This window comes from Bailinhaonella thermotolerans (genome assembly GCF_003594875.1).
Classification (GTDB): domain Bacteria; phylum Actinomycetota; class Actinomycetes; order Streptosporangiales; family Streptosporangiaceae; genus Bailinhaonella; species Bailinhaonella thermotolerans.
Genome location: NZ_QZEY01000006.1, coordinates 286,171 through 343,841, shown reverse-complemented (window position 1 = coordinate 343,841; position 57,671 = coordinate 286,171). Strand labels below are relative to the sequence as shown.

Annotated in this window: 35 protein-coding genes (2 of these 35 only partly in view); 13 read left to right on the top strand and 22 right to left on the bottom strand. The window is 76.3% G+C overall.

From position 1 onward, the window contains the following. Positions 1-108, bottom strand: partial view of a LysE family translocator gene (locus D5H75_RS19150; RefSeq protein WP_242454357.1) — the start only. Its footprint begins 504 nt before the window's first position; only the first 108 of its 612 coding nucleotides appear in the window; the start codon lies at positions 106-108; the stop codon falls past the left edge of the window. Positions 109-338: 230 nt separating this feature from the next. On the opposite strand from D5H75_RS19150, the gene D5H75_RS19145 reads away from it, so the two are divergent. Then, positions 339-1,691 carry an SWIM zinc finger family protein gene (locus D5H75_RS19145; protein WP_119927833.1) on the top strand — a complete coding sequence of 451 codons (1,353 nt, stop codon included), beginning with the start codon at positions 339-341 and terminating at the stop codon, positions 1,689-1,691. Positions 1,692-1,783: 92 nt separating this feature from the next. Here the strand turns inward: D5H75_RS19145 and D5H75_RS19140 are convergent, their stop codons facing one another. Continuing rightward, positions 1,784-2,542 (bottom strand): HAD family hydrolase, encoded by a 759-nt coding sequence (locus D5H75_RS19140; protein WP_119927832.1) that lies wholly within the window; start codon positions 2,540-2,542, stop codon positions 1,784-1,786. A gap of 199 nt (positions 2,543-2,741) precedes the next feature. Here D5H75_RS19140 and D5H75_RS19135 point away from each other — a divergent pair, with 199 nt between their 5' ends. Then, the gene (locus D5H75_RS19135; protein WP_119927831.1) at positions 2,742-3,170 is read left to right on the top strand and encodes a protein-tyrosine phosphatase family protein; all 429 of its coding nucleotides are present in this window, start codon (positions 2,742-2,744) and stop codon (positions 3,168-3,170) included. A gap of 94 nt (positions 3,171-3,264) precedes the next feature. Here the strand turns inward: D5H75_RS19135 and D5H75_RS19130 are convergent, their stop codons facing one another. Beyond that, the gene (locus D5H75_RS19130) at positions 3,265-3,852 is read right to left on the bottom strand and encodes a DUF421 domain-containing protein (protein ID WP_119927830.1); all 588 of its coding nucleotides are present in this window, start codon (positions 3,850-3,852) and stop codon (positions 3,265-3,267) included. 221 nt (positions 3,853-4,073) lie between these two features. On the opposite strand from D5H75_RS19130, the gene D5H75_RS19125 reads away from it, so the two are divergent. Then, positions 4,074-5,192, top strand: a complete 1,119-nt coding sequence (locus D5H75_RS19125) for a glycosyltransferase family 4 protein (protein ID WP_202638299.1) — start codon at positions 4,074-4,076, stop codon at positions 5,190-5,192. Between the two features lie 152 nt (positions 5,193-5,344). Here D5H75_RS19125 and D5H75_RS44175 read toward each other — a convergent pair whose 3' ends face one another. The 5 genes from D5H75_RS44175 to D5H75_RS19105 form a co-directional block, all read right to left on the bottom strand. Next, entirely contained in the window at positions 5,345-5,476 is a 132-nt protein-coding gene (locus D5H75_RS44175; RefSeq protein ID WP_277949955.1) for a hypothetical protein, read from the bottom strand. Between the two features lie 253 nt (positions 5,477-5,729). Next, complete coding sequence (locus tag D5H75_RS19120) at positions 5,730-5,921, bottom strand: DUF4236 domain-containing protein (RefSeq protein WP_119927828.1); 192 nt, start codon at positions 5,919-5,921, stop codon at positions 5,730-5,732. A 60-nt stretch (positions 5,922-5,981) separates the two neighbouring features. Next, positions 5,982-6,197, bottom strand: a complete 216-nt coding sequence (locus D5H75_RS19115; protein WP_119927827.1) for a DUF4236 domain-containing protein — start codon at positions 6,195-6,197, stop codon at positions 5,982-5,984. A gap of 197 nt (positions 6,198-6,394) precedes the next feature. After that, positions 6,395-7,333, bottom strand: a complete 939-nt coding sequence (locus D5H75_RS19110; protein ID WP_119927826.1) for a cytochrome c biogenesis CcdA family protein — start codon at positions 7,331-7,333, stop codon at positions 6,395-6,397. Beyond that, entirely contained in the window at positions 7,330-8,079 is a 750-nt protein-coding gene (locus D5H75_RS19105; protein ID WP_147425213.1) for a DsbA family protein, read from the bottom strand. The genes D5H75_RS19110 and D5H75_RS19105 overlap by 4 nt, the downstream gene beginning before the upstream one ends. 319 nt (positions 8,080-8,398) lie before the next feature. Here D5H75_RS19105 and D5H75_RS19100 point away from each other — a divergent pair, with 319 nt between their 5' ends. The 4 genes from D5H75_RS19100 to D5H75_RS19085 are packed head-to-tail and all read left to right on the top strand — an operon-like array spanning position 8,399 to position 15,105. Then, positions 8,399-8,737: an acyl carrier protein gene (locus D5H75_RS19100; protein ID WP_202638298.1), complete on the top strand. Its 339-nt coding sequence runs from the start codon at positions 8,399-8,401 to the stop codon at positions 8,735-8,737. Further along, positions 8,734-13,338 carry an AMP-binding protein gene (locus D5H75_RS19095; protein WP_119927823.1) on the top strand — a complete coding sequence of 1,535 codons (4,605 nt, stop codon included), beginning with the start codon at positions 8,734-8,736 and terminating at the stop codon, positions 13,336-13,338. The genes D5H75_RS19100 and D5H75_RS19095 overlap by 4 nt, the downstream gene beginning before the upstream one ends. Beyond that, a complete protein-coding gene (locus tag D5H75_RS19090) occupies positions 13,335-14,108 on the top strand; it encodes a thioesterase II family protein (protein WP_119927822.1) in 774 nt (257 codons plus the stop codon). The genes D5H75_RS19095 and D5H75_RS19090 overlap by 4 nt, the downstream gene beginning before the upstream one ends. A 4-nt stretch (positions 14,109-14,112) precedes the next feature. Beyond that, on the top strand, positions 14,113-15,105 hold the full coding sequence (locus D5H75_RS19085) for an LLM class flavin-dependent oxidoreductase (protein ID WP_242454356.1): 993 nt from the start codon (positions 14,113-14,115) through the stop codon (positions 15,103-15,105). A 5-nt stretch (positions 15,106-15,110) separates the two neighbouring features. On the opposite strand, the gene D5H75_RS19080 is transcribed toward D5H75_RS19085, so the two are convergent. From D5H75_RS19080 to D5H75_RS19035, 10 genes are all read right to left on the bottom strand, one after another. Continuing rightward, positions 15,111-16,238, bottom strand: a complete 1,128-nt coding sequence (locus D5H75_RS19080; RefSeq protein ID WP_119927820.1) for a serine hydrolase domain-containing protein — start codon at positions 16,236-16,238, stop codon at positions 15,111-15,113. Positions 16,239-16,384: 146 nt separating this feature from the next. Continuing rightward, positions 16,385-17,668, bottom strand: coding sequence for an MFS transporter (locus D5H75_RS19075; protein WP_119927819.1), 1,284 nt, complete (start codon positions 17,666-17,668; stop codon positions 16,385-16,387). After that, positions 17,658-21,629, bottom strand: a complete 3,972-nt coding sequence (locus D5H75_RS19070) for a non-ribosomal peptide synthetase (RefSeq protein WP_202638297.1) — start codon at positions 21,627-21,629, stop codon at positions 17,658-17,660. Before D5H75_RS19070 ends, D5H75_RS19075 begins: the two co-directional genes overlap by 11 nt. Positions 21,630-21,803: 174 nt before the next feature. Beyond that, entirely contained in the window at positions 21,804-28,349 is a 6,546-nt protein-coding gene (locus tag D5H75_RS44170) for a non-ribosomal peptide synthetase (protein WP_119927817.1), read from the bottom strand. After that, positions 28,342-31,533 carry a non-ribosomal peptide synthetase gene (locus D5H75_RS19060; RefSeq protein WP_119927816.1) on the bottom strand — a complete coding sequence of 1,064 codons (3,192 nt, stop codon included), beginning with the start codon at positions 31,531-31,533 and terminating at the stop codon, positions 28,342-28,344. Before D5H75_RS19060 ends, D5H75_RS44170 begins: the two co-directional genes overlap by 8 nt. Continuing rightward, a complete protein-coding gene (locus tag D5H75_RS19055; protein ID WP_242454363.1) occupies positions 31,530-31,709 on the bottom strand; it encodes an MbtH family protein in 180 nt (59 codons plus the stop codon). Before D5H75_RS19055 ends, D5H75_RS19060 begins: the two co-directional genes overlap by 4 nt. A gap of 82 nt (positions 31,710-31,791) precedes the next feature. After that, positions 31,792-37,323, bottom strand: coding sequence for a type I polyketide synthase (locus tag D5H75_RS43220; protein WP_242454355.1), 5,532 nt, complete (start codon positions 37,321-37,323; stop codon positions 31,792-31,794). Continuing rightward, complete coding sequence (locus tag D5H75_RS19045; protein ID WP_242454354.1) at positions 37,323-42,326, bottom strand: non-ribosomal peptide synthetase; 5,004 nt, start codon at positions 42,324-42,326, stop codon at positions 37,323-37,325. The genes D5H75_RS43220 and D5H75_RS19045 overlap by 1 nt, the downstream gene beginning before the upstream one ends. Next, a complete protein-coding gene (locus D5H75_RS19040) occupies positions 42,323-43,753 on the bottom strand; it encodes a thioesterase domain-containing protein (protein ID WP_202638296.1) in 1,431 nt (476 codons plus the stop codon). The genes D5H75_RS19045 and D5H75_RS19040 overlap by 4 nt, the downstream gene beginning before the upstream one ends. A gap of 381 nt (positions 43,754-44,134) precedes the next feature. Beyond that, positions 44,135-44,644 (bottom strand): hypothetical protein, encoded by a 510-nt coding sequence (locus tag D5H75_RS19035; RefSeq protein WP_119927813.1) that lies wholly within the window; start codon positions 44,642-44,644, stop codon positions 44,135-44,137. Between the two features lie 161 nt (positions 44,645-44,805). Between D5H75_RS19035 and D5H75_RS19030 the strand changes: the two genes are divergently transcribed. Both D5H75_RS19030 and D5H75_RS19025 read left to right on the top strand, forming a co-directional pair. Then, the gene (locus tag D5H75_RS19030; RefSeq protein ID WP_119927812.1) at positions 44,806-46,200 is read left to right on the top strand and encodes an FAD-binding oxidoreductase; all 1,395 of its coding nucleotides are present in this window, start codon (positions 44,806-44,808) and stop codon (positions 46,198-46,200) included. After that, a complete protein-coding gene (locus D5H75_RS19025; protein ID WP_119927811.1) occupies positions 46,200-47,663 on the top strand; it encodes a cytochrome P450 in 1,464 nt (487 codons plus the stop codon). The genes D5H75_RS19030 and D5H75_RS19025 overlap by 1 nt, the downstream gene beginning before the upstream one ends. Positions 47,664-47,755: 92 nt before the next feature. Here D5H75_RS19025 and D5H75_RS19020 read toward each other — a convergent pair whose 3' ends face one another. After that, complete coding sequence (locus tag D5H75_RS19020; protein WP_119927810.1) at positions 47,756-51,187, bottom strand: endo-alpha-N-acetylgalactosaminidase family protein; 3,432 nt, start codon at positions 51,185-51,187, stop codon at positions 47,756-47,758. Positions 51,188-51,338: 151 nt separating this feature from the next. Between D5H75_RS19020 and D5H75_RS19015 the strand changes: the two genes are divergently transcribed. Together D5H75_RS19015 and D5H75_RS19010 are read left to right on the top strand one after the other, a co-directional pair. After that, entirely contained in the window at positions 51,339-52,199 is an 861-nt protein-coding gene (locus D5H75_RS19015; RefSeq protein WP_202638295.1) for an AraC family transcriptional regulator, read from the top strand. Between the two features lie 333 nt (positions 52,200-52,532). Then, entirely contained in the window at positions 52,533-53,465 is a 933-nt protein-coding gene (locus D5H75_RS19010; RefSeq protein ID WP_119927808.1) for a transglutaminase-like domain-containing protein, read from the top strand. Positions 53,466-54,323: 858 nt separating this feature from the next. Here D5H75_RS19010 and D5H75_RS19005 read toward each other — a convergent pair. Further along, positions 54,324-54,977, bottom strand: a complete 654-nt coding sequence (locus D5H75_RS19005; RefSeq protein ID WP_119927807.1) for a hypothetical protein — start codon at positions 54,975-54,977, stop codon at positions 54,324-54,326. Further along, complete coding sequence (locus D5H75_RS19000; RefSeq protein ID WP_119927806.1) at positions 54,974-55,606, bottom strand: DedA family protein; 633 nt, start codon at positions 55,604-55,606, stop codon at positions 54,974-54,976. The genes D5H75_RS19005 and D5H75_RS19000 overlap by 4 nt, the downstream gene beginning before the upstream one ends. A 448-nt stretch (positions 55,607-56,054) precedes the next feature. On the opposite strand from D5H75_RS19000, the gene D5H75_RS18995 reads away from it, so the two are divergent. Further along, positions 56,055-56,306 (top strand): hypothetical protein, encoded by a 252-nt coding sequence (locus D5H75_RS18995; RefSeq protein WP_242454353.1) that lies wholly within the window; start codon positions 56,055-56,057, stop codon positions 56,304-56,306. 120 nt (positions 56,307-56,426) lie between these two features. Here D5H75_RS18995 and D5H75_RS18990 read toward each other — a convergent pair whose 3' ends face one another. Further along, positions 56,427-57,038 (bottom strand): GNAT family N-acetyltransferase, encoded by a 612-nt coding sequence (locus D5H75_RS18990; RefSeq protein ID WP_202638293.1) that lies wholly within the window; start codon positions 57,036-57,038, stop codon positions 56,427-56,429. 279 nt (positions 57,039-57,317) lie between these two features. On the opposite strand from D5H75_RS18990, the gene D5H75_RS18985 reads away from it, so the two are divergent. Beyond that, on the top strand, positions 57,318-57,671 hold the 5' portion of the coding sequence (locus D5H75_RS18985) for a GNAT family N-acetyltransferase (RefSeq protein ID WP_119927804.1). 198 nt of this gene lie beyond the right edge of the window; 354 of the gene's 552 nt are visible here — the first part of the coding sequence; it begins with the start codon at positions 57,318-57,320; its stop codon lies beyond the right edge, outside the window.

Sequence of the window (57,671 nt, the reverse complement as noted above, 5' to 3'; positions counted from 1 at the left end):
GCCCACGACGGACAGCAGGGCCACCCGCCTCCCATGGGCCAGGGCCCGTCCCACGACGAACAACACGCTGGGCCCGGGAATCAGGATGATCACGGTGGCCGCGGTCACGAATGCCAGAAAACGCTCCGGAGAAACCATGCGCGAACGCTAATGACGCCCCTCCGCGAGCCGCCACCGAATATCCGCCCGGCCCGCCGCGCCCAGGCGCGTCCGGCCGGGGTGCGACCCGTGGGCGGGCGCTCGGCGAACGCCCGCGGACACCACCGGGGCGGGGCCACGCGCCCCCGGTCCGGCGGGGGCGGCCGAATCTGTCGGTGGTCGTCTTTAACGTCCCCGGTGTGACGAGCGCGACGCAGGCGTACTCCTACGCCGGACCCTCCATGTTGTCCGAAGGCCACCTCGGCCTCTCCACCTCCGGTGGCACGACCACCAAGGGCTTCCTGGCCCACCCCCGCTTCTTCAGCGGGGTCGTGACCAGGCCCGCCGCCGCCGCGGCCGGTCTGCTGGCCGTGGCCGACGTGGCGCTGGCCCGCTACCACCAGCCCCGGGCGTCCGGCTGGTCGCGCGACCCGGTGGTCACGTGCGACGGGGACCGGCTGCGGTTCGAGTCGTTCTCGGCCTGCGGCGGGGTGTACTCCCGGCTCGACGTGCTCGGCGGGGCCCTCGACGGCGAGGTGTTCGAGCGCGGCACCACCAACGTGGACGTCAACAACCCGCTGCGCGAGGCGCTGGCGCGGGTGGGCGGCCGGGACTCGCTGCACCTCGGGGTCGGCCCCGACGAGCTGACCGTGACCACGACGGACGGCGCGGTCGTGGAGAAGAAGGTGCCGCTGCCCGAGCGCTGGCTGCGCGGCTTCGCCGAGGTTCAGGTGATCGCCGCGAGGTTCGACCTGCGCGCCGAGCTGGCCGCCCCGCAGGCCGTGCGGTTCCTGCGCTCCCTGCCCCGCCGGGGCACCCTGTGGGTCACCCCGGCCGGCCGCGACCTGCGCCTGACCTCGGGCCCGCCCGGCGTCTGCGTCGCGAACCCCGCCCGGCTGGCCACCATGCTCCCGCTGCTGCGCTTCGCCAAGGGGCTGAAGGTGTACGGCCCGGCGGACGGCTCCCAGTGCAGCGCGTGGGAGCTGGAGCTGCCCGGCATGCGCTACACCCTCGCGCTCTCCCCGGAGACCTGGCGCGGCTTCTCCGGCGAGGGCGCCGTGCTCGACGACCTGTCCACCGACGAGGCCGCCGACGACGCCGACCTGGTGGGCGCGCTCCTCAACTTCGAGCCGTCGGTGGAGCTCGGCCTCCTCGCCGACCGGTCGGGTCTCCCGCTGCCCCGCGTCCGCGCCGCCCTGACCCAGCTCGGCGTGGCCGGCCGGGTCGGATACGACCTGTCCGAGGCCGCCCACTTCCACCGCGAGCTGCCGTACTCCCGCGAGGGCGTCCGGTCCCTGAACCCCCGCCTCACCTCGGCCCGGGCCCTGGTGGAGTCCGGCGCGGTCACCCTCACCGGGGACGACACCGCCGACGTCCGCTCCGGCGGCGACCTCAAGCACGTCACGATCACCGCGGGCACGTGCACCTGCCCCTGGTGGTGGGACCACCGGGGCTCCAGGGGCCCGTGCAAGCACGTCCTCGCCGCGAGGATCGCGTCCCGCAGGGAGGTCCCGGACGCCGACCCGGCCACCCCGGCCGACGCCCCGGCGTGACGGGCGCCCCGCCTCACCGGCGCGTCACGGCCAGGTCGCGGCGGGCGGCGTCACCGCGCGGTCGCCGTACGGCCGGGCGCCGCGGGCGGGGGTCACGGGGCGTGGACGGGGGTGCGGCCGGTCACCGGGAGGTCGTCCAGGGTGGGCACCACGATGTGGGCGCCGCGGGCCCGGAGGGCCTCGGCGGTCTCCTCCGGGGCGATGCCGATGACCAGGGCGAATCCGCCCCGGCTGCCGGCCTCCACGCCGGGGGCGGCGTCCTCGACGATCGCGGCGTGGTCCGGGGGCACCGCCAGGCGGCGGGCCGCCTCCAGGAACAGGGCGGGGTCGGGCTTGCCGGGGAGGCGGAGGCGGGCGGCCTCCACGCCGTCCACGCGGGTGTCGAACAGGTGCGCCACCCCGGCGCAGGACAGGATCTCCGCGCAGTGGCGGCTGGCGGAGACCACGCCGGTCCGGGCGCCCCGGTGGCGGAGTTCGCAGACCAGGCGGATGGTCTGGGGGAACGCCGCCACGCCGTACCGGCGGACCTGCTGGAGGAAGTAGCCGTCCTTGGCGGCGCCGAGGCCGTGCACCGTGGGGCTGCCCGGCGGGTCGTCGGGGGAGCCCTCGGGCAGGTCGATGCCGCGCGAGCGGAGGAACTCCCGCACCCCGTCGTGGCGCTCGCGGCCGTCCACGTGGCGCAGGTAGTCCTCGCGGATGTCGAAGGGGACGAAGGGGCGGTCGAGCCCGCGCAGGAACTCGTCGAACACCCGCTTCCAGGCGGCGGCGTGCACCCGGGCCGAGTCCGTGACGACGCCGTCGGTGTCGAATATCACCGCGTGGATCCGGGTCAGGTCGATGTGCTCGCGCATGGCGCCTCCCTTGGCCGTGCGGGCCGCGTACCCGCCATCACACCGCGTCGGCCCGCCACTTTCCAGTGCCCCGCCGTACGGCGTTGCATCGCCGGTGACGCGTAACGGGGCATACCGCCGCGAAGTGGTGGGGGCGGGGCGGGGTTCGCCCCGCGCGAAGCGCCGCGCGGGCCGGGATCGGGCGGACTACGGTCGGAGCATGATCGACACGTGGGATCCGGAGTCCGCCGGGGTGCTGCGGCTGCCCTCGGGGCGGCTGGTCCGGGGGCGCGGGCTGCGGCGGCCGCGCCCCGCGGGGCCGGAGCCGGAGTTCGCGGCGTATCTGCTGGGGAAGCGGCCGGAGGCCGTCCCGTGGGAGGCGCGGTGGGTGCGGTGGCCGGACTTCTGGCTGCCCTCCGACCGCGACGAGTTCGCCGAGGTGATGCGGGAGGCGTGGCGGCGCTCCGCCGGCGAGCGGGTCGAGGTGGCGTGCGGCGGCGGGGTCGGCCGCACCGGCACCGCCCTGGCCTGCCTCGCCGTGCTCGACGGGGTGCCCCGCGAGCGGGCGGTCGCCTACGTCCGGGAGCACTACGCCCCCCGGGCCGTCGAGACCCCCTGGCAGCGCCGCCTCGTCCTCCGCTTCTCCTGACCCCGCGATCACGTACGGCCCGGGGCCCGCTCGTACGGCCGGCGGCCGGGCCCGCTGCTCGTACGGCCGGCGGCCGGGTCTGCTCGCCCACCGGTCAGCCGGGGAGGCGGGCGGCCAGGGTGTCGAGGCGGGACTGGATCTCCATGAGGCGCCGGCGGAGGTCGGCCACGTCGCCGCGGTTGGCGCTCTCCTCCTCGGGCTTGAGCCGGACGAGGATGGTGCCGCCGGGGGAGATGAGCATCTCGCGGACCTCGTTCACGCTGTCCGCGCCCTGGCGGTGGGCGGCGGCCACCACGTCCCCGTGGCGCAGGCCCAGCCGCAGCAGGGCCTTCCTGTCCACCCGCCCGTTCTTGATCAGCGCGGTCGAGGTGCCCTCGAGCCACCGGTTGAGACGGGGGTACCGCTGGGAGACGACGAGGCCGGCCCGCACGATCAGGCTGTTCGCCCCGATCAGCACCGCCGCGCCCAGCACCCCGCCGACGAGCGAGTCGTCGTCGCCGATGACCGCGTTCTGCACGACGTTGGACAGCAGCAGCATCACCACGAGGTCCAGGGTGTTGAGCTCGGCCAGGTCCCGCTTTCCCGCCACCCGCAGCAGGATGACGATCGCCCCGTAGACGAGCACCGTGCGCAGGACCTTCTCCAGCGTGGGGACGTCGAGGGCGAACATGTCGTGCCACATGCCCCCCGGTCTACCCCGCCGCGCGCCCCCGTCCCGCGCGCCGCGCCGGAGCGCCCGCCGCTTCGCCGTACGCCGGTCGCGCGCCGGAGCGTCCCCGCTTCGCCGTACCCGCCGTGACATCTCACCGCAGGTCTGTCTTGCCTCGTCAAAGCGGGTGGATCGGCGCGGCGGCGGTGTGAGCGGGCCGGGCGGGGGTAGCGGGTACATAGGGGGTGACGCGCGTGCGGCATGTCGCGTTCGTGATCGACAGTGACGCCTACGGCGGCGCGGCGGCCCACACCGGCCTGCTGGCCCGCCACCTGCCGGGGGACGCCCGCCGCACCATCGTCGCGAGCGAGCCGGTCGCCGCGCTCGTGCGCGACGCGGTGGGCCGCGCCGCGGAGGTGATCACCGTCCCCCTGACCCGGGGCCGCGAGACCGCCCCGGCACTGCTGCACACGCTCCGCGCGCTCGCGCCCGACGTCGTGCACGTCAACCTGATCGATCCCGGGTCCAACACCGCCGCGCTCGCGACCGCGACCCGGGTCGCGCCCACCGTGGCGACCCTCCACATGACGGGGGCGCTCCCGGTGACGCTGGCCGGGGCCTACCGCGACGTCGCGTTCGCGACCGCGCCGTCCGTCGAGGTCGCCGCCCAGCTCCGGCTGCTCCTGCCCGGCCAGCGCGTCGTGCGCGTCCGCAGCGGCGTGGACCTGCCGCCCTGCCCCGTGCCCACCCGCGACGAGCACCCCGTGGTGATCGGCGCGGTCGGGCGGCTCACCCCGCGCAAGGGCTTCGACGTGCTGCTGGAGGCCGTCGCCCGGATGATGGCCGGGTCCGGCCCGCCGTTCCGGGTCGCGATCGCCGGGGCGGGGCGCGAGGCGGAGAACCTCGCGCGCGAGGCCCGCTACCTGCCCGTCACGTTCTTCGGCCACATCCGCGACGTGCCCGCGCTGCTGCGCGGCGTGGACGTGTTCTGCCTGCCGTCGCGGCACGAGTCGCTCTCGCTGGCCCTGCTGGAGGCCATGGCCCACGGCCTGCCCTGCGTGACCACCCCCGTCGGCGACACCGTGTCCGAGGTACGGCGGGCGGCGCTGGTCGTGCCGCCGGACGACCCGCCCGCGCTCGCCGCCGCGCTGCACCGGCTCTGCTCCGACCCCGGCCTCCGGCTCGAACTGGGCCTGCGCGCCCGCGACCGCGCCGTGGAGGCGTTCGACGCCCGCCGGATGGCCGCGGAGACCGCCGCCCTGCTCCGCCACGCCGCCTCGTCCCGCCGCCCCTCCCCGGCGCGCCGGGCCCGCCGCGCCGCCAGACGCCCGGGCCAGCCCGACCGTCCCGACACCAGCACCGGCCGCGCCTGACCCCACCCGCCCCGCCGGGCCGTTCGCCCCCCCGGGTGGCCGGGAACGGCGGGGTCCCGGCTCGCGAGGCGGGCCGCCCAGCGGGGGAGTGCCTGGCGGTTCGCCTCGGCCGTCCGGCCCTTCCCGTGGCCGGACGGCTCAGGCTGGGGCGGTCACGCGTAGAGGGTGGCGCGGGCGGAGTCGGCCATGGCCCGGGCCACGCGGGCGGCGGGGGCGGTGAGTTCGGTCTCGATGGCGAGGATCTCCGCGCTGTCGGACCAGACGCGGGGCTCGCTGGGGGGCATCCGCGTGACCGCTGGATGCGCGCGTGGGTCGGGGGGCGGGTGTCGTCCACGCGGGTCCTCTCGCGGCGGGCGAGGCGGCGCAGGCGCTCGCGCCCGGACTCCGGGATCTCGGCCAGGGCGGCGGTTTTCCGTCTATGTCAGGAGGCGCGCGGCGGGGCGGGGGCGGCCCGGCCGGGACGCCGCGGGGGCCTTGGGCGGCCGGGACGGGCCCGGGCCGGAGGAGGCCCGGGCCCGCCCGCCGCGGATCGCGCGGTCAGCGGCGGCGGCCGCTGAGCGTCTTGCGCCAGTGGAAGCCGCCCGGCAGGTTGACGGACAGCGTGCGGCGGCCGTCGGCCGTGCGGGTGACGCGGAAGGCCCGGTTGCCCCAGCTATGGCCGACGCCTCGGCGGGACAGGTTCAGGCGGAACGGGCCGAATTTGATGGATTTGCGGTAACTCAAGCCCATCGGATTCCTCCTTGGGATATCACGACCGGGCTTTACCCTTTTTATGCGGGTTTATAGGGATCAGTAGTGTCGCCAGCGGTCATACGGGCGCCGGTGGCCGCCGAACGTCTTGCCGACGTGGAAGCCGCCCGGCAGCCGGACGGACACGTGGCGGCGGCCGTCGGGCGTGGTCGTGACCTGGAACCGCCGGTTGCCGAAACTGTGCCCGACCCCGTGCCGCGACAGGTTCACCCGGAACGGGCCCACCCGCAACGTCTTCCGGTAGTGCCAGCCCATGCCCCCTCCTTCGTCGTGGGCAGCTCTGCCTGGGAAAACGACTGGCCGCGCCGCCCGGTTCCCCACGCCGCCCGGCCCCCGCCCCCACAGGCCCGGCTCCGCCCGGATCCCGATCCCCGGCGGGGCCCGGCCACAGTTGCCCGGCGGCCACGCCGGCCACGCCGGCCACGGTGGCCCGCTCGCCCAGGCGGCGGCCGTCAGCCGCGCGCTCCGTCCTCCGCGGCTCCGTCTCCCACCGCCCTGGCCGAGGCCGGGCCGCGCTCCGCCGTACCGTCGGCGGCCGGGTCGCCGCTCACGCCGTCGGCGCGCCGGGCGGGACGTCCGGCCGGGCGGAGGCGCAGGAGCCGCCAGGCGGTGACCGCGGCCAGCGTCAGCGCGGCCAGGCCGAGCAGGAGCGGGTCGGGCAGGTGGCGCTGTACGGCTGTCGCGGCGTCCTGGAGGCCGTGCTCCCAGGACTCCGGGATCGCCGGGAGCAGGCCGCGCCCGCCGTCCGTCACCAGGAACGCCGCACCCAGCGCCGCGAACGTCAGCCCCGACAGCAGCGACGTCGAGTGCACCCGCAGCGGCCCCAGCCGCAGGCCCCGGCCGCGCAGCCAGGCGCGGCGGCCGAGGTCGAACCGCCGCCACAGCAGCGCCATGACCAGCAGCGGCGCGGCCATCCCCGCCGCGTACACCGCGAGCAGCGCGCCCCCGCGCAGCGCGTTCCCCGAGGCGGCGGCGATCGTGAGCACCGCCCCGAGCACCGGTCCCGCGCAGAACCCCGACAGCCCCGAGACCGCCCCGAGCAGCAGCACGGCTCCCGCGGAGTCGCCCCGGACCCGCGCGCGCAGCCGGTTCAGCGGCCCGGCGGCCCCGCCGTACCCGGCGACCTGGACGAGGCCGAGCGCGATCAGCGCCCCGCCGGCGACGGTGATCAGCAGGTCCTGGTGCCCGTAGAACAGCCGGGCGGCCAGCGCCGAGCCCAGCCCGAGCGGCACCACCACGGCGCACAGGCCCAGGTAGAACAGCAGGGTGCGGCCGAGCAGCGCGCCGCCGCCCGGGAAGGCGTACGCGAAGAACGCCGGGAGCAGCAGCGCCCCGCACGGGCTGAGCAGCGAGAACAGGCCGCCGAGGAACGCGGCCGCGTATCCGGTCACCGGCCCGCGCGCGCCTTCTCGATCGCCGCCGTGAACGTCTCCAGCGGCTGCGCCCCGAACAGCAGCTCCCCGTCGATGAGGAACGCGGGCGTGCCGGGCAGGCCGAGGCGGGTCGCGAACGTGAAGTCCTTCCCCACCGCCTCCTCGATCGCCGGGTCCTTCCGGTCCGCGGCGAACCTGGCCAGGTCGAGCCCAGCCCGGGTGGCGGCCTCGCGCAGCCGCTCCTCGGTGACCCGCCCGCGCGGCAGGCCGTACATCGCGTCGTGGAACTCCCAGAACCGGCCCTGCCGCGCCGCCGCCCGCCCCGCGATCGCCGCGCGCTCCGAGTCCCGGCCCAGCGCCGGATAGTCGCGCCAGTAGAACTGCGCGATCCCGGTGTCGACGTACCGCCGCCGCAGCTCCGGCTCGATCTCCCGCGCGAACCGCCGGCAGTTCGGGCACGTGAAGTCCCCGAACTCCACGATCATCACCGGCGCGTCGGCCCGCCCCCGGGCCAGCGCCGCCTCCCGCCCCGGAATGGCCGGCCCCGCCCAGGTGGGCACCGCCGAAGGCGAGGCGGAAGGCGACCCCTCGGGCGCCGCCGTACGGGAAGCGCCGGCCGATGTCCCGCCGGCCACTCGCCCGCCGCCGGACCCACCCCCCAGCGCCGCCACCGCGAGCACCGCCAGCACCGCCGCCACCCCCGCGGCGACCAGCAACACCCGCCCCCGCGACCCCGCGCCCACGACTCCCCCGATCCCTCGCACCCCTTCAGCATCCCCCACCCCAGCCCTCCCGCGAACCCCTCCCCACCCTCCTCCCGCACGGCGATGGCATCGGGATCGCGGTGCTCCGGCCGGGGGAGGGGGTTACGAGCCGGTGGGCAGGGCCCGTCGCCGGGGGAGATGCCGAAGGTCGAAGTGCCCTTTCCGTGGTGTTCGGTCCGGGGGCGCTGAGGGCGGCTGGGGTGGGGTGGAGGGTGGTTGCGGGGCGTGTCGTTAAATGTGGGATTCGGGGGCTTGCTCCGGGTGGGGGTGTGTCGGAATCATCATGGATGGCCCCGTCCACATCCCAAAAGGACGCCTAATGGCAACGGTGCGGTCAGCGCAGGTCGCGAAGCTGGTGGAGGCGTCTCTCGGGCGTCCCGTCGGCCCGGAGGAGAACTTCTTCGAGGCGGGGTTCGACTCGCTGGGGCTGGTCCGGCTCCATGAGGAGATCTGCGCCGAGCTCGGGGTCGAGCTGCCGGAGACGACGTTGTTCACGCACGCGAACCTGCGGGCGCTGACCGAATACCTGGAGAACCCGGACCAGCCGGCCGGCGCGGAGCGCGGGATGACGGGCGCGGCCGACCGGCGCACCCGCGTGACCCGCTCCCGCCGGGACGCCCGGGCCCGCGCCCGCCGCGACGGCGGGGCCGGCCGGTGAGCGACGCGGCCGAGCGCGTCGCGGTCGTCGGGGCCGCCGGGCCGCCCGCCGGAGGGCTGGACCCCCGGCTGTTCGCCGCCGCCCCCCGCGACGCCCGCGAGCGCATGACGCTGGAGAGCGCGCACGCCGCGCTGGAGGACGCCGGATACGACGTCACCGGCCTCGGCGGCCGCGCCCGCGTCTTCGGCGACTCCGCCGGCCTCGTCGCCCGCGCGCTGCGCCTCACCCCCGGCCCGGACGGCGGATCCGGCGAGGAGGACGATCCGCTCGCCGACGCGGCCGACGCCCTCCTGGACGGCGACTGCGACCTCGCGGTGGTGTGCGGGGTCAGGGCCGAGCGCGGCGAGGTCGTGGACGGCGCGGGCGCCCTGGTGCTCCGGCGGTACGGCGACGCGCTCCTCGACGGCGACGACGTACGGCTGACCGCCGGACCCGACCTGGCGTTCGAGCCGGGACCCGACCCCGTCCACACGCCCCACCTCGGCAGGCCCCGGATCGTCGTGTGGTCGGCGCTGGACGCGGAGACGGCCGGGGAGAGCGCCCGCCGCCTGGGCGCGTGGTTCGCCGGCCTCGGCGGCGACCGTTTCGCCGACGCGGTCGCGACGCTCCAACTGGGCAGGACGCGCCACCCGGCGCGCGGCGCGGTCGTCTGCGCGTCGCCGGAGGAGGCCGCCGCGGCTCTGGCGGCCCCGCCCCCCGCCCGCGAGGGCGCCGGCGGCCCCGTCGTCTTCCACTTCCCCGCCGGGTGCCCCGAGCGCATGGGGCTGAGCCTGTACGGCGCGCAGCGGGTCTTCACCGAGACGTTCGACGAGTGCCTTGAGGCGTTCGAGCACGAGGGCGTCACCCTGTACGGCGACTGGCCCGCGGGCGCCCCGCTGCGCTTCGCCGTACAGCACGCGCTGACCGCGGCCTGGCGCGACTGGGGCGTGGAGCCCGCCGCCGCCACGGGAGAGCCCGTCGCCGCCGCCGTCGCCGCCGGGGAACTGCCCTGGCGCGAGGCCGTCCGCCTGGTCGCGCGCGGCCTGCCGTACACCCGTGAGACGCCCGCGCCGCCCCCGGGGGCCACCGTGCTCGTCCTCGGCGAGCCCGCGGGCCCGGCGGACACGGAAGAGGCCGCGCCGGGCGAACCGGGCCCGGTGGCGTGCCTGGGGGACGAGCGGCGGCTGATGGAGGCCGTCGCGGAGCTGTGGGCGCGCGGGCACGACGTGGACTGGGCCGGGCTCGACCGGGACCACCAGCTCCGCCGGGTCCCCGCGCCCGGGTACCCCCCGGTCCGCGGCGACGCGCTGACGCCGACGCAGCGGGCGTTCTGGTTCCTGGAGCGGCTCGCCCCGGGGACCGGCGTGTCCAACGTGGGCATGGCCTGGCGGATCGCGCGGCCCGCGCGCTGGTGGCCGCTGCACGCCGCCGCCCGGCACCTGCTGCGGCGGCACCCGGCGCTGCGCATGCGCTTCCCCGAGGAGGGCGGCGTGCCCGCGCCGCGCCTCGTGCCCGCCGACGAGGCCGAGATCGAGGTGGAGACCCGGCGGACCACCGAGGAGGACCTGGTCGCGGACGTGCGCGAGTGGATCCACCGGCCGTTCGACCTCGCGAAGGACGTGCTGTTCCGGGTGGCGAGCTTCACCCTGCCGGACGGCGCGGGCGTCGTCGCGATCGCGGGGCACCACATCGTGACGGACGCGCCGTCGTACCAGATCCTGCACGAGGAGCTGTGCCGGCTGTACGACGTGCACGCGCGGCGCGCGGAGATCCCCGCGGAACTGCGCGACGAGGTGCCGATGCCGGGCGAGCCGGAGCCGGACCCCGAGGACGTGGCCTACTGGGTCGAACGGCTGCGCGGGGTGCGCCCGGAGGCCATGGAGCTGGCCGGGGCCAGGCCCGCGCCGCGGCGGCCCACGTTCGCCGGGCACACCGTCAGCCGGGAGCTGCGGCCGGAGGCCCGGACCGCGCTGGACCGGCTGCGCAAGGAGCTGCGCGTCACCGACAACATCGTGCTGATGACGGCGTTCTGCCTGACGCTGCTGCGCCACGGGGCGGGCCCGGACCTGGTGGTCGGCGTCCCGGTCGCCGTACGGCGGGCCGCCGGCGCGCGGGCCGTCGGGCTCGGGTTCAGCACGATGCCGCTGCGGGTCGAGGCCGACCCGGAGGCCGGGTTCGCCGAACTGGCGCGGCGGGTGCAGGACGCCTTCCTGGAGGGCGTCGAGCACGCCGGGGTGTCCGCCGAGACGATCGTGACCGAGCGCGGCCACGGCACGTCCGACTGGCGGGTGCCGCTGTTCCGGCACATGTTCAACTACCGGCCCTGGACCGGCGGCACGATCACCATGGGCGGCGCCCCGGTCTCGTACGTCGAGGACCTGTACGGCCGCAGCCGCGTCGACCTGCAGCTCGTGGCGGTGCCGGAGCCGGACCGGATCACCGTGCGGGCCTGGTACAGCACCGAGATCCACGACGAGGCCGAGATCGTCGCGTTCATCGAGCGGATGGCGGCGCTGCTGGAGCGGGCCGCCGAGGAGATCGACCGGCCGCTGCGGGGCCTCCCGCTCGCCACGGCCGCCGACCGGGCCGCGCTGGCCGCCGTCAACGACACCGCGCGGGAGTGGCCCGGGCCGGGGACCCTCCTGCCGCGGATCATCGCGGCCGGGCGGGCCGGGCCCGGGCGGATCGCGGTGGTGGACGGCGACCGCGCCGTCACCTACGCGGACCTGCTCGCCGAGGCCGCGCGGGTCCGCGACCGGCTGCGCGCCGAGGGCGTGCGGCCCGGGGACGTGGTCGCGCTCGCCCTTCCCCGGTCCGCCTCCCTGGCCGCCGCCGTGCTCGGGGTGTGGGCGGCGGGGGCGGGCTATCTGCCGCTGGACGCGCGCCAGCCCCCGCTCCGGCTGTCGTACCAGGTGGAGGACGCCGGCGCCCGCCTGGTCGTGGCCGCCGCCCCCGTGGACTGGGCCGGGCACCGACCCGTCCTGACCTGGCCGTCCGCCGCGGCACCCGGCGCGAGCCGTACGCCCGAGGGGGGTCGTGCGCCCGAGGGGGATCGTGGGGCGGAGGGGGACCCCGCGGCGGGGCTGGACGGCGCGGACGGGCCCGGGGCCGGGGACGTGGCGTACGTGATCTACACCTCGGGTTCGACGGGGCGGCCCAAGGGGGTCGCGGTGCGGCACGGGAACCTGGCCAACCTCGTGCTGGACTTCGCCTGGCGGCTGGGCGAGGGGCGCTCGGCGCTGTGGTCCACGACGACGTCGTTCGACATCTCCGGGCTTGAGCTGTTCCTGCCGCTGGCGACCGGCGGGCGGCTGGTGGTCGCCCCGGACGAGGCCCAGCTCCGGCCGCGCGACCTGCTCGGGCTGATCGAGCGGCACGACGTGGAGGTGGTCCAGGCGACGCCGACCGCCTGGCGCCTGATCGCCCCGGAACTGGGCGGCCCCGAGCCGGACCCCGCCGAGCAGAACCCCACCGGGCAGAACCCCACCGGGCAGAACGCCGCCGGGCAGAACCCCATCGAGCCGGACCCCGCCGGGCCGGACGGCGCGGGGACCCGGGAGACGAGCGCGGCGGGGACGGCCGGCGCCGGGGCGGGCGCCGCCGGAGCCGGCGGCGCGCTGGCGGGCCGGATCGTGCTGTGCGGCGGGGAGCCGATGCCCGCCGCCCTCGCGCGCCGGCTGCTCGCCGCCGGGTGCCGCCTGTTCAACGTGTACGGCCCCACCGAGACCACGATCTGGTCCACCGCCGCCGAGATCACCGAGGATCCGCGCGACCCGGTGACCGTGGGCCGTCCGATCGCGAACACCCGCGTCTTCCTCGCCGACCCCGGCCTGCCCACCCCCGAGGTGGACGAGGCGGCCGAGCTGCCGCCGGGCCTGCCCGGGGAGCTGTGCATCGCCGGGGACGGGGTGGCCGCGGGGTACGCCGGGCGGCCGGAGCTGACGGCCGAGCGCTTCGGCGAGCACCCGGTCCACGGCCGCTTCTACCGGACCGGCGACCTGGCCCGGCTGCGCCCCGGCGGCACCCTGGAGGTGCTGGGCCGGGCCGACCGCCAGGTGAAGCTGCGCGGCCACCGGATCGAGCTGGGCGAGGTGGAGGCGGTCCTGCACGAGCACCCGGAGGTGCGCGCGACCGCCGTGGTCGTGGACGGCGACCCGCAGTCCGACGGCCGCCTGCTGGCCTTCGTCCAGACCGCCGCGCCCCCGGGCCGCGACCCGCGCGAGGAGCTGTGGCGGTACGCCAGGGAACGGCTGCCCGACTACGCCGTGCCGTCCGGGTTCGCGCTGGTCGAGGGCTTCCCGACGACCGCCAACGACAAGATCGACTATCGCGCGCTGGCGGCGCTGGCCGGGGACGGCGCGGACGTCGGCGGCGGGCCCGCGACCGCCGAGCCGGTCGCGGACGAGGAGGTCGCGCCGCTCGTCGAGCTGTTCCGGGCCACCCTGGGCCGCCCCGGGTTCGGCCCGCGCGACAACTTCTTCGTCCACGGCGGGCACTCCATCCTGGCGGTGCGGCTCGCGGCCCGGATCGAGGAGCTGACCGGCGGGCCGGTGGACGTCCGCGCCGTGTTCGACCACCCCAGCCCGGCCGGGCTGGCCGCACACCTGCGAGGTGCCCGGTGAGCTGGTTCGTCCCGCTGGAGGAACGGCCCGGGGCCCGGGCGCGGCTGTACGTCTTCCCGCACGCGGGGGGCGGCCCGTCCTCGTTCGCGCCGCTCGTGCCGATGTTCGGCCCGGACGTGGAGGTGTGGTCGGTCAACCTGCCCGGCCGCCAGGCGCGCCTGCGCGAGACCCCGCGCACCGACCTGCCCGGGCTGGTGGACGACCTCGCCGCCGACCTGGCCGGGCGTGACGCGGGCCCGCCGTACGCCCTCTTCGGCTACTGCAGCGGGGCGATGCTGGCCTACCTGACCTGCCGCCGCGTCGTGGAGCTGGGCGGCCGGCCGGGGCGGCTGCTGGCCGGGTCGTTCGCGGCGCCGGACGTGGCGATGTTCATGCGGCGGCTGCCCGCCCTGCCGTCCGAGCTGTTCTGGGAGCGGCTGCTGGAGCTGGGCGGCGTCCCCGGGGAGCTGGCCGCGCGCGTCGGGCTGCGGCCGGTCCTGGAGCCCGCCCTGCGCGCGGACTTCGCCCTGCTGGCGGGCTACCGGCACGTCGCCGGGCCGCCGCTGCCGGTGCCGATCACGGTCCTGTACGGCGAGGCCGACGCCTCCCTCACGCGCGGCGGGCTGCTCGGCTGGCGCCGCCAGTCGGCCCTGCCCCTGACGATGCGGGGGCTCCCGGCGTCCCACTGGCTGGCCGAGGAGGCCCCGGAGCACCTGGCCCGGGTCCTCACCGAGGAGGTCGCCGGGCCGGCCCGCGCGGCGGAGACGGCGGCGCGGGGAGAGGCGGGCTGAGGAGATGAGCGGAGTGCGGCTGGGGTTCACGATCGGGACGTGGGGGCCGTCGGCCCTCGGACCCGCGGAGCAGGCCGAGCTGGCCCAGGAGGCGGAGAGGCTCGGGTACGACTCGGTCTGGGCCTCCGAGGCGTACGGGGCCGACCCGGGGGCGGTGCTGACCTGGCTGGCGGCGCACACCACGCGGCTCGGGCTCGGGGCCGGAGTGCTCCAGGCGACCGCGCGCGGCCCGGTCACCGCCGCGCTCCTGGCCGCCACGGTGGACAACCTCTCGGGCGGGCGCTTCCGGCTCGGGTTCGGCGCGTCGGGCCCGCAGGTGGTCGAGGCCTGGCACGGCCGGCCGTACACGCGGCCGCTGGAGACCGTGCGCGAGACGGTCGGGATCGTCCGGGCGGCGCTGGCGGGCGAGCCGGTGCGCCACGGGCCCGGGGAACCGCTCAAGCCCACGATCCGCCCGGTCCAGGAGCGGCTGCCGGTCTACGTGGCGGCGATGGGGCCCAGGGCGATCGCGCTGGCCGGGGAGATCGCCGACGGCTGGCTGCCGATGCACTGCCCGCCGTCCTACCTGGCGGAGGGGAAGGCCCTGCTCGGGCCGGTCGCCCCCGGGTTCGACGTCGCGCCCATGCTCCTGACGTACGTCGACGAGGACGTGGAGTACGCCCGCGACGTCCTGCGCCCGATGCTGGCGATCTACCTGGGCGGCATGGGCTCCCGCGAGGCGAACTTCTACAACCGCCTCGCCGTCCGCCTGGGGTTCGCCGACGCCGCCACCCGGGTCCAGGAGCTGTACCTGTCCGGCCGCCGGGGCGAGGCCATGGACGCCCTCCCCGACGCCCTGATCGACGAGATGACCCTCTGCGGCCCCCCGTCCCGGGTGGCGGCGCGCCTGTCCGAGTACGCCGAGGCGGGCGCGACCACGATCATCACCGGCCACGCCGCGTCCTCCCTCCCCGAGCGGGTGGACCAGCTCCGCCTCCTCGCCGAACTGGCGGCCTGACCGGGTCAGCCGAGGCAGGCCAGACGTCCGACCTGGGGTACGGCGGGGCCGCCGTGCTCGGTGTTGGTGAGGATCACCGCCTGGCGGCGGGCGTCCCCCGTGCTCAGCGCCTCGGCCACGTAACCGAGGACGTAGCCGCTGTGCTGCCAGGCGTCGCCGCAGGGCAGGGAGGTGTGGAAGGCGCCCAGGCCGCCCTTGAGGGCGCCGAGTTCCGGGGGCCGCAGGAGCCTCCCGGCGAAGAGGGCCTGGTAGAAGCGGCCCACGTCCCCGGCGGTGGAGACGATGCCGCCCGCCGTCCAGAAGATCGACGGGTCCACCTCGGTCACGTCCGTCATCGCCCCGCCGACGCGGCGTGTGTAGCCCCGGGCCATGCCCCGCTCCACCGGGCGCTCGGCCAGCGCCGTGGAGGCCAGCCCGAGGGGGGCGGTCACGGTGCGGCGCAGGTGCTCGCCCGCGCTCGTCCCCGTGATCCGCTCGACGATCATGCCGAGGAGGACGTAGTTGGTGTTGGAGTACGACTCGGGGCGGTCCGGCCCGGCGTTCCCGGCCCCCGGGGCCGCGTAGGCCACCAGCGAGCGCGGGGACCTCCGCTTCAGGTGGCCGCCGGAGAACAGCTCGTCGGTCAGCCGGGGCTCGCGCAGGTAGTCGGGGATGCCGCTGGTGTGCCCGAGCAGGTCCCTGACCGTCACGTCGTCCGCCGCCGGGAGGACCCCCGGGAGCAGCCGCCCGAGCCGGTCGGACAGCCGCAGCCGCCCCTCGCCCGCGAGCCGGAGCACCAGCACCGCCGTGAACGTCTTGGTCACGCTCCCGATCCGCATCCGGTGCCCGGCCGTCATCGGCGTCCGCGCCCTCGTGTCCGCGAACCCCGCCGCCGCGACCTCCACGCGGTCCCCGTCGCGCCGCCACACCACCGCGCCCGGCCGCCCGCCCGCGACCAGCGACCGCGCCTCCTCCTCCGCCCGCGACCGGCTCCGGTACGGCGACGCGCCCCCCGAGCCCGCCGAGCCCGGCGCGGCCGTACCCGCCGGGCCGGACCGCTCGGGCCGAGCCGTGCGCGAGGACGGGGCGGGCGAGCAGGCGGCGACCGGCAGCGCCGCCGTGACCAGCGACGCGGCGACCGCCCGCCGCGTCACCCCCGGCGCCCCCGGGCGCCCCGGCGGCTCCGGCCGTACGGCGGGCGCCGGCGGCGACGGAGACGGTGACGGTGACGGAGGCGGAGGCGGGGACGGGGGCGGGGACGGGGGCGGGGCGGGGCCGCCGGGCAGGGGGCCGCGCACGCTCAGGCCTCGGCGGGCGCCGGGATCTCGCGCTGGCGGGGGACCCGCGAGAACACCAGGAGCAGGATCGGGCCCAGGCCGCCCAGGATCACCGCGATCAGGAGCGTGTGGCGCAGCCCGATCCCCTCGGCCAGCAGGCCCGCGCCGAGGGTGCCCAGCGGGGCCGGGATGAGCCCGAGCGAGTAGATCGTGCCGATGACGCGCCCCTGCTTCGGGCCCGGCGTGATCGACTGCGTCAGCGTCATGTTCGCGACGAAGAAGACCTGGTTGGCCATCCACGTGACGAACTCGGCCACCGCCAGCATCGCGATCGCCAGCCCGACCGGCCGCACGGCCAGCGGGATCAGGAACAGCGACAGGTTGCCGACCACCGTGCTCCACAGCAGCACCGGGCCCAGCCCGAACCGCCGCATCACCCGCACCGACATCCACGCGCCGATGATCGCGCCGACGCCGCCGAAGGCGAGGATCACCCCGAACCACTCGACCGGCACGTTCGGCCCGCCCTCCAGGACGTACAGCGCGAACATCGCCTGGAGCGAGCCCATCACGAACATGGAGTACAGCGCGGCCGAGATCGCCAGCGGGCGCAGGAGCGGCTGCCGCAGCACCCACCTGAGCCCGTCCCAGATCGCGGCGAGCACGTTGCCGCCGTCCTCCTCGGCCGCCGGCCTGCGATCGGGGGTGCGGATCAGGGCGCAGGCCACCGCCGAGGCGAGGTACGTCACCACGTCCACCAGGATGATCAGCGGCGCGGCCAGCACCCGGACCAGCCCGGCCGCCGCGCTCGGGCCCAGCGTCTGCGCCAGCGACTCGGTGAGCTGGAGCTTGCTGTTGCCGTCGGCGAGCTGCCGCACGTCCACCAGCTCCGGCAGGTACGACCGGTAGGCGATCTGGAAGAACACCGTCAGCAGCCCGAGCAGGAACACCACGACGTACAGCGCCGGCATCGACAGGCCGTCGGCCAGCCACAGCGCCGGGATCGCGGCGAGCACGACCGCCCTGCCCAGGTCCGACCAGATCAGCACCCGCCGCCGCCGCATCCGGTCCACGAACACGCCGAAGAACAGGAAGCCCAGCAGCGGCAACCGCACCAGCGTGCCCAGCAGGCCCATCTCGGCCGCCGAGGCGTTCAGCATCACCACGGCGACCAGCGGGATCGCGACGAGGGTGATCTGCGAGCCGAACTGCGACAGCGCCTGCCCGGTCCACAGGCGCAGGAAGTCGGGATGCCGCCAGAGCCCGGGGACGGGCGCGGCGGCGGACTCGACGGTCTCAGATGCCATGATCGATCCATTTCCGGATGGTGGTGGCCGCGTCGGCGACCAGGGGTTCGTACAGGACGGTGACCCGCGCCGGCGGGATCGGCGCGATCGCCAGCCGGCCGGTGACGATCGCGCGCCAGCCCAGGTCCGGCCGCTCCCCGTCCGGGGCGAACAGCGCCACGTCCCCGTCGTACGGCGGGTGCCGGAACCGGCCGACGGCGTGCGCGTTCGCCCGGAACACCCGCAGGAAGCGGCGGGCCTGCTCCAGGTCCTCGGTGTCGGGGGCGAGCCGGTCCTGCGCGGACGCCGCGTCGATGATCGCCAGCAGCCGCTCGTCGGGCTCCATCCGCGACAGCGCCTCGAAGTCGGCCTCCAGCGGGCCCCCGGCCAGCGCGTGCATCATCAGCGCCGTGTCGCTCTCCAGCGAGCTGCTGATCACCGGTTCGTCGGCGTCGGAGTAGAACAGCACGACCAGCGGCACGTCCTCGCCCTCGGCGCGCAGCCTCCGCGCCATCTCCATCGCGATGTCGCCGCCGATGCAGAACCCGCCCAGGACGTACGGCCCGCGCGGGCGGGCCGCGCGCACGTGGGCGACGTAGTCCTCGACCATCTCGTCCAGGGTGGAGTGCGGCTCCTCGCCCGGGGCCAGCCCGCGCGCGGCGATCGCGTACACCGGCTGGTCCTCGCCCAGGCGGCGGGCCAGCGGGAGGTACCGGAACACCTGGCCGCCGAGCGCGTGGACCAGGAAGAGCGGGGTCCGGTCGCCGCCGGGGTTCAGCGGCACGACGCGGGACCCGGCCCCCAGGTCGTCCGGGCGGCGCAACTCCTCGGCGAGCCCGGCCACGGTGGGCGCGGTGAGCACGCGCGCCACCGGCAGGTCGCGGCCCAGGTCGCGGCGGACCCGCAGGGCCAGCCGCAGCGCCAGCAGGGAGTGCCCGCCGAGGGCGAAGAAGTCGTCGTGGCGGCCCACGGGCACGACGCCCAGGATCTCCTCCCAGATCGCCGCGAGCCGCGCCTCCACGGCGTCGCGCGGCGGCTCGTACCCCTTCCGCGCGATCCCCGGCTCGGGGAGGGCGGCGCGGTCGAGCTTGCCGTTCGCGGTGAGCGGGAGCGCGTCCAGCCGCACCCACGCGGCGGGGATCATGTGGTCGGGCAGCGTCGCGCGGAGGGCGCCGGCCCAGTCGTCCTCCGTGTCGCTCACGACGTGGGCGGCCAGCCGGTCCCCGCGGGCGGTGACGACGGCCGCGCGGACGCCGGGGAGGGCGAGGAGGGCCGCCTCGACCTCGCCGGGCTCGACCCGCATCCCCCGCACCTTGACCTGGAGGTCGGTCCGCCCCAGGTACTCGACCTCGCCGTCGGGGAGCCGGCGGGCCAGGTCGCCGGTGGCGTACAGGCGCGAGCCCGGCGGGCCGTACGGGTCGGGGACGAAGCGCTCGGCGGTCAGGCCGGGGCGGTTCACGTAGCCGCGCGCGAGCTGGACGCCGCCGATGAAGAGCTGCCCGGGCACGCCCTGCGGGACCCGTTCGAGGAGCTCGTCCAGCACCTCCAGGCGCGTGTTCGGCACCGGCCCGCCGATCGGCACCACCGTCTCGCCGGGCTCGCAGCGGTGCGCGCTCACGTCCACCGCCGCCTCGGTCGGCCCGTAGAGGTTGTGCAGCTCGGCGTGCGGCAGCCGTACGGCGAAGCGGGCGGCGAGCGGCGCGGGCAGGGCCTCGCCCGAGCAGACCACCCGGCGCACGGTCGCCAGGCGCGCGGCGAGGTCCGGCGTCTCCAGGAACGCGTCGAGCATGGACGGCACGAAGTGCAGCGTCGTGACCCCGGTCGCGGCGACGAGATCGGCCAGGTACTCCGGCTCCAGGTGGCCGCCGGGGCGCGCGACGACCATGGCCGCGCCCGTGAGCAGGGGGCCGAACAGCTCCCACACCGACACGTCGAAGGTGTACGGCGTCTTGTGCAGCACCACGTCGCCGGGCGCGTAGAAGTCCGCCATCCACCGCAGCCGGTTCACGATCGCCCGGTGCGAGACCCCGACGCCCTTCGGCCGTCCCGTGGACCCCGAGGTGAAGATCACGTACGCCAGGGAGTCCGGGTGCGCCGGCACGGGGTCGCCGAGCCCGCCCGCCCCGGGATCCAGGTCCCCGCCGGAAGCCCGGCCGGTAGCCCCGCCGGACGAGCCGTCCGCGGCGTCGTTCGCACCGACGCCCGCCGAGCCGTCCGCCGAGCCGCCCGCCGAGCCGTTGGCAACGACGTCCGCCGAGCCGTTCGCGGCGCCGTCGGGGAGGAGCATCGTGCGGACGCCGCTGGGGAGTCCCGCGGCCAGGTCACGGGTGGTGACGACGAGGCCGGCCCCCGCGTCGGCCAGCATCGCGGCGGTGCGGGCGGCCGGGTGCCCGGGTTCGAGCGGCAGGTACGGCGCGCCGGTGGCCAGCACGCCCAGCAGCGCCGCCGGGAGGTCCGGCCCGCGGTCCAGGCAGACGCCGATCGGCCGCTCGGGACCGGCGCCCAGTCCGCGCAGCCGTACGGCGATCGCCCCGGCCCGCCGTGCGAGATCCCGGTAGGTGGTCGCGGCGCCCTCCCACACGATCGCGGTGGCGTCCGGGTCGCGGCGGGCCCGCTCCCACACGAGCTCGGCCAGGGTGCCGCCCGGCAGGTCCCGGCCGGTGTCGTTCCACCGCTCGATCAGGTCCGCCCCCGCGTAGCGGCCGGAGGGCCGGGGGTCGGCGTCCGGGTCGGCGGTCAGGTCGGCGAGCACCCGCAGGTACAGGTCCCGCAGATCCGCCATCCGCCCGGCGGTGAACTGGGCCGAGTCGTAGGAGAGCGAGAGCACCAGCCCGGACGGCGCGCGCCCGAAGGCCGCCGTGAACGGCAGGTCCGTCTGCTCGAAGAACTCCTGCCCGGTCACGACCGGCCCCGGGCCTTCCCCGAGCCCGTCGTACACGTGGAAGTCGCGGTAGTCGAACAGCGTGTCCAGCAGCGGCGCCCGCCCGCTCGCCTTCTGGATCTCGAAGTGCGGGTACATCCGGTACGGCATGAGCGCCGTCTCCGCCCGGAACACCCGCAGCACCAGCTCCCGCCACGTCGGCGCGTCGGCGCGGACCCGGAGCGGCACCGTGTTGAGGAACAGCCCGAGCACCTCGCCCCCGGCCTCGTCCTCCGGCCGCCCGTGCACGACCGTGCCGGTCAGCACGTCCGGCGTGCCGGTCATCAGCGCCATCACCCGGCAGTGCGCCGCCAGCAGCACGGTCCGCAGCGGCACCCGCGCCTCGCGCGCCAGCCGCCGCGCGGCCTCCTCGGTCTCGCGGCCCACCGGGGCGGAGAGCACGGCGACCGCCCGGGCCGCCTCACCCGGCTCGCGGGGCGGGGCGGGCAGCCTGGGCAGGCGGGCGTCCGGGGCGTCCTCGACCCGCGCGCGCCAGAAGGCGGCGGCCTCGGCGGAGGTGGTGATCTCGCGCTCGGCGGCCACCAGGTCGCGGAACGCGGGCCCCAGCGGGGGAGGGGAGTAGCCCCCGGCGTACCGGCGCAGCAGCTCGGTGGTGAGCGCCGCGACGCTCCAGCCGTCCAGGATCGCGTGGTGGAAGCTGAGCGTCAGCGCGAACTCCCCGCCCGGCAGCAGGTGGACGAACGCCCGCAGCAGCGGGGCCTTCGCCCAGTCGAACCCGCGCCGCTTCTCCTCCTCCCGCCAGTCGCGCAGCCGCTCGGCCGCGTCGGGCCGCCCCGACAGGTCGCGGACGGCCAGCGGGATCGTCACCTCGTCGTGGACGAGCTGCACGGGCTCGCTGAACCCGGTCAGGTCGAACGACGTCCGCAGCACCGGGTGCCGCGCCGCCGCCCCCGCGAGCGCGGCGGTCATCGCGGCCTCGTCGAAGCGCCCGCGCAGCGTCATCGTCATCACGTCGTGGAAGGTGGGCGTGCCCTCCTCCAGCTCGCTGTGGTACAGCATCCCCGCCTGGAGCGCGGCCAGCGGATACGCGTCCTCGATCATCGGTCCACCTCGTTCACGTCCGTCGCTCCGCCACATCCGCCCCCGGCCCTCCGGCCGCGCGCCGTCAACGCCCTCCGCCCCGATCCCCGCGGGCCGTCCCGCCCCGGGCCCGTCCCGCGCGGAGCGCGCCCCGCGCGGGCGGTACGGCGCGCGGCGGCCGTACGGCGCTGCGCATCAGGCCACCCCCAGCCGGGCGCGGTCCTCGGGGGAGAGGAGGGAGAAGGCCGCGGCGGGGGCCGCCGGCGCCGGGGCGGGCCCGGGAGCGCGGAGGGCGGCGGCCAGCGCGCCCAGCGTCTGGTGGGTGAAGAGGTCCACCAGGTCCAGGGCGTAGCCGCGCCGCCGCAGCCCGGCCACCACGCGCAGGGCCCGGATCGAGTCGCCGCCCAGGGAGAAGAAGTCGTCCTCGGCCGAGAACCCCTCGGCGCCCAGGGTCTCCGCCCAGACCTCGGCCACCGCGCGTTCGGCGGCGGTGGACGGCGGGGCGGGCGCCGCTTCGCCGGCGGAGCCGGAGACGCGGGGCGGCGGCAGCGCGGCCCGGTCCAGCTTCCCGCTCGGGGTGAGCGGCAGGGCGTCCACGAGGACCCACGCCGCCGGGACGAGGTGCTCGGGCACGCGCTCCCGCAGCGCCGCCGCCCACGCGGCCCGCTCCTCGCGCGGGACCTCCCGCCCGCCTCCCGCCGCGCGGGCCGGCCCTGCGGCCTGCTCTCCGGCCTGCCCTGCGGCCGGCCCGGAGAACGGACCGAAGGGCGGACCGGGGGACCGCTCAAGGGACGTGTCCGGGGACGGGCCGGCGGGCGTGTCGGGGGACCGCCCGGCGGGGACGACGTAGGCGGCCAGGCGGGGCCCGGTCCCGTCGTCCCGGACGGCCGCGGCGGCGGCGCGGACGCCGGGGAGGGTGAGCAGCGCCGCCTCCACCTCGCCGAGCTCGACCCGGTGCCCGCGGATCTTGACCTGGTCGTCGAGCCTGCCCAGGAAGTCCAGCACCCCGTCCGCGCGCCACCGCGCGAGGTCGCCGGTGGCGTACAGCCGGGAGCCGGGCGGGCCGAAGGGGTCGGGGACGAAGCGGGCGGCGGTGAGCGCGGGCCGGCGCAGGTACCCGCGCGCCACCTGGACGCCGCCGATGTGCAGCTCGCCCGCGACCCCGGGCGGGCAGGGCCGGCCGCGGCGGTCCAGGACGTACAGGCGCGTGTTGGCCACCGGCCGCCCGATCGGCACCCGCGCCTCCCCGCCAGGGCACTCCCAGGCGGTGACGTCGATCGCGGCCTCCGTCGGCCCGTACAGGTTGTGCAGGGCGACGTGCGGCAGCCGCGCCCGGAACCGGCGCACGGCGTCCGCCGTCAGCTCCTCGCCGCTGCACACCACCCGCCGCAGCGAGCCGCACCGCCCGATCCCGCCGGTCTCCAGGAACGCCGTCAGCATCGACGGCACGAAGTGCGCCGTGGTGATCCCGGCGCGCGCGATCAGGTCGCGCAGGTACTCCGGGTCCCGCTGGCCGCCCGGCCGCGCGAGCACCAGCCGCGCCCCGGTCATCAGCGGCCAGAAGAACTCCCACACCGACACGTCGAAGCTCGCCGGCGTCTTCTGGAGCACCGCGTCGCCGGGGCCGAGCCGGAACCGGTCCTGCATCCAGGTCAGCCGGTTCACGATCGCCCGGTGCTCGGTCACGACCCCCTTCGGCACGCCGGTCGAGCCCGAGGTGTAGATCACGTAGGCGGCGTTCCGCGGCCCGGCCGCCGCGCGGCCGGGGTCCGGCGCGGAGGGCGCCCCGGCCGGGGCGCCGAGCAGGGCGTCCAGGTCGAGCGCGCCGGAGTCGCTCAGCATGAACCGGCGGCGCTCCTCCGGGTAGTCCGGGTCCACCGGCAGGTACGCCGCGCCCGCCTTCAGCACCGCCAGCAGCCCGGTCACCAGGCCCAGCGAGCGCTCGGCGCGCACCGCGACCACCGACTCGGGGCCCGCGCCGCGCTCGCGCAGCCGTGCGGCCAGCTCCTCCGCGCGGGCGTCCAGCTCGGCGTACGTCAGGGACGCGCCCTCGAACTCCACCGCCACCGCGTCCGGCGTCCGCGCCGCCTGCTCGGCCACCAGGCCGTGCAGGGTGGCGCCGGTGGGGAAGGGGGCTCCGGTCGCGTTCCAGGCGCGCAGGACGAGGTCGCGCTCGGCCGGGGTCATCGGGTCCAGCTCCGAGAGCCGCCGCCCGGGGTCGGCCGTCGCGGCGTCGAGCAGCGCCGTCAGGTGCCCGGCCAGCCGCTCCACGGTCGCCGCGTCGAACAGGTCCGGGTTGTACACGAACGCGCAGTCCAGCTCGTCCGTGACGGACAGCTCCAGGTCGAACCGCGTCGCCTCGGCGGGGGCGGCCACCGGCGTCAGCGCGCCGCCGTACGGCGAGGGCCCGGCCCCGGCGTCGCCCTGCCAGGCCAGGATCACCTGGAACAGCGGCGACCGCGACACGTCCCGCGCCACGTCCAGCTCGGCCACCAGCCGCTCGAACGGCGCCTCCTGGTGCGCCTGCGCCCCGAGCACGGACTCGCGCACACGTCCCAGCAGCCCGGCGAACGACGGGTCGCCCGACAGGTCCGCCCGGATCGCGATCATGTTGAGGAACAGCCCGATCAGCGGCTCCAGCTCGGCCCGCACCCGCCCGGCCACCGGGGTCCCGACCGCGAAGTCCTCCTGTCCCGAGTGCCGTCCCAGCACCGCCTGGAAGGCCGCCATGAGGATCATGTACGGCGTCACGCCGTGCTCCCGGGCGAGCCGCGCGGCGCGTTCGCGCACCTCGGGGCCGGGCCGGAAGGCGTGCGTCGCCCCGGCGAAGGTCTGCCTGGGCGGTCGCGGCCGGTCCCCGGGCAGTTCCAGCGGCGGCACCCCGGCGAGCCGGTCCCGCCAGTACCCCAGCTCGGCGTCCCCGGTCCGCCCGCGCGCCCACAGGGCGTAGTCGCCGTACCCGACGGGCAGCGGGGCGAGCTCCCGCCCGGCGAGCAGCGCGGCCAGCTCCGCGAGCAGCACCCGCGAGGACCAGCCGTCGGTGACGATGTGGTGCGCGCACACGACGAGCAGGGAGTCGTCCCCGGGGACGCGCACCATGAGCGCCCGCACCGGCGGCGCGTTCCCCAGGTCGAACGGCCGCGCGCGCTCCCGCGCCGCCAGTTCCCCGGCCTCGCGCGCGTCGCGGGCCCGCACGACGGTGAAGGGCACGTCCGCCGCGTCCTCGACGACGGCCACGGGCCGCCCGTCCTCGCCGGCGGGGAACCGCGTGCGCAGGCTCTCGTGCCGGGCGGCGATCGCCCGGAGCGCCGCCGCGACCGCCTCGGGCGCGATCGCCGCGGCGACCCGCGCCGTCACCGGCGTCACGTAGGCGGCCGTCCCCGGCGCCAGTTCCTCCATGAACCACAGCCGCTCCTGCGCGTGCGTGAGCGGCAGTTCCCGGACCCCGGCCGCCCGCCGCGGGATCGGCGCGAAGTCGTCCTCGAACCGGGATCCGTCTCCGCCGGGAGGGTCCGCCACGGACCGCGAGCCCGCGCCCGCCCGCGCCCGCTCGCCGGCCCCGGGGAGACCCGGCCCGGCGTCGTGTCCGGCGCCGCCGGCGGCCAGGCGGGCGGCCAGGGCGCGGACGGTGCGGGCCTCGAAGACGGCGCGGAGGGGGACCGGGCGGCCGGCGGCGGCGGAGAGGCGGACGACGACGCGGGTGGCCAGGAGGGAGTGACCCCCCAGGGCGAAGAAGTCGTCCAGGGCGCCCACGCGCTCCAGCCCCAGGACCTCGGCCCACACCGACGCGACCAGCTCCTCCGCGGCGGTCGCCGGCGGCTCCGGCTCCGGCCGGGCGGCGGTGGGGGCCGGGAGGGCGGCGCGGTCGAGCTTGCCCGAGCGGGTCAGCGGCATCCGGTCCAGGGGCACCACGGCCGCCGGGACCAGGTGGGCGGGGAGCAGCGCGGACAGGCGCGCCCGCACCTCGGCCGGATCCGGCGGAGCGCCGGTGACGTAGGCGACCAGGGCGTCGCCGCGCGCCACCACGGCGGCCTCGGCGACCCCCGGGAGTTCGAGGAGCCGCGCCTCGACCTCGCCCGGCTCGACCCGGTATCCGCGCACCTTGACCTGGGCGTCCAGCCGCCCCAGGAACTCCAGCGACCCGTCCGGCCGGAACCGGGCCCGGTCGCCGGTCCGGTAGAGGCGCGAGCCCGGCGGGCCGTACGGGTCGGGGACGAAGCGCTCCGCGGTGAGCCCCGGCCGGCCCAGGTAACCCCGCGCCAGGCCCGCCCCGCCGACGCACAGCTCCCCGGACGCGCCGATGGGGACCCGGCCGAGGGAGTCGTCCAGGACGTACACGCGGGTGCCGGACAGGGGGCGGCCGATCGGCGGGCGCCCCTCCGCGTCGGCCGGCGACAGCCACGCCGCCGTCGCGATGATGGTGGCCTCGGTCGGCCCGTAGGTGTTGACCACCTCGGCCCGCTCGCCCACGGCCGCGTACCAGTCCGCCAGGGCGGGCCCGGGCAGCGGGTCCGCGCCCAGGATCACCAGGCGCAGCGACTCCGGCCAGGCGGCCCCGGCCAGGCCGCGCCAGTACGACGTGGGCAGGTCCAGGACGGTCAGCCGCCGCCCCTCCGGCGTCGCGAGCAAATCGGGCAGCGCCACGTCCGGGGGCGGCACGACGAGCGTCGCCCCGGCCGCCAGGGCCGGGAACACCTCCTCGGCGTGGGTGTCGAAGCTCGCCGACGCGTGCTGGAGCACCCGGTCGCCCGGCCCGAGCCGGTACCGGTCCCGCATCCACCCGGCCCGCGCCGCCAGCGCCCGGTGCTCCACCCCGACCCCCTTCGGCCGCCCGGTCGAGCCCGAGGTGTAGATCACGTAGGCCAGGTCCCCCGCCCCCGGCCGTACGGCGGGCGCGGCGCCGCCGGGGGCGGGCCGCGCGCCGGGCGGGGCGGCGGCGAGGACGTCCGCGCGGGTGAGGGTGAACGCGGCGCGCGCGTCCCGCCGCGTGAAGTCCTTGCGGGCGGCCGGGTACGCCGGGTCGATCGGCAGGTAGGCGGCGCCCGCCTTGAGCACGGCCAGCAGCGCGACGATCAGTTCGGGGGAGCGCTCGACCTCGACGGCGACCACCGTCTCGCGGCCCGCGCCGCGCTCGCGCAGCCGGGCGGCCAGCAGGTCCGCGCGCGCGTCCAGCTCGGCGTACGTGACCTCCGCCCCGCCGCCCGCGAGCGCGACGGCGTCCGGGGCGAGCCGGGCCCGCTCCTCGAACAGGGCGACGACCGTCCGCTCCTCGACCGGCTCGCCGGAAGGGCGGGACCAGGCGGACAGGAGCGCGGTCTCCTCCGGGGGCAGGAGGCCGCGCCGCAGCTCGGACAGCCGGACGCCGGGGTCGGCGCAGACGGCCTCCAGCAGCCGGGCGTAGTGCCCGGCCAGGCGCTCGATCGTCGCGCGCTCGAACAGGTCCGTGCTGTACCCGAACACCGGCATCAGCCCGTCCGGCCCCGGCAGCACGTCGAGCATGAGGTCGAACTTGGCCGGCAGCGGCCCGGGGTCGAACATCTCGGCCGTGAGACCCGGCATCGCCAGCCCCGACGCCGGGTCCTGCATCACGAACATCGCCTGGAACAGCGGCGTCCGGCTCAGGTCGCGGTCCACGCGCAGCTCGCCCAGCAGCCGCTCGAACGGCACGTCCTGGTGGGCGAACGCGTCCAGGACCGTACGGCGGGCCCGCGCGACCAGCTCCCGGAACGGCGGGTCGCCGGACAGGTCGGCGCGGAGCACGATCGTGTTCAGGAAGTACCCGACCAGCGGTTCCAGCTCGGCCCGGTCCCGGCCGCCGACGACCGAGCCCACGCAGAAGTCGAGCTGCCCGGTGTGCGCGGCGAGCAGCGCGTCGAAGGCGGCGAGCAGCGTCACGAACACCGTCGCCCGCTCCTCGCGGGCCAGCCGCTCCACCCGCGCGGTCAGCTCCGCGCCCAGCTCCAGCGGCACGAGGCCCCCGCCCTCCCCGCGCACGGCGGGGCGGGGCCGGTCGGCGGGCAGCTCCAGCGGCGGCACGCCGTCGAGCCGGCGCGCCCAGTGCGCCAGCCCCTCCTCGTCGCGCGGCCGGCCCGCGAGCCAGGCGGCGTAGTCGGCGTACTGGATCGGCGGCGGCGCGAGCGGCGACGGTCGCCCGGCCGCGAACGCGCCGTACAGCGTGGCCAGCTCGGATCCGATCACGCGCAGCGACAGCCCGTCGGCGACCAGGTGGTGCGGCACCACCAGCAGCACGTGGTCGTCGTCGGCCAGCCGGATCAGGCACGCCCGCACCAGCGGGCCGCGCTCCAGGTCGAACGGCTCGTGGATCCGCGCCCCGACCAGCTCCCTGGCGTGCTCCTCGCCGCTCGCCGCAAGCCGCTCCACGGTCAGCCCGGCCCCGGGGTCCACCACCTGGACCGGCCGCCCGTCCCCGGCGGGGAAACGGGCGCGCAGGACGTCGTGCCGCCGCACGACCTCCCGCAGCGCCCGCTCCATCGCGCCGGTGTCCAGCCGCCCGCGCAGCCGCTGGGCGAGCAGCATGTTGTACGCCGAGGAGGCCGCCGGGTCGAGCCGGTGCAGGAACCACAGCCGCTCCTGCCCCGGCGTCAGCGGCGCGGGCGCCGCCGGATCGTCCCGCCGCGGTATCCCCGCCGCGGCCGGCCGCCCCTTCCCGAGCAGCCGCCGCTCCAGCGCCGCCCGCTCGGCGGCCCCCATCCCGGCGAGCCGCCGCCGAACCTCACTCATCCGCGCCGTCCGCCCCCGTCTCGTCGTACGGCGCGCCCGCGCCGTCCTCGGCCGCCAGCAGGTCCTCGAGGATCACCAGGGCGTAGTCCTCCACCGTGGACAGCTCGAAGCAGCGCCGCAGCGGGATCTCCGCGCCGAAGGCGTCCCTGATCCGGGCGACCAGGCGCGCGGCCAGCAGCGAGTGCCCGCCCAGGTCGAAGAAGTCGTCCCGGACGCCGACCTGGTCGCGGCCCAGCAGGTCGCGCCAGATCGCGCACAGCTCCTCCTCGATCGGCGTCCTCGGCGCGACGTACTCCCCGCCCAGGCCGCCCCGCCCGGCCGGGGAGGGCAGCGCCGCCCGGTCGAGCTTGCCGCTGGGCAGGGCGGGGAAGGAGTCCACCGGCACGAACGCCTGCGGCAGCATCGCCGCGGGCAGCCGCTTGACCAGCAGCCCCCGCAGCTCCTCGGTGAGCGCGGACGGGTCGCCCGCCCAGTCCACGTACGCCACCAGGCCGCGCCCGCCCGGCGCGTCGTCGCGGACGGTGACCACGGCCCGCCGCACGCGCGGGTGGCCGGCCAGCGCGGCCTCCACCTCGCCCGGCTCGACGCGGACGCCGTGCACCTTGACCTGCTGGTCGACGCGGCCCAGGAACTCGATCGCGCCGTCCTCGCGCCGCCGCGCCAGGTCCCCGGTGCGGTAGAGCCGCGCGCCGGGGGTGAACGGGTCGGGCACGAACCGCTCGGCCGTCAGCCCGGGCCGCCCGAGGTAGCCGCGCGCGAGCTGGACCCCGCCGATGTGCAGCTCGCCGGGGACCCCCACGGGGACCGGTTCGAGCCGTTCGTCCAGGACGTGCAGCCGCGTGTTGTCCACCGGGTGCCCGATCGGGACGCGCTCGCCCACCGTCGCGTGGCAGGCCCAGTGGCTGACGTCCACCGCCGCCTCGGTCGGGCCGTACAGGTTGTGCACCTCCGCGCCGGGGAGCCGCTCGGCGAGGCGCCGTGCCAGCCGGGCGGGCAGCTCCTCGCCGCTGCACAGGACCCGCCGCAGCGACGCGCAGTCCTCCACGCGCGCCCCGGCCAGGAACTCCTCCAGCATGGACGGCACGAAGTGCACCGTCGTCACGTCGTGCTTGACGATCACGTCGCGCAGCGCGGCCGGGTCGCGGTGGGCCCCCGGCGGGGCGAGCACGAGCCGCGCGCCCGTGATCAGCGGCCAGAAGAACTCCCACACCGACACGTCGAAGCTCACCGGCGTCTTCTGGAGCACGGCGTCGCCCGGCCCCAGGCCGTACGCGCGCTGCGTCCAGCGCAGCCGGTTCACGATCGCGCGGTGCGAGATCACCGCGCCCTTGGGCAGCCCCGTGGAGCCCGAGGTGTAGATCGCGTAGGCGGCGTTGTGCGGCGAGACGTCCGCCCCGGCCCCGCTTCCGGCCCCGCCCCCGGACCCGCTTCCGGCCGAGCCCGCCCAGTCGGCCTCGCGGTCGAGCAGGACGGTCCTGGCCGCCCCGCGCGGCAGCGCGGACGCCAGGACGCTCTGCGTGAGCAGGACGCGGGCGCGGCTGTCCTCCAGCATGTGCGCCAGGCGCGCCCGGGGATACCCCGGGTCGAGCGGCACGTAGAACGCGCCCGCCTTGAGCACCGCGAGCAGGGCCACCACCAGGTCCGGCGACCGTTCGGCGCACACCGCGACCGGCGTCTCCGGCCCGGCGCGGAGCCGCCCCAGCCAGGCCGCCAGCCGGTTCGCCCGGTCGTCGAGCTCGGCGTAGGTCAGGGTCTCGTGCTCACCGCAGACCGCGACCGCGTCCAGGGTGCGCCGGGCCTGCTCCTCCACCAGCCGGTGCAGCGCCTCGGGCTCCGCAAGGGGCGCGTCCGTGCCGTTCCACGCGGTCAGGACCCGTTCCCGCTCCTCCGGCCCGAACAGCGGCAGGTCCGTGATCGGCCGCGCGGGATCGGCGACCGCGGCCTCCAGCAGCCGCACGTACGCCTCGGCGAACCGCGCGATCGTGCCGGGCTCGAACAGGTCCGTGGCGTACTCGATCCGGCCGTACATGCGCCCGCGCTGGACGTTCAGCTCCAGCGACAGGTCCAGCTTGGCCGTGCCGTTGGTCAGCGAGCCCGCCGCCTCGCCCGGCACCAGGTTGAACTGCGCCTGGAACAGCGGCGGCCGGCTCGGGTCGCGGACCGGCGCGAGCGCCTCGACCAGCCGCTCGAACGGCAGCTCCTGGTGGTCCAGCCCCTCCAGCAGGGTCCGGCTCACCCGCTCCAGCGCCCCGGCGAACCCCGGCTCGCCGGACAGGTCCGTGCGGAGCACCAGCGCGTTGACGAACATGCCGATCAGCGGCTCGACCTCGGGCACCGGCCGCCCGGCGACCGGGCAGGCCACGACCACGTCGTACCGCCCGGACCAGCGGGCCAGCAGCACCTTGTACGCCGCCAGCAGCACCATGAACGTGGTCGCGCCCGACCGCTGCGCCAGCTCCTCCACCCGCTCGTGCAGCTCCGGCTCCAGCGAGAACACGTGGTGCGCCCCGCCGTACGTCCGGACCGGCGGGCGCGGCCGGTCCGTGGGGATGCCCGTGTCGTCGGGGATCCCGGCCAGCCGCCCGCGCCAGTACTCCAGCTCGCGCTCGACGAACTCGGGCGTGAGCCGTTCCCGCTGCCAGACCGCGTAGTCGGCGTACTGCACGGCCGGCTCGGGCAGGTCCGGCCCGCGGCCCTCGGCGGCGGCGAGCAGGAACTCGTCCAGCTCCGTCATGAAGATCCCGACGGACAGCCCGTCGAAGATCGAGTGGTCGAAGACGCAGATCAGCCGCCAGCCGTCCGCGTCCGTGCGGACCAGCCGCATCCGCCACAGCGGCGGAGCGGCCAGCTCGAACGGCCGCGCGGCGTACTCCTGCGCGAGCCGCCGGAACTCGGCGTCGGCGTCGGCCCGGCCGCTCAGGTCGTCCCGCGCGACGGTGATCGGCACCGACCGGTGGACGACCTGCACGACGCCGCTCTCGCGCAGTTCGAGCGTGGTGCGCAGCGCCTCGTGCCGCCGGACCAGCCCGGCGAGCGCGGTCTCCACCAGGTCGGGCCGGTCGATCGGCAGCCAGAACTGGATGTTGTACACGGCCAGGTCCGGTTCGAACCGGGACATGAACCACATGCGCTCCTGGCCGGAGGAGACCGGGAAGACGTCCTGGTCCTCGGGAGCGCCCGTCATCCGCCCATCGCCTCTCGCAGGCTCTTGGGCCGCATGTCCGTCCACACCTCGTCGATGTGCGCCAGGCACTCCTCCTTGGTGCCGGTGAAACCGGTGGCCGTCCAGCCCGCGGGCAGCGGCCGGTCGGCCCACCAGGTGGAGTACTGCTCCTCGTCGTTCACGACGACGGCGTGCAGCGGCCCCTGCCCGGACCGCTCCCCGGTCTGCTGCTGGGTCTGCTGCCCGGTCTGCCGCTGGGACTTCCGCTCGGGAACCTGCTCAGACATCGGCCCTCCTCGGCTGGCGGGTGATCGTGGTGGTCTCGGCGGGCTTCGGCGCGTTCTCCGCCCTGGCCTCCTCGACCAGCGCGGCGACGCCGGCCACCGTCGGCTCCTCGAAGATGCTGCGCATCGGCAGCCGCACCCCCAGTTCCTTGCGGATGAGCGCGATGAGCTGCACGGCGACCAGCGAGTTGCCGCCGAGGTCGAAGAAGTCGTCCTCGGCCCCGATGTCGCCGCCCAGCACCGCGCCCCACAGCCGGGCCACCGCGGCCTCCAGCTCGGTGCGCGGCGCGACGTACCCCTCGCGGGTGGCCGCGGCGGGCCGGTCGGCGGCGGTCGCCGCCGTCTCGACCTTGTCCTGGGTGACCTCGCGGGCCCGCCATACGAACTCCTCCAGCGGGGTGGCGACCACGGCGACCTGCGTGCCGAGCGGCACGGCGAGCAGCCGCCGGAACGCCTCGGCCCCGTCGGCCGGGCGGATGCCCTCGCCGGGCGCGGCCTGCTGCTCCTGCGGCGCGGCGGGGGAGGACGAGGCGGCCGCCTCGGTGGCGGCCACGTTCGCGGCCACGGCGGAGGCGTCGATGCGCCGGAGGACGTACTCGGAGATCCCGGCGACCTCGCGGCCGGAGTCGTCCAGCAGCGACACGTCGCAGGCGATCACCTCGCCGCTCCCGGCGTCGCGGAACCGCAGGTGGCTCCAGACCCGGGCGGGCAGCGGCGCGCGGACGACCAGCCGGCCGTACCCCAGCGGGAGGAAGTGACCCTCGGCCTCGCTGCGCGCGAACGAGGTGGCCTCGTCCAGGATCGCCGGGTGCAGCACCCAGCGGTGCAGCTCGTCCTCGCTGACCGGAGGCGCCTCCAGCAGGGCCAGCGCCTCGCCCTGCCCGGCGTGCCAGCGGCGCAGGTTGCGCCAGTGCGGCCCGAAGGTCAGCAGGCTCGACAGGGAGACCCCGCCCTCGCCGCCGCCCAGCCCGCACCGGGCCTCCACCGCCGCCAGGTCCGTCACCGGCGCCGGGCCCGGCTCGACCCAGGCCGCGTTGCCGCGCGCGTGCGTGCGCCGCACGCCGTCCAGGTCGCTGGTGATCTCGAAGTCCACGCCCTCGGCCGCGTCGCCGAACTCCACCCGCAGCTCGGCCGACGACCCGTCGGGGACGGCCAGCGGTTCGAGGAAGGCGACGTCGCGCAGCTCGACCGCCATCCCGTCCGCAGGCGCGGGGAAGGACTCGGCGAAGGCGCAGCGGGCCGTCTCCATGTACGCCGTGCCGGGCAGGATGGCGGTGTCCTCCATCCGGTGCTCGTCCAGCACCCAGTGCGTGTCCGGCGCGATCGTCGCGGTGCACGCGACCGGCGGGCCCTCGTGCCGGGACTCCAGGATCGGGTGGTCGATCGGCTCGACCCGCTCCCCGCGCTGCAGACCCCGGAAGGCCGCGGGCGCGTCCACCTCGGCGGCCATGCCCACCTCCAGCCACGCGCCCCAGTTGACCGAGACCGCGCCGGGCCAGGTGGCCGCGTAGGAGTCGAGGAAGTTGTTCGCGCCGCAGTAGTCCACCTGCCCGAACCCGCCCGCGATCGCCGTCACCGACGAGCACAGCAGCACGAAGTCCAGGTCCAGGTCGCCGAACGCCTCCCGCAGCGCGATCGGCCCGAGCAGCTTGGGCCTCAGCACCGCCTCGGCGGCGGCCCGCTCCTTGATCTCGGCCATGCCGCCGCCGGGCAGCCCGGCCGCGTGCACGATCCCGTCCACCCGGCCGAACCGGGCGACGGCCTCCTCACGCACCCGCCGCATGTCGTCCGCGCTGGTCACGTCGGCCGCCAGCACGAGCACCGCGGCCCCGGCCCGCTCCATGCGCTGTACGGCGGCGCGGGCGCGCGCGGCCCGGCCCCCGCCCCCCGACAGCCCGGACCTGGAGGTCAGGACGAGCCGGGCGCGGTGCCGTACGGCCAGGTCCTCGGCGATCGTGATGCCGATGCCGCCCAGCCCGCCGGTGATCACGTACACGCCCTCGTCGCGCAGCGGCGCCGGGGCCCCCTCCGCGCTCTCCGGGAGCGCGACCGGCTCGTACGTCCGCGACCAGCGCCGCCCGCCGCGCAGGGCCACCAGGTCGTCGTGCGGCCCGGCGGCGGTGAGCGCGGGGAGCAGGCCCGCCGCGGGCGCGGCCGGGTCCAGGTCGAGGTGGGTGACGGTCAGCCAGGGCGCCTCCAGCGGCACCACGCGCGCGATCCCGGCGACGGTCGCGTGCTCGGGACGGGCCAGGTCGCCGCCGGTCACCTCGACCGTGCCGCGGGTGAGCACGTCCAGCCGCACGGCGGGCTGCGCGGGCGCGAGCGCCTGCACGAGCGCGAGCAGGCTGAAGAAGCCCAGCTCCTGCGCCTCCCACACGCCTTCCGCGCCCTGTGCCGGAGCCTCGCCGGCCGCCCAGGCGTGCACGATCCGCGCGGGCGGGTCGCCCAGGTCCGCGAGCAGCGCCTCGTAGTCCTCCCGCGCCCCCGGCCGCAGCGTGTATGTCTCGCGGACCCCGCCGTGGCCGTTCCCCGCGCCGTTCGCCGTCGCCGTGCCGTTCCCCGCGCCGTTCGCCGTGCCGTTCGCCGTGCCGTTCGCGGTGCCGTTCGCCGCGGTGTTCCCCGCGCCGTTCACGGCGCCGCCGGCCGGGGCCGTGCGGCCGTACGCCGCGCCCGGCCGTACCAGGACGACGTCCGCGCCGGCGGCGGCCAGCTCCTCCGCCACGCCCGAGCCGTCGTCGAACACCAGGCAGCGGCCGAGCGGCTCGCCCGCGGTCAGGACGGGCGGGAGCCGCCGCCAGGACGGCAGCGAGAACCACTCCTCCAGCGGCAGGGCCCCGCTGCGGGCGCGCTCGACCGCCTTCTCCGGGTCGCCGACGCCGGGGTCGGGCTCGACCCAGTACCGCTTGCGCTCGAACGGGTACGTCGGCAGCGGCACGCGGTACCCCGGGGCGGCGGTGACCTCGGGCGCGTGACCGGCGGTCCACAGCGCCCCGGCGGCCGTGCGGATCGCCGCCGACTCGCCCCCTGCCGTCTTGGGCAGGCTGGTCAGCGGGCGCGCCGCCTCGCGCGGCAGCCGCCCCCTGACCAGGCCGCCGAGCTGCCCGCCCGGCCCGCACTCCAGGAACAGCGGGGCGCCCTCGCCGGCCAGGTCCGCCAGCAGCGTGCCCACGCAGTCGCCGAACCGGACGGCCTCGCGCAGGTGCCGCGTCCAGTACGCCGGGTCGGCCGCCTCCTCGGCGGTGATCCACCCGCCGGTGACGTTCGACAAGAACGGCAGCGCGGGCGCGTGCCGCTCCACGGCGGCGACCGCGGCGTGGAACTCCCCGAGGATCGGGTCCATCATCGCCGAGTGGAAGGCGTGCGAGGTCCGCAGCCGCGTGGCCCCGACCCCCTCCTCGGCCAGCCGCACCGCCAGCTCCGAGACCAGCGCGGACGGCCCGGCGACCACGCAGGTGCCCGGCGCGTTCACCGTCGCCACCGACACCCCGTCGGGCAGCCGCCCCCGGACCTCGTCCGCGTCGAGCTGCACGGCCAGCATCGAGCCCGGCGGCATGCTCCCCATGAGCCGTCCCCGCGTGGCGACCAGCCGCAGCGCGTCCGGCAGCGCGAACACCCCGGCCAGGGTCGCGGCGACGTACTCCCCGATGCTGTGGCCGATCATCCCGGCGGGCTCGACGCCCCAGGAGCGCCAGAGCGCCGCCAGGGCGTACTCGATCGTGAACAGCGCCGGCTGGGTGATCTCCGTGCGGCGCAGCCGCTCCTCGGCCTCGTCGCCGGTCGCGAACATCAGCTCCCGGATGTCCTCGCCCAGCTCCTTCTGGAGCACGGCGGCGCACTCGTCCACGGCGTCGCGGAAGACCGGCTCGTGCTCGTACAGCTCCGCGCCCATCCCGGCGTACTGCGCGCCCTGCCCGGGGAAGAGGAACGCCACCGGCGCGGGACGCCGCGGCGCGACCCCGCTGACCAGGCGCTTGGAGTCGGTCAGCGCCGCCGCCGCGTCGGCGGCGTCCGAGGCGGCGACGGCCGCGCGGTGCCCGAAGACCTTGCGGCCGACGCGCAGCGTGTGCGCCACGTCGGCCAGGTCCAGGTCTGGGTTGTCGCGCAGGTGCGCGGCGAGCCGCTCGACCGCCGCCGTCAGCGCGGACTCGCTGCGCGCCGAGACCCGCAGCAGGTGGGCGGGGCGGATCTCGCGCGGCTCCCGCTCCACCGCCGGCGGCTCCTCGATCACCGCGTGCGCGTTGGTGCCGCCGATGCCGAACGAGCTGATCCCGGCCCGGCGCGGCATCCCCTCCGGCCGCCAGTCGGACAGCTTGGCGTTGACGTAGAAGGGGTTCTCGCCGAACGGGATCTTGGGGTTGGGCGCGGTGTAGTGCAGGCTCGGCGGGATCACGCCCTTCTCGGTCGCCAGCACGGCCTTGATGAAGCTGGCGATGCCGGCCGCCTGGCCCAGGTGCCCGATGTTGGTCTTGACCGAGCCGATCGCGCACCAGCCCGCGTCCTCGGTCTCCCGCTGGAACACGCTGGACAGCGCCGCGACCTCGATCGGGTCGCCCATGTGGGTCCCGGTGCCGTGCGCCTCGACGTACGTCACGGTCCGCGGGTCCACGCCGCCCACCCCGAGGGCCTGCGCGATCACCGCGGCCTGGCCCTCCTGGCTCGGCGCGGAGAACCCGACCTTGCTCGCGCCGTCGTTGTTGATCGCGTTGCCCAGGATCACCGCGCGGATGTGGTCCCCGTCGGCGATGGCGTCCGACAGCCGCTTGAGCACGACGACCCCGCCGCCGCTGCCCCAGATCGTGCCCGCCGCCTTCTCGTCGAACGTGCGGCAGTGGCCGTCGGGGGAGACGATGCCCTCGTCGTCGTAGATGTAGCCGTGCTCCTGCGGCATCTCGATCATCGCGCCGCCGGTGACGGCCATGTCGCACTCGCCGCCGCGCAGCGCCTCGCACGCCACGTGCACCGTGACCAGCGACGTCGAGCAGGCCGTGTGCAGCGTGTAGCTGGGGCCGCGCAGGTTCAGCTTGTACGACGTGAGCGTGGCGCAGTAGTCGGCGTGGTTGGCCACCATGACCCCGAGCCAGCCCGCCGTGGCGTACGCCGAGGGGTTGCGGCGGATGTTCATCCACGCGTACGTCGGCGACCCGATCCCGGCGTACACCCCGATCTCGCCGTCGTAGTCCTCAGGGTTGTACCCGGCGTCCTCCAGCGCCGTGTGGGCCAGCTCCAGGAACAGGCGGTGCTCGGGGTCCCGCAGCTCCGCCTCCCGCGCCGACATGCCGAAGAACGCGGCGTCGAACATGTCGTGGTCCTCCAGGACCACCGCCGCCGGGACGAACCCGGGGTCCTTCAGCCGGGTCTCGGCGACCCCCAGCGCCGCCTGCTCCTCAAGGGTGTAGAAGCGGATCGACTCGACCCCGTCGCACAGGTTCCGCCAGAACGCGCGCCAGTCCGCGGCCCCCGGCATGCGGGCCGCGAGCCCCACCACCGCGATCGGCTCGACGGCCGGCTGCTCCTCGTCGAACGCCATCAACTGCCTCCTGATCTCGGGATCCTCATCTGCTTGCGCGCCCGCCGCACCGCACTCCTGCGCGCCGCCGCCGCCAAGTCGTGTCCGCCGCCCGGGGAGCCGCCCCCGGGGTCGCCGGGCCCCTCGCGGGCCAGGTGCCGCGCCAGCGCCCGCACGCTCGGGAACCGGAACAGGTCCACCATCGGCACGTCCCGCCCGAGCACCCGCCCCAGCGCCGCCTGCACCTGCGCGAGCGCCATCGAGTGCCCGCCCAGCTCGAAGAAGTTGTCGTCCACGCCCACGACGGGCCGCCGCAGCACCTCCCGCCACACCGCGGCGATCGCGCGCTCCTCAGGGGTGACCGCCTCCCCGGCCGGGCGCGGCGCGGCGATGGCGCGGGGCGCGGGCAGGGCGGCCCGGTCCAGCTTCCCGTTGGCGGTGAGCGGTAGGGCGGGCAGCGGCACTACCTCCGCGGGCACCGCGTGCCCCGGCAGCGTCTCCCGCAGCCGCTCCAGCACCGCGGCGACCCGGACCGACGGGCCCGACGGCACCACGTAGGCCCGCAGCGACACCTCGGCGTCCCCGTCGGGCACCGGCACCACGGCCGCCGCGCTCACCTCGTCGAGCGCCAGCAGCGCCGCCTCGACCTCGCCCGGCTCCACCCGGAACCCGCGCACCTTCACCTGCGCGTCGGCGCGCCCGGCGATCTCCACGCTCCCGTCGGGGCGGTGCCGTCCCAGGTCCCCGGTCCGGTAGAACCCGTCCCCGAACCGCGCCCGCGTGAGCTCCGGGTCGCCCAGGTACCCCAGCGCCAGGTGCTCCCCCTCGATCACCACCTCGCCCAGCTCGCCGACGCCCGCGACCCGGCCGGGCCCCGCCCCGCACGCCGTACGGCCCGGCGGGGGGAGGGCGGCGACGAACACGCGGGAACCGGGGATGCCGCGGCCCACCGGAATGGGACGGGAGGTTTCCGGTACGTCAGGAATGTCGTGGTACGCCTGAGCCTGTGGGGTTTCGGTCGCGCCGTAGAGGTTGACGAGACGGGCGGCCGGGGCCAGGCGGCGCAGCCGCGCGGCGTCGGCCTCGAACAGGCGGTCTCCGGCCAGCGCCGCCAGCCGGAGCCGGGGGAGGGGCGCCGCCCCCGGCACGCCGTACAGCAGCCGGGCGAGCTGGGGGGTGAGGTGGGCGACGGTGATCTCCTCCGCGCGGAGCCAGGCGAGGAGGCGGGCCGGGTCGCGCAGGAGGTCCTGGGGCGGCACGCACAGGGCGGCGCCGAGCGCCAGGGGCGTGAACACGTCCCGCAGGAGCGGGTCGTGGGCCAGGCCCGACAGCATCGCGAAACGGTCCCTCGGGCCGAGGCCGAACTCCCGGGGATACCAGGCGAGGAAGTGGGCCAGGGGCCGTTCCGGCGTGACGACGGGCTTGGGATCGCCGGTGGTGCCCGAGGTGAAGGCGAGGTAGCCGCGCGCCCCGGGCGGGGCGGGGGCGTGGTCGGCCTCGCTCTCGGCGAGCTCGATCACCGGGAGGTGCGCCAGCGTGCCCGGCACGGCCGTGCCCGGGCAGAGCAGCAGGCCGCGGGCCCCGGCGGCGGCCGCCTGCCGGGCGAGCACGCGGGGCGGCAGCGCGGCGTCGAGCACCGCCCAGCGCGCCCCGGACGAGAGCACCCCGAGCAGGAGGGCGGGCAGCGCGGCGTCCCGTGCGGCCACCACGCCCACGCACGCCGGCTCCCCGTCCGGGGGGCTGCCCGGCGCGAGCCCGGCCTTCTCCACGGCGACGGCCGTACGGCGGGCCAGCGCCAGCACGCCGGACCGGCTGAGGACGCCGCCCGCCCCGCTCACCGCCGCCGCGTTCGGCCCGGTCGTCGCCGCGGCCGTCACCAGCTCGACCACCCCCGGCTCTCCGGCGGACCCGGCGGACCCGGCGGACGCCGCCGCGCGGGGGAGCGGGCGCGAGCGGTCCACCGCCGGGGGCGGCCCGGACCGCCCCGCCGGGCGCTCGGGGTCGGCCGCCAGCGCGCCCAGCAGCGCGACGTAGTCGGCGAGCAGCCGCTCGATCCGCGCCGCCGAGAACAGGTCGGGGTTGTAGACCGCCTGGAGCGCCATCCCGCCGCCGTCGTCCTCGCTGACGTACAGCGTGAGGTCGAACAGCGAGCCCGGCAGCCCGGGCGCCAGCGGCTCGGCCTCGCAGCCGGGCAGCCGCAGCCGGGCCCCGGCGAAGTTGTACATGTTGAACATGACCTGCGTGAGCGGCGACCTGGCCAGGTCGCGCGGCACGCCCAGCTCGTCCACGATCCGCTGGAGCGGCACGTCGCAGTGCGCCACCGCCTCGGCCAGCTCCCGCGCGCACCCCCTCACGTGCTCGGTGAAGCTCGCCGCCCCGGACAGCCGCAGCCGCAGCGGCAGGATCTGGAGCAGGCACCCGGCCAGCGGCTCGAACGCCGCGTGCGCCCGGTCGGCGTACGGCGCGGCCACGACGAGGTCGTCCCGCCCGGTCAGGTGCCCGAGCAGCCGCCCGAAGGCCGCCAGCAGCACGGCGTACGGCGTCGCGCCCGCCCGGGCCGACACCGCGCGCACGGCCGCGGCGGTCTCCGGCGGGATCGCCCCGCGCGCCGCCGCCCCCCGGAAGGTCTGGATCGCCGGGCGCTCGGCGTCCAGCGGCAGGTCGAGCGCGGTGGGCGCGTCCGCCAGGTGCTCCCGCCACCAGGCCGGGTCCGCGTCCGCCTCGCGCCCGGCGAGCCAGGCCGCGTAGTCGGCGAACCCCGTCTCCGGAGGGGGCAGCGCCTCCCCGGCGTACGCCCTGGCCAGGTCGCGGTAGAAGACGTCCTGCGACCAGCCGTCGAACACGATGTGGTGCGCGGTCACCGCCAGCACGTGGTCGTCCGGCGCGAGCCGGGCGAGCCGGGCCCGCACCAGCGGCCCCCGGGCCAGGTCGAACGGCGTCGCGGCCTCGGCGGCGAGCAGCCCCTCCACGGCCTCCTCGGGCAGCTCCTCCACCGGGAGCCCGGCCTCGCCCGGCGGCGCCACCTCGACGTACGGCATGCCGTCCCGCTCGGGCACCCGCCAGCGCAGCACCTCGTGCCGCGCCAGGACCGCGCCCAGCGCCCGCCGCAGCGCCCCGGCGTCCAGCGGTCCCCGGATCCGCTCGGCCATCGCGATGTTGTGGGCGGGGGTGCCCGGCGCCAGCCGTTCCACGAACCACATCCGCCGCTGCGCCGCCGTCAGCCGGGGCGCGTTCCCCGTGGTGATCGCCGCCCGCGAGCCCTCCTCCAGCGCGGCGACCCGCTCGATCAACCCGCCCAGGGTCCGCGCGGCGTACACGTCCTCGACGCCGATCTCGCGGCCCAGCTCCTCGCGCACGGCCGAGACCAGCCGCATCGCCCGCAGCGAGTGCCCGCCGGACGCGAGGAAGCCGTCGGCGGGGTCCGGCCCGCCCGCGACCTCCAGCACCCGCGCCCAGATCCGCGTCACGGCGGCCCCGGCCCCGCCGTGCTCCTCCTCCAGCTCCGACGCGCCGGAGGGCGGGCCGCCTGCGGGCGGGGCCGACAGGGCGCGCAGATCCACCTTGCCCGAGGGGTTCAGGGGGAGGACGTCGAGCCGGACCACCCGGGTGGGGATCATGTACGGCGGGAGCCGCCGCGCGCAGTACTCCCGCACCCCGGGCAGATCGGGCGCGTCCGCCGGGGTCAGGTAGGCGACCAGCTCGCCCCCGGAGGCGTCCGCGACGGCCTGCAGCACGGAGGGGTGCGCGCGCAGGACCGACTCGACCTCGCCCAGCTCCACGCGCTGGCCCTGGATCTTGACCTGGCGGTCGAGCCGGCCGACGAACCCGATCCGCCCGTCCGGCTCCCACCGCACCTGGTCGCCCGTCTTGTACAGCCGCGCGCCCGGCTCGCCGGAGAAGGGGTCGGGCACGAACCGAGCGGCGGTCAGGCCGGGCCGGTTCAGGTAGCCCCGCGCGACCTGGGGGCCGCCGATGTGCAGCTCGCCCGCGACGCCCGGCGGGCACGGGCGCATGTCCTCGTCCAGGATGTGCGCGGTGCAGCCGGGCAGGGCGTGCCCGATCGGCAGCGGCCTGTCCCACTCGCCGGTCAGCTCGGTGCCGACCACGCAGACCGTGGTCTCGGTCGGGCCGTACCAGTTGTGGAACCGGCGTCCCGGGGCCGCCCACCGCGCCACCTGCTCAGGCCCCGGCGGCTCCCCGGCCGTCACCAGGTCCCGCAGCTCCGGCAGCTCCCGGGGGTCCAGCAGCGGCAGCAGCGCCGGCGGGATGAACCCCCACGTCACGTCGTGCTCCCGCAGGAACCGCCGCAGCCGCCCGGGGTCCACCCGGTCCTCGTCCGGCACGAGCTGGACCGCCCCGCCCCGGGTCAGCGGCGCGAACATGTCCAGCACCGACACGTCGAACCCCAGCGCCGAGAACGCGATCGACCGGCACGAGGCGTCCAGGCCGAAGGACTCCGCCGCCATCGTCACGAACGCCACCGCGCTGCGATGGCTCACCACCACGCCCTTCGGCCGCCCCGTCGAGCCCGAGGTGTAGAGCACGTACGCGGCGTTGCCGGGCCCGGCCGGGCCGTACGGCTCACGCGGCGTCGCGCCGGGGGGCGATCCTGCGGCCGGGCCGGGGGGCGAACCGGGGGAGGGCGGCGCCGCGGACGGGTCGAGGAGGACGGCGGGGGCCCCGGCCAGCAGCGCCCGGCCGGGGGCGTCCGCGACGACGATCCCGATGCCGGCGTCCTCGATGACGCCGGTGAGGCGGTCGCGCGGGTGGGCCGGGTCGAGGGGGACGTACGCGCCCCCGGCCAGCATGATCCCCAGCGCCGAGACGGGCATGAGCGGCGTGCGCCGCGCGCAGACCCCCACCCGCGTCTCGGGCCCGACGCCGCGCCGCCGCAGCTCGGCGGCCAGGTTCAGCGCGGCCTCCGCGAGCGCGCCGTACGTCATCCGGGTGTCCCACTGCCGGATCGCGACGGCGCCCGGCGTGCGGGCAGCCTGCGCCACGATGAGTTCGCCCAGCGTGCTCACGGTCGCGCGTCCTCCACCAGGGTCTCGAACCGCAGTCGCCACCGCTCCCGCCGTACGGCCACGGCCGCGGTCGCGCCGTCCAGCGGCAGGTGCGTCACCCGCCACCCCAAAGGCCGCTCCGGCCGCTCCGGCCCGGCGGCGGCGCGCGGGGTCCGGGGCGGGGCGCCTGACCCGTCCGGATCCGGCCCGTCCCCGGCCGCTTTGCGCAGCGCCTCGGCGGCCGCCCGCGACCGGAGGGCGAGCCGGGTCTCCGTCTCCCCGGGGGCCCCGCCGAGCGGGCCGCGTTCCCCGCCGCCGGGGGCGTCCTGGCCCGGCGCGCCCGGCCGCGGCCGCTCCACGCCCACCCCCACCGCCTGGCCCCGGGCGACCGCGACGAGCAGGATCCCGCCGGAGTGGCCCACGCTGAACCGCAGGTCGCCGGCGTACGGCCCGCCGCCCGGCGCGACCGGGATCTCCCCGCCCGCCGGGTCCGCGCCGTAGCGCGCCAGCAGCCGCCGCAGCGTCACGCGCCGCCCGACGTACCGCCGCCGGTCGGTCCCTGGCGGGAGGCCGGCGGCCCGCCGCGCCTCGCCCGGGGAGAGCTCGTCCACGGCGGCGCACGCGCCCGGCATCGCGTCGAGCCGCGCCAGCCAGACGTGCACCTCGTCGGCCTCCGGCGGCCCCGGCGGGGCGCCGGCCAGCTCGGCGGCGACCATCGCGGCGGCCAGGTCCGGGTGGGTGTTGAGGAAGTAGTGCCCGGCCGGCAGCGTGCGCAGCAGGAACCGGGACGAGGTGTGCCGGGCCCAGCCCAGCATGAGGCCCGGCGGGACCTCCCGGTCGTCCTCGCCGGCCAGTGCCACGACCGGCGAGGGCAGCGGCTCCTCCTCGGCGTACCGGTATCCCTGGAGCCAGGCCAGGTCCGCGCGGATCGCGGGCAGCAGCATCTCGCGCAGGTCGGGGTCGTCGCGCAGCGCCTCGGGCGCGCCGACACGGGCGATGAGCCGCCCGATGAAGCGGTCCTCGTCCAGCCCGGCGAGCGCGGCCACCGGCTCGTCCAGGTGCGGCGGGTGCGAGGCCCCGGCGAACAGCGCCAGCGGCGGGGCCACGCCCGCGCGGCGCAGCTCCCTGGCCACCTCGAAGCCGAGCCGCGCGCCCATGCTGTGCCCGTAGATCGCGTACGGCCGGCGGCCCGCCACGCGCTCCGCGACCGCGCGGGCGACCGCGCGGGCGACCGCGCGGGGGTCGGGCGGCGGGACGTGGGCGCTCAGGCCGTCCCGGCCGGGCAGGTGAAGCGGTTGCGGGCTGAGCCCCGGCGCGTCCCGCCAGGACCAGAAAGCGGTCGCGTCACCACCCGCGTAAGGGAGGCAGAACAGAGCGGGATCCCCCGATCGCGGCGGGGGGAACGCTCCGAACCAGCCTTCCCGTGCGGGCGTTCGGCTTGTGGCCAAATCCAACTCCCCGCGTCGCTACCCGCGCCCGCGCGGGGATCGTCCGCCACGGAAGCAGGCCGTCGGAAGACCTCTTCGTCGAATCCTCGACTATTGATACCGACCGCACCCCGGGCTGTCGATAGCGGGAAATTTGGCCTTAGTCGGCCTATGACGGAAATACGAATTTCAGGAAAGTCAGATTTCCGGGCGGGGGCCGTTCCCGATGGAAGTCACCACCTGGAAGTTCGCCGGGATTTGCGGATTTTCGCCGTAGGAGTCGGCGCGCTCACCGTGCGAAGTAGTCCGATACCCGGGTTTCGGACAGCGCGAGGGCACGCGTACGGCCCGGCGGAGGCGTCCGCCGGGCCGTACCGGAGCCGTCCGGGAGCGGGGAGGGGGTCAGCAGGCGATGCGGACCTCGGCCCCGAAGCCGGAGCTGCCGCCCGACGGCGGGCGGTATCCGGCGGGGAAGCGCACGTGGTAGGCCATCCAGCCGCGGTAGGCGGCGCTGTGGCACTTCTCGGCCGCGTTGTTCGACGCCTTCGCGGCGTTGCGGACGTTCTTCTGACCGGAGTCCTTGACCAGCCGGCCGTTGCGGTACAGCGCGGTGCGGATGGCGATCAGGGGGACGGGCGCGGTGCACTGGACGGTCGCGACCACGTTGACCGTGCCGGGCACGTGGTGGGACTTGTGAGGGTTGTGCACCCTGGGGGTGCAGACGATCCGGCGGAGCTTGGCCTTGGCCGGGGCGCCGACGACCCCGGCGGCGTCGCTCTTGGCCCGGCTCTTCGCCTGGCCGGGAGGCTTGGGGAGCGGGGGCTTGGGGGCGTGCGCGGACGCGACGGCGGACCCGCTGAACAGCAGCGAGAACGCGGCCAGCGCGCCGAGGACACGGACGGGTGCGTGCATCGATCCTCCTAGTCGGTAACCGATGACAGCAGTATGCGATGGCGCGACTACTCTCCGCATCGATATGGGCAATCGGCGGCCCCGTCGACGGGAATCGAAAACAAATCGAAAATCGTCGGCGGCGTGGGGTAGATTGAGGGCGACTCGATCGGAGGAAGGTCATGCCCGTTCCTCTCCCCCCAGACGAGAAGCCCCGCGAGGACTCCCCGCGGCGGGCCCACGAGAAGGCCGTCGCGCGGCTCCGCGAGAGCTACCGCGCGATCCCGGCGTCGGAGCCGGTCCGCCTGGCCAAACCCACGTCCAACCTCTTCCGCCCCCGCGACCCGCGGCGCGGCGCGGGGCTGGACGTGAGCGGGTTCGACCGGGTGCTGTCGGTCGATCCGGCGGCCCGGGTGGCCGAGGTGCAGGGCATGGTCACCTATGAGGACCTCGTGGACGCCACGCTGCCCCACGGCGTCGTGCCCCCCGTGGTGCTGGACTTCCGGACGATCACCGTGGGCGGCTCGGTCGCCGGGCTCGGCGCGGAGTCCTCCTCCTTCCGCGCCGGGCTGCCGCACGACCCGGTGCTGGAGCTGGAGGTCCTCACCGGCGACGGGCGGGTCGTGACCGCCTCGCGCGACAACGAGCACGCCGCCCTGTTCCACGGGTTCCCCCACTCCTTCGGCTCGCTCGGCTACGCCCTGCGGGTGCGGCTCCGGCTCGACCCCGCGCGGCCGTACGTCCGGCTGAGGCACCTGCGCCTCGGGTCGGCCGCGGAGTGGACCGAGGTGATGAGCCGGGTGGCCGCCGAGGGGGCGTTCGAGTCGACGCCGGTGGACTACCTCGACGGGGTGGCGTTCTCGCCCTCCGAGCTCTACCTGACGCTGGGCACGCTGGCGGACGTGGCGCCCCGCGTGTCGGACTACACCCGCTCGCGCGCCTACTACCGGTCCATCCGCGAGCGCCCCGAGGACTTCCTGACGCTCCGCGACTACCTCTGGCGCTGGGACACCGACATGTTCTGGGCCGCGCGCTACTTCGGCCTGGAGCGCCCCCTCATCCGCCGCGCCTGGCCGCGCCGGCTGCGCCGCTCGGACGTCTACCGGCGGCTGCTGTTCTTCGACCGGCGCCTCGGCCTGACCGACCGGGCCAACCGGCTGCGCGGGCGGCGGTTCGAGTGGGTGATCCAGGACGCCGACGTGCCCGCCGAGGCCGTCCCGGACTTCCTGGAGTTCTTCGACCGGGAGATCGGCATCCGGCCCGTCTGGCTGTGCCCCATGCTGACCCGCACGCCCATGACGATCTACCCCATGGACCCCGGCCGCCTCTACGTCAGCGCCGGCTTCTGGTGGAAGGTCGAGCTGCGCCCCGGCCAGGAGCCCGGCCACCACGACCGCCTCATCGAGCGGCGCATCACCGAGCTGGGCGGGCTCAAGCCGCTCTACTCCACCGCCTACTACTCCGAGGAGGAGTTCTGGCGGCTCTACAACGGCGAGGGGTTCCGCGAGCTCAAGGCCGCCTACGACCCCGGCGGGCGGCTCCCGAGCACCTTCGACAAGACCGTGCGGGGCCGCTGATGCGCGCCCCGGGACCGCGCGGCGGGGTGCCGGTCCGCCGCTTCCGCGAGGACCAGGCCGGCCTGCTCATGGAGCTGCGCCGGACCTACGGCGGCGTGGTCCGCTACCGCGTCGGCCCCTACCGGGTCCACCAGGTCACCGAGCCCGACCTGGTGCGCCGGGTCCTCAAGGACAACGGCGAGAACTTCACGCGCGGGGTCTTCTACGACCGCTTCCGGCTGTTCTTCGGCGAGGGGCTCCTCACCGCCGACGGCGAGGCCTGGCGCATGCGGCGCGCCGTCGCGCAGCCGTTCTTCCGGCACGGCGTCCTGCACGAGTCCGTCCCGCTGATCGCCGAGTGCGTCGAGGACCTGCGCCGCCGCTGGGCGGGCCCGGCCGCGGGCGGCGGCCCCGTGGACATCGTCCCGGAGATGATGCGCCTGGCCATGGGCGTCGTCGGGCGCGTCATCCTCGGCGCGGACCCGCGTCCCCGCGCGGGCGACCTGGTCCCGGCGGTGGCCTTCGCCGCCCCCGCCATGATCCCCGGCGCGCCCGGCCAGCTCCTCCCGTCCTGGTTCCCCGCCCCCTATCCCCGGCGCGTGCGCTGGAGCCGGCGGGTCATCGACGCCGCCATGGACGAGGTGATCGACGCGCACTCCGCGTCCCGCTGCCCCGTCACCGGCCGCACGGCCGACGGGCCCGGCGATGGGCCCGGCGACGGGCCGAGCGTGCCCGTCCCGGGCCGGGACGGAGGGGCGGGCGCGGACCGCGCGGGCGGGGTCGCGGAGGCCGGCGCGGGCCGCGCGGGCGGGCCTGAGGAGGGGCAGGTGCTGGCGGCGGCGCTGCTGGACGCCGTGGACCCGGCGACGGGGCGGCCGTGGACGCGGGAGCAGGTGCGGGACGAGCTGAAGACGCACTTCCTCGCCGGGCACGAGACGACCGGGTGCGGGCTGGCCTGGGCGCTCTACGCCGTGGCCACCCACCCGCGGGTGCGGCGGCGGCTGGTCGCGGAGATCGACGACGTGCTCGCGGGCCGCGCGCCCACCGCCGACGACCTGGCGAAGATGCCCTACCTCCGCCAGGTGGTGGACGAGTCCCTGCGGCTCCACCCGCCGATCCCGCTGTTCCCCCGGGGCGCGGTGCGCGACGTGGACCTCGGCGGTCACCTCATTCCCAAGGGCACGTCGGTGTTCATGCTCCCCTACGTCGCCCACCACGACCCGGACTCCTGGGAGGATCCCGAGCGCTTCGACCCCGACCGGTTCGACCCGTCCCGCCCCGGCCCGTCCAGATACACCTATTTCCCCTTCGGCGGCGGGGTCCGCCGCTGCATCGGCTCGCATCTGGCCACCCTGGAGATCCGCGTCGCCGTCGCGATGATCCTCCAGCGCTACACCCTCACCCCCGCCCGCCCGGCGGAGCCCAGGGCCCTGCTGTCCCTGCGACCCCGCGACGGCATGCCCATGACCATCCGCCCCCGCTGACCTCCCCGGATCTCGCGTGCGGGAGCCGTACGGCGAGGTCGCCCGCCTCCTGGGAAGCGGGCGACCATTATGATCTACTTTGTAAAGGGCGGTTAGCTCCCGGTGACGTTGAGTTCGGCGGCCGCCGCCCAGGGGCCGGAGTTCTGGCCCGACACGGCCCGGAACTTCACGTAGCGGCCGGGGCGGGCGGTGAAGCAGGCGTCCTGCTCCGCCGTTCCGCCCGCGAACGTGCCGGTCCTGGCCGCCGCGCCCCACGTGGCCCCGTCCGCCGAGACGTACACCTCGTAGCCCGCGACCAGGCCGTTCACCCCCGACTGGCGGGGGAGGTAGTGCAGGCAGGACACCGAGTACGACCGGCCCAGGTCGAGCACCAGCTCATGCGGGTAGGGGGTGTCGGGGTCCACCTGCGACCAGGCCGTGTGCCACAGGGTGGCGGGGTCGCCGTCCAGGACGTTGGCCGCGCCGCCGTTCGTGGCGGTGTCCTGGCTGCTGACCGACTCGACCGAGATGCCGGACTGCGGGATGCGGCCGGGCCCGCCGCCCGCGCCCAGGTCGTCCACCACCAGGTCGTCCAGGATCAGATCGGCCTCGTTCCGCGAGCCCTCCGGCGTCAGCTTGCGCACCCCGATCCACGCGTCCGCCCCGGCCGTGAACGTCCGGGTGAACGTGGCGGGGGTCCGCGCCTGGGCGAGGTTCACGGTCGTCTCCGCCGTGCCCGACCCGATCACGAAGGCGTACTCGTCGCCGTGGCCGGCCTCGTAGGAGAACGTCACGCGGTACTGCCGCCCGGCCGTGAGCCGCAGCGTCTGCGGGAGCGTCCGGTAGACCAGGCCCTGGCGTTCCTCGTGCGACTTCAGCGAGTTCTCCCCGCCGATCACGTCGTCCACGAGCTTGCCGTTCCACCCGGCCTGGGTGTACGGCGCGTGCCGCTGCGCGATGTGGGTGCGCGGGTCGTTCGCGCCGCCGCCCGCGCCGCCGTGCGCGAACGGGCCCCAGCCCGCGTCCACGTTCTCGAAGTCCTCCACCAGCAGGTGCGTCCCCTGCGGCGTGCGGCCGGAGCGGACCACGCGCACGTCGTCGAACACCACCGTGCCCGAGCCGGTGGCCGCCGACAGCGCCAGCGTCGCCGTGCTCTGCCCGGACGGGACGTCGAACAGCACCTTCATCCGCTGCATCGTCGTGCCGTTCTTCTCGCTGCCGCCGACGTGGTTGGTCAGCGGGGAGGAGTCGGCGTGGACGGAGGCGGCGCTCCCGCCCGCGGGGGTGACCGTGAGCGTCGCGCGCCGCCCGGCGGCCGTGCTCACCCACACCGACGCCGAGTACGTGCCCGCGGTGAGCCCGGTGAGCTGCTGCGACACGGTCGCGGCGGAGTTCGCGGCGATGCGCAGCTCGTTCTGGCCCAGGGCGTTGCGCGCCACCGACGCGCCGCCGCCGGAGACCGTCCACCGGCTCAGGTCGCCCGCGTAGAAGCCCGGGTCCTTCACCGGCGTGCCCTCGCCCCACCTCGGGTCGGGCACAGCCGGCGCCGCCCCGTCGTAGACGACGTACGGCGTGTTCGCGGTCGCGTTGATCGTGACCTGCCCGCCGGAGACGGTCAGGTCGGACACGTGCACGCGGCCGGTGTCGGTGAGCCGGTAGAGCTTGGGGGAGGTCCACCCGGACGGGAGGGTCCAGGTGGTCGAGCCGCCGGAGCCGTTCCAGTGGTAGAGCTTGCCACCGCGCGGCAGCAGGTAGGCGTTCCCGCGCAGCACCTCGCGCCCGCCCTCGGTGATCTTCCGGGTGCCGCCGGCGTCGGTGGCCGTGACCCCGTTGGCCAGCGTGATCGTGTCGGCCGTCCAGCGGATGATCGGGGACGACTGGAGGTACTTGGTCGGCAGGTTCACGGCGAACGTGGTCCGCAGGAACGCGGTGAAGTCCTTCTTGCCCTGCCAGCCCTCGTACGCCGTCAGCTCGGCCCCGCCCAGCAGCGGGTGCCGGACGATCCAGTCGTCCTTGGCGTGGTTGGCCACGAAGCGCGCGAGCTGGGAGTTCACGCCCTTGTAGTCGCTGCCGCCGTAGTTCACGTCCGCCGACCAGTGGGTCCACAGCGCCTGGTCGAGCAGCTTGTCGGGGAACTCGGTGGCGATCTGCCAGCCGAGGCCGCCGATCTCCCGCTCCAGCCTGCGGGACACGTAGCCGTCGCCGTACCAGACGTCCACGTAGAGGAAGGCGAGGCCGGGGGCGGCGGCCTTGAGCGCGTTGAGGCGGGCCAGGCGGTCGCCGGACTGCCCGTCCTTGCGGGTGTCCACGTGGTACGACTGGTCCAGCCAGTCCCAGCCGAGCGTCCCGGTGTGCTTGGCCGGGTCGAACGTGCGCGACACCGGGTACTCCTCGGTGGCGTTCACGTGCACCCCGAAGTCGGCGTTGTAGGCGGCGCCCTTCTCGGTGAGCGTGCGCAGGTCCGCCGCGCCGCCCTGCTTGGGCCCGACGTACCCGTAGTCCATATGCGCCGAGTCGTGCCCCTCCGAGCCGTACCCCTTGAGCAGCACGAACTGCCCGAGCCCGTCGGTGGCCAGCGCGACCCGCTTGGTCTCGTCGAGCGTCTGCAGGAACGGGTGGGTGGCCTGCGAGGCGAAGTTGAACGGGATGCGCTGCACCACCCGGTCGGCGGTGTGCTCCCAGCCCTTCGGCGGGGTCCAGATGTCCCGGTGCGCGACCGCCGCGTCCTGCCAGTTCACGGCCCCGTCGCCGGTGCGGTCCCGGGTGATCGCGACCCTGGCGTACGGCAGGGGCTCGGTGTCGGTGTCGGCGGCTCCCGAGGCCCGGTACAGCCAGTCGCCGCTCCACAGCCCGGCGCGGCGGTAGGAGGACTTGGCGACGACCTGCTTGGCGACGCGCCCGTTCTCCTTGGCGGTCCCGCCCGACGGCGCGTCGTACACCGAGTTGGAGTCGATCGCGGCGGCGAGCGCGGAGGTGCTGGCGAAGGCGAGCATCACGGTGGCCGGGCTCGCGTCGGCCGGGGTGGCGGCGGTGATCGGGGTGAACGTGTCGCCGGTGCCGGTGGTCGCCGTGTGCATCCTGGCGGTGGCCAGCGCGGCCCCGGGCTGGTCGCTGCGGACCGAGACGAGGTTGTGGCCTGGGATGGCCAGGCTCCGGACGCGCAGCGAGGGCGTGTCGGTGATCTTGGTGACGCGGAACTCGACGACGGAGCCGGTGACCGAGAGCCGGGCGCCGATCGTGACGCCGGAGAAGGTCAGGGTGTAGTCCACGCGGTCGGTGGCGGCGGTCGCGGTGACGGCGGGGGTGTGGTCGGCGCCGTTCACCCGGATCCGGGTGACGGGGTCCTCGTTGCCGTGCATGACGGCGCCGCTCGCCCGGTCCGTGTAGTCGATGACCCGGGGGAAGGCGTCGTCCACGCGGACCGAGAGGGCGGGGGAGGAGATGGTGAGGGGGGCGGCCGAGGCCGCCGCCGGTGCGGCGGCGACCGTGCCGGACGCCGCGAGGGCGACGCACAGCGCGGCCGCCCGCGGGCGGAGGGGACGCATCGCGGTGACTCCTGGGGGTGGGAGGAACAAGCGTCGCGCCCATGAATAACAGTGGGCCTTTCCCCTGATAATGGACAAACGTGCGGGGGTGCTTGGACGTTTGGAAACCGGGGTTCCGGACGGAGGGCCAGTGCAGGGATCGAGGCGTCCAGTGGGCCCGGTCGAGTGGACCGAGGGCCGGGAGCACTGGGAGCACTGGTGGCGCTACCTCACGCCCAGCCCCGCGCATCGCCGTCTCGGCCTGGCGTGCCTGGGCGTCGGCACGCAGCGCGGGCGCATCCCGGCCGTCGGCCCCCGGGTGCTGGCCAACCACGTCGCCGTCGTCGTGCTCTCCGGCGAGGGGTGGTTCTCCTGGGGCGGGCGGCCGCCGGTGGACGTGCGAGCGCCGGCCCTGCTGTGGCTGATCCCCGGGGTGGAGCACCACTACGGGCCGTACGAGCCGGGCTGGTCGGAGTGCTTCGTGGACTTCACGGGCCCCGCCGCCGGGGCGTACGAGGAACTGGGGTTCATCGACCGCGAGAACCCCGTGGTGCCGCTGTCGTCGGCGGAGGCGGCCGAGCACGTGGTGCGCAAGATGGCCGCGATCTGCCGGCGCGGCGGGCCGCACGTGGAGGTCGAGACGTCGGCGGCGGTGCACGAGCTGCTCGTCACGCTGCGTCACGCCCGCGCGGACCACGACCCGGAGGGCCATCCGGTGCTGGCGAACCTCGCCCGCAACGCGTTCCTGCCGCTGACCGTCACCGAGCACGCCCGCCGCCTGCGCATGAGCGTGGCCGAGCTGCGCGAGAGCGTACGGCGCAACGCCGGGTGCAGCCCGAAGGACTACATCCTGTCGATCCGGCTGACGCGGGCGAAGGAGCTGCTCACGGGCACGGACCTGGGGGTGGCGGCGATCGCGCGGCGGGTGGGGTATCCCGATCCGGCGTACTTCACCCGCGTCTTCACGCGCCGCGTCGGCATCTCGCCCACGGTCTTCCGGGAGCGCGGGCTGCGGGGCCCGGAGGGGCTGTGAGCGCGGCTGCGGGGCCCGGAGGCTGTGACGTGGGCTGCGCGGGCCCGGAGGCTGTGAGGCACGGGCGGGGCGGGGCCCGGAGGCTGTGAGGCGCGGGCGGGGCGGGGTCCGGAGGGGGTTGTGACGTGGGCTGCGCGGCCAGGAGGCTGTGACGTGGGCTGCGCGGGCCTGGAGGGGGTTGTGACGCGGGCCCGGGTGCTGGTGGGCTGGAGGGGATGCGAGCGCGGGCCCGGAGGGGGCGGGAGCGCGGCCCGTGGTGAGGGCCGCAGGGGTCTGAAATTCCGGGATCCGCCCGGTTGAACTTCCGGGCGACACGCCGGGAGAGTGATCCGCATGAGCCTGGACTACGCCGCGCACTCGCCGTACACCGACCCCGGTCCGCACGCCCGGCTGCTGGACGCGCTGCCGGACACCCTGCCCGAGCTGACCGAGGTCGTCCGCAACGTGATCGTGCACTACACGGGGTCGGGGCTCACCTTCACCGCCGAGCGCCTGGCCGAGATCGACAACCGCTGGGTCGAGCGGATCCTCGACACCGACCAGAGCCGCTTCGGCGTCCCCCTGGCCGAGCCCCGTCCCCTGGCGGACCGCGTGGCCGGCTGCTGCCGTGACTACACGCTGCTCACGGTCGCGGCCCTCCGCCAGCGCGGCGTGCCGGCGCGCAGCCGCATCGGCTTCGCCCCTTACATGAGCGCCGGGTTCGTCTACGACCACGTGGTCGCGGAGTACTGGACCGGTGACCGCTGGGCCCTGGCCGACGCCCAGCTCGACCCCGCGGCGCCCTGGCCCTTCGACCCCCTGGACATCCCCCGCCAGAAGGGCCCCCTGACCAAGGCCGCCTTCACCACCGCCGCCGGGGCCTGGACCGCGTACCGCCGCGGCGAGATCGACCCGGGCGTGTACGGCGTGGCCCCCGGCTCCCCGTACACCGGCCCCCGCTTCATCGGCCACTACGTCCTGCTGGAACTCGCCCACCGCCGCCGCGACGAACTCCTCCTCTGGGACACCTGGGGCGAAGACGGCACTCCCGGGGACGCCTCCCCTGAGGGCGCCCTCCCGGAAGACGCCCTGGCCGACCTCCACCTGACCGACGAGATAGCCGCCCTCCTCCTGTCCGCCGACGAGGGCGACGACCAGGCCGAGGAGACCCTGGCCGCCCGCTACCGCACCGACCCCCGCCTCAACCCCGGCGACCACGTCCTCTGCCTCTCCCCCTCCGGCACCCGAACCCGGATCGACCTCACCACACGCACCGCCATCTCCTAGATCGTGTTCCCGGCCGCGCGGGCGGGCGTGGCAGACCCCTTCGGCCGAGGGGCCGACACGGCGGATGTCCCCGAGCGCGCGGGCGGTGCGATGGATGTCCCCGGCCGCGCGGGCGGTGCGATGGACGTCGCCGGGCCGTACGGCTGGCGCCGCCCCCGACCTTGGACCATCCACCAGGAGACGCCCCACCGTTCCCCAACCCCCGCCCTCACGCACCCTCGGGGCGCACCCTCCCCTGCCACAACGCCCCACCCGCCCCTCCGCCCAGACATACGGACCGCCTCGCCCCCTTGCCGTCCCCGCACGCCTCCCACATCCGCGAGCGAGCAGGACGGGCTGTGCGACGAGACCCGGCGAAGGCGAGGAACGTGCCGCCCACTGAACGGTTCAAGGGACGGCTCGAAGGGGGGCGAAGCGGGCCAGAGCACCGGGCGGAGAGCTCAGGGTGGGCCCGTTGTGTCAGTGGGCGTAGCGCCCCGAGGGTGCGTGCTGTCGAGGTTGGGGGAGGGGAGGGGCCGCTCCGCCCGGAGGGATCAAGGTCGGCGGCGGCGCCAGCCGTACGAACGGGAGATGCGGCAGCCGCCGACACAGGCGAGGGGTGGGGCGGGCGGCTCTGGAAGCTCTGGTGGCCGGGGGCGGCGCCCGCCGTACGAACGGGGGAGACGACAGCCGCCGACAGATGCATGGGGGGTGGGGTGGGCGGCTCTTGAAGCTCTGGTGGCCGGGGGGCGGCGCCCGCCGTACGAACCGGAGAAACGACAGCGTCGGCCCATGCGACGGGCGGTGGAGGCGGGCCGGTCTTGAGGTCGAGTGGGCGGGCGGCGCTGGTCGTGCGGGCCGGCGGATCCCCGGTGCTGGTCAGGACATGCGCGGGGCGGTGGGGCGGGAGGCGGACTGGGCGATGACGGGGCGGGGGGTGGATTGCGCGATGACGGGGCGGGCGGGGGCCGGGAGGGTGTGGGCGGGGACGCCGGGGGTCTGGGGCTGGGCGGGGGCCGTGGCGGCGAGGGTGGTGAGGGTCATGGCGGTGACGAGGAGGATCTGGGTCAGGGGGAGGTAGGTCTCGATGAGCGGGTGGACGCCGCCGAGCAGGGGAGCGAGGGGGCTGGCCGGGTGGGTGACGAGGTAGGCGGTGAGGGCGAGGGCCGAGGCGGCGGTCAGGGCGTGGAGGGCCTGGTGGCCGGGCGTGCGGCGGCGGGCCAGGAGGTGGGTGGCGATGGGCGGGGCGGCCAGGGCGACGGCGGTGGCCCAGCGGTGGGTCTCACCGTCGGGGAGGATCGCCGCGACGATCAGGCCGGCGGCGGTCGCCACCAGGAAGACGCGGGGGACGGCGGCGCGGGCGGGCTCGTGCTCGGCGAGGACGTAGGCCAGCGCCAGGCACCCGGCGGCCAGGGCCAGGGCTCCGAGGAGGGGCAGCGCGACCGGGGCCGGGGCGAAGAGGTGGGGGGAGAAGTGCGGGTAGGCGAACGCCGCCAGGGCGGTCAGCGGGCCGAAGATCGACAACCACTTCATCGGGAGGCCTCCACGAGCTCGTGCTGGGGGTCGGCGGCGGCGGGTCGGCGGCGCTTGCGGACCCAGCGGACCACCTCGACGACCGCGGTGATGGACAGGGCCAGGCCGAGGCCGAACAGGAGGCCCTTGATCGGGTCCTGCTCGAACGCCATTCCCCCGAAGAATCCGATCAAGCCTGAGTAGATCGCCCAGGAGCCCGCGGCCAGGGCGTCGAAGAAGGCGAAGGAGCGTCTCGGATAGGCCACCGCGCCCATCGTGATCGTGACGGCGGTGCGGCCGCCGGGGATGTAACGGGCGACGATGAGGACCAGACCACCGCGTTCGGCCAGCGCCTTGGCCGCCCAGGAGTACGCCTTGCGGGTGCGCGGCCGGTCGCGCAGCCGGGACCCGGCCTTCCTGCCGATCAGGTAGGAGATGTGGTCTCCGGCGAACGCTCCCGCGGCGGCGACAGCGATCACGAGCGCGAGGTTCGTGGCTCCGGTGGCCGCGAACACCCCGGCCGTGATCACCGACGTCTCCGCGGGGACGATCGGGAAGAACCCGTCCAGCACCGCGAGCAGGAACAACGCCAGGTAGATCCAGGGCGACGACATGACCTGGTGGAGCAGGTCCAGGATGGTATGCGACATGCGGCGGGGCTCCCGGGGGTGCGTGGACTGGTCTCCCAGCGTGCCGGGAGCGCGGTGGCGGGGCATCCGGGGACGCCCCTGATCGACCCCCGTGGATCCCCGAGATCACTCAGGGGCGGGTGTCGCTTTCGACCCTAGGGAACGGCCCGCGGCGGCACATCGCCCGTTGGTCTGGTTCCGGATCCCCACTTTGGTCGGGGGTGCGGCCCCGCCGTGGCTCTCCGGTAGTACTTACGGAGGGGGCGCCTCCTACCCAGGTGCCGTGACACCGCTCGTCCGCCCCCGGGAGCCGCCCGAAGGCGCCCCGGGACCCGGCCGCCCGGGCCCGCCCGCCCGGCCGTGCCGGCCCTCGCCGACGCCGCTCCGCCGTACCGGATCCAGAGGCGGCGCGCGGGAGAAGGACAGGAGTTACGCGGACGACCTTGGGTATCGCACGACATAGCCGGAAATGTCCGGGAACGGGGGGACGACCATGGTCCGCAAGAAGGTGGAAGGCGACGAGCAGCAGCGCCGGAAGGCGGCGCGGCAGGCGCGGGAGGCGGGCAAGAGCCCCAGCGCGGAGGGCGTGACCACCGGCGCGTCCAAGCAGCGCCACGAACTGCCCCGCAACGACCCGCACCACCACCGCGAGCGGCTGGCCTCGATCCACCGGGGCAAGCAGCAGAACCGCTCACCCCGGCCGAAACCCCACTCCGACTGACAAGCCGCACCCGGCTGACGGCCGCACTCGGCTGACGGCCGCACGCGGCAGGCGGCCGCACGCGGCCGGTGGCCGTACTCACGCGAGGGTCCGATACTCCGGCCGGGAGCCGCTCCGGCGTTAGCCGTCCGCCGGGCGCGGGTCGCGCCACATGAGCCAGACCGGCGGGCACCCGCCGGGCAGCTCCAGCCTCTCGGTCACCTCGAAGCCGAACCGCTCGTAGTAGGGCACGTTCGCCTCCTTGGACGACTCCAGGTAGGCGGGCATGCGTTCGGCGTCGCAGCGCTCCAGTCTGGATCGCAGCAGCGCGCCCCCGAGGCCGTGGCCCTGCGCGGGCGGGTCGGTGGCCAGGAACGCCAGGTAGTAGTGCGGCCGTTTCGGATGCCGCGCCTCCATCGCGCTCAGCGCGCGCGCCGCGGCCAGCGTCCTGCGGCCGAACGCGCGCAGGAGCGGGAGGGCCTGCCGGAGCTGCGCCGACAGGGGCACGCGCCAGGTGCCGGGCGGGTCCCACAGCGCCACCGCCTCGGTCGCGCCGTCGCGCCCGGCGACCTCGCTCAGCCCGCGGGGCAGGTGCACGTGCCGCGCCATGGGGTCGAACACCCGGCTCAGCCGTTCGATCCGGGTCGCGGGATCGGCCACGAGCCAGCTCCAGATCGGGTCGTCGTAGAACGCGCGCGCCAGCACCGGCACGATCGCGTCGGCGTTCCCCGCGGCTTGCCGAACGGTGATCACGCGAAATCCCCTCCCGAGGCCACGGTGATCATACGCCCCGGCTTGCCCGCCTTTCGCCGAGAGGGAATGCCCGCACGGCTCGCGCCCCGCCCCATCCGGCCAGGGGCGTCCGCCGTACGGCTCGCGCCGGCCTTCCGGGGGGCGTCCGCCGTACGGCTCGCGCTCCGCCTCACCCCGCCGCGAGGCGTCCGCCGTACGGCTCGGCCCGGAAAACCCGTCGCCGCGCGACGTCGCCGCGTGCTATCAAACCGGCAGGTCCGCAGCGAGAGATGGGACGGGATGGACGGCTATCTGGAGACCGAGCGCATGACGATGCGCGCGCTCACCGAGGACGACGCGGACGCGCTCATCGAGCTGGACTCCGACCCCGAGGTGATGCGCTTCCTCACCGGCGGCAGGCCCACCCCGCCGGAGATGATCCGGAACGACCACCTGCCCCGCCTGCTCGCCCGCGCCGCCAGGTTCCCCGGCTACGGCTACTTCGCCGCGACGGAGAAGGCCACCGGGCGCTTCCTCGGCTGGTTCGAGCTCTGCCCCAAGGACGACCCGGAGGTGCCGGAGCTGGGATACCGGCTGCGCAGGGCCGCCTGGGGCGCCGGCTACGCCACCGAGGGCTCCCGGGCGCTGGTCCGC

Coding starts and splice junctions, on each gene's coding strand:
- D5H75_RS19120 (WP_119927828.1), bottom strand. CDS start 5,921: ATGGGCTTGAGTTACCGCAAATCCATCAAATTCGGCCCGTTCCGCCTG.
- D5H75_RS19000 (WP_119927806.1), bottom strand. CDS start 55,606: ATGTCGCATACCATCCTGGACCTGCTCCACCAGGTCATGTCGTCGCCC.
- D5H75_RS19005 (WP_119927807.1), bottom strand. CDS start 54,977: ATGAAGTGGTTGTCGATCTTCGGCCCGCTGACCGCCCTGGCGGCGTTC.
- D5H75_RS43220 (WP_242454355.1), bottom strand. CDS start 37,323: ATGGCGTTCGACGAGGAGCAGCCGGCCGTCGAGCCGATCGCGGTGGTG.
- D5H75_RS19020 (WP_119927810.1), bottom strand. CDS start 51,187: ATGCGTCCCCTCCGCCCGCGGGCGGCCGCGCTGTGCGTCGCCCTCGCG.
- D5H75_RS19025 (WP_119927811.1), top strand. CDS start 46,200: ATGCGCGCCCCGGGACCGCGCGGCGGGGTGCCGGTCCGCCGCTTCCGC.
- D5H75_RS19135 (WP_119927831.1), top strand. CDS start 2,742: ATGATCGACACGTGGGATCCGGAGTCCGCCGGGGTGCTGCGGCTGCCC.
- D5H75_RS18995 (WP_242454353.1), top strand. CDS start 56,055: ATGTCCGGGAACGGGGGGACGACCATGGTCCGCAAGAAGGTGGAAGGC.
- D5H75_RS19060 (WP_119927816.1), bottom strand. CDS start 31,533: ATGACGGGCGCTCCCGAGGACCAGGACGTCTTCCCGGTCTCCTCCGGC.
- D5H75_RS19030 (WP_119927812.1), top strand. CDS start 44,806: ATGCCCGTTCCTCTCCCCCCAGACGAGAAGCCCCGCGAGGACTCCCCG.
- D5H75_RS19100 (WP_202638298.1), top strand. CDS start 8,399: ATGGCAACGGTGCGGTCAGCGCAGGTCGCGAAGCTGGTGGAGGCGTCT.
- D5H75_RS19130 (WP_119927830.1), bottom strand. CDS start 3,852: ATGTGGCACGACATGTTCGCCCTCGACGTCCCCACGCTGGAGAAGGTC.
- D5H75_RS19070 (WP_202638297.1), bottom strand. CDS start 21,629: ATGATCGAGGACGCGTATCCGCTGGCCGCGCTCCAGGCGGGGATGCTG.
- D5H75_RS19035 (WP_119927813.1), bottom strand. CDS start 44,644: ATGCACGCACCCGTCCGTGTCCTCGGCGCGCTGGCCGCGTTCTCGCTG.
- D5H75_RS19085 (WP_242454356.1), top strand. CDS start 14,113: ATGAGCGGAGTGCGGCTGGGGTTCACGATCGGGACGTGGGGGCCGTCG.
- D5H75_RS19010 (WP_119927808.1), top strand. CDS start 52,533: ATGAGCCTGGACTACGCCGCGCACTCGCCGTACACCGACCCCGGTCCG.
- D5H75_RS44170 (WP_119927817.1), bottom strand. CDS start 28,349: ATGAGTGAGGTTCGGCGGCGGCTCGCCGGGATGGGGGCCGCCGAGCGG.
- D5H75_RS19075 (WP_119927819.1), bottom strand. CDS start 17,668: ATGGCATCTGAGACCGTCGAGTCCGCCGCCGCGCCCGTCCCCGGGCTC.
- D5H75_RS44175 (WP_277949955.1), bottom strand. CDS start 5,476: ATGCCCCCCAGCGAGCCCCGCGTCTGGTCCGACAGCGCGGAGATCCTC.
- D5H75_RS19115 (WP_119927827.1), bottom strand. CDS start 6,197: ATGGGCTGGCACTACCGGAAGACGTTGCGGGTGGGCCCGTTCCGGGTG.
- D5H75_RS19140 (WP_119927832.1), bottom strand. CDS start 2,542: ATGCGCGAGCACATCGACCTGACCCGGATCCACGCGGTGATATTCGAC.